The following is a 49,234-nucleotide window of genomic DNA, read 5'->3' as shown; positions in this document are numbered from 1 at the left end:
AGCTATGTTTCATCAACGTTTGTTGTTCAGTTTTCAAGGTTCATTTCGTAAGTCACCTTAGCGACATTTATTATCTTACAAGAGTATTCTTCATACGTCAACACTTTTTCAAAAAAAGTTTTATTTTTTTACGCTTATTTTCTGTTCAATACAAAAGCGCAACTACAAATACCTTTTCATCATACTGATTTGCGCAACATAATTCAACTACGAATTGAAAATAATTGACTTGTTTATTGTGCAAAAGTAAGTGATTGTGTAAATTTCCAAGTGCTTTCTTTAATCGAGTCGCACGTTTGGAGGCAAATGGGATGCTAGATCAATGTAACCGCTACATTCAAGTTGCCATCTTTTTTCGTGAAAGACGTCGCGTAGTTGTATAAAAAAACTGCGCTAATTGTCCAAATCGACTTTTAGCACAGCTTCGTTTCTACTGTATTATTTGAAGTAGCTTTGCTTGCTGCAAACGTCGTTTTAACGTCAAGCCAACTGTCGCAGCAATACATGCTTTAACGATACCTGCTATCATAAACGGTAATACGCCCGATATGAACGCTGCTGACCACGTTAAGTTCGCAAATAATTTTAGCCATAGCGCGCCAAACAGCAGCGTTACGAACATGCCAATAATATTTGCTATAACAGCATGAACGTACGTGTAGCCAAATTTTTCGAAGTAAAGACCTATAATCATTGCGGTCGGGATGAAGCCGATAATGTAACCACCTGTAGGGCCGACTAGCACGCCTAAGCCACCTGAAAATGCAGTAAATACTGGTAAGCCGATTGCACCGAGCATAATATATAAACAAACTGCTTGTGTGCCATATTTTTTCCCGAGCAATGTTACGACTAAGCCAATCGCTAACGTTTGCCCTGTAATTGGCACGAGCGGTAACGGGATCATCACTTGTGCAAGCACTGCAATAACAGCTGCACAAAATGCTATATAAACGAGTGAACGTGTCGTGTCCATAAAAAAGCCCCCTTTGTTAACCAAATATTAATACAGGTTAACAAATAGAGCAAGTGTTATTTTTTCATCGTTGCGAGTAATTGAGAAACTTGTACATCATACGGTGGATATGCAAATTGGCAATACGCACCAACTGCCATCGTCGCCTCTCTAAACAGCACTTGTATGTCCGTTAATACGTCAAGTAAACGTTGCTCGGTCGCAATGTTATATGTCGCAAGTAGCTGCTCATAGCGCGCTCGTGATAAATATTGTGGCAGTTGGCGATAATGCTTGCCGATATGAATCGTAAACTGATGCTCACTTGCAGCTTGCCACGTTATCATTTGAAGCAGCGATTTACGCACGAGCTGTTGGAAATGCTCCGCAGCTGGTAAAAACTCCTGCTTCGCTAAGCTTTTAACAACGTACGTAGCTCCCCACCAAAACGAGCTACAACACTCATTAAACACTTCAATGCTTGGCGGTTCAACCGCGTCTAGTTGTACGTTGGCGGCAAGCTGGTCTTTGTCGAGCAACACTTGCATTTCCTGCTCATCTAATTGAAGTAATTGCTCCATATCTTCCTTCGATAACAGTTCAATCGCAATTCGATTTCCGTCATCGAATAATAGTAAGTATGAAAAATGCTGCTCGCTCGGTGGGAATAGCATTAAATTTTGAGGCATGTGTGCGGTAAGCTGTGTCACAAATTGTTGCTGCCATACGTCGTCATGCTGAAGCTTCTCGACATGCTGAGCGGCGAATGCGACGTCAAGTGCATACGCAGTGCCGTCTTGCTGTTCAGCGACGATTTGCTCCGCTTTTAACACGACCATTCGAATATTAGTATTTTGCTGCACGCTCGCGAGTAAGCTTTCTAGTAGGTTTTCTTTCAGAAGCATCTTTGTCCCCACCTTTCTACTTAATTCTACCTCTTATTATACATTCTTTCCTTATTTTTAGAATGCTAAGCTGTTTTGAACGAACTATTTATGAAAATCGCTTATACTATTGCGTATGAGGTGATGTTATGGAGGAAATTGCGGCATTACAGCTCGAGCATGATATTGAACAATGCTTATGGACGTGCATTGAGCTATATGAGGAAGAACGATACGTACAGATGGCGACTACTTTTTCCGTTTTACTTGCACAATTACAGCGCGAGCAATATATTGATTATGCATTCGCTGTCTTAGTAGAGCCGGATGCTTGTTTACCACAGGCGCGTCTATTACTCCAAAGCTTACAGCACGCCCAAGCGCGAAAAACACATAAACGAAAGCTATTGACGCATCGACAAATTTTGCGGGTATGGCTCCGTCAACATAAAGCATTTTCGTATGAATTTTTACCGAATACTTTTTAAACGAAAAAATCCAGCAGAGACTACCCCTGCTGGATTTTTCGCATTATTTTTTCGCTGCGTCATACGCTTCGATCCAGTCGCTAAAGCTGCCGACGTACACTTTCACGTCCTCATAGCCCGCTTCCTTTAATAATGTAAATACTGGTGAAGCTGTAACGCCACTGCCGCAATATACGACAACCGGTTCGTCCTTGCTTACCGTTTGTGTGAGCGCATCCGTTACGACTAGCTTGCCGTCTTCTTTTGCTTGCTCCCAAAAATAGTTGCGCGCTGTCGGAATGTGCCCAGCAACTTTATCAAGCGGCTCGACCTCACCACGGTAGCGGGCTTCTTCACGCGCATCGAGTAATACTGCTTGCACGTCACCATCGACAATCGCTTTAACGTCGTCGCGCGATGCATATAACTGCGGCTGCCAGTTCAGTGTAATATTTGTCGGTGTTACGTCAACCGCTTCTGCGTTAATAGGAAGCCCCGCTGCTACAAGTGCCGAGAAGCCGCCGTTAACAATTGCGATATTCGTAAAGCCTGCATATGCGAGCATGTAATATACACGCGATGCAAACGGTGCGCCACCTTGGTCGTAAATGACGATTTCGCTATCTAGCTGTAAGCCAAGACGCTCAAACAATTGCTGAAGTTGTGCGTGCGACGGCATCGGATGACGACCGCGATTGCTCGTCATGTCCGATACGTCTTGCTCTAAATCAACGTAGCGCGCGTTATGAATATGCGCTGCGTCATATTGCTCCTTGCCCCACTGCTTGTTTTGTAAGTTGTAGCGTGCATCTAAAAAGATGGCGTCACGCGAAACGTCCGTTGCTTCGACAAATACTCCCATGTCATTCGCCCCTTATGCGTATTGTAGCTTGTTATGAATTTCTTTCCAGCTTTGTAACTGGCTTTCTTCTTGCAGTAACATGCGCTCTGTCGCAATTTGCTCATGCGCTTGGTCTACTAAATAGTTCGCTTGACGATCTGCTTCTTGCGTAATGTAAGCAAATGCCCATTTTTGTAAGTTTTCTTTTTCTGCATCTAAAAACTTTTGTGCATCTGGCTTCGTTAATTTCTCTAACGCATCACGTAAGTTTTCTTTTTCGTTTTTCTCAAAGAACGCTTTCGTGTTTTTGAAGTGCGATTTTACCGATACGTACGGTGCTTCTGATTGGAACGGACCTGCAAACTCTAACAGCGATGGCTCTGCCGCTTCGTATGCAAGGAACGAGAACGAATTGTTTTTCTCCTTTAAGCTTTGTACGTTTTCTTTGTACAGCATAAGTAAGCTACGCTGAATGTACTGCGCTAGACGGAAGTTCGTTACGCGTAATTCTTGCGCTAAGTCGAAGCTTAAGCTTTGCAGTACTTCTTTTAACGCTACTTCTAACGCTTGCTGTGCCGGCTGATGTGCAAATGTTGCCGGGTTGTAGCTTTCGCGGAAGAAGTCAGGGTAACGGTAATACACGCGCTGTAATAAGTAATACAGTAACTCATCAAGCTCTTGCTTCATGTCTGATTCCAGCATTGATGTACGTGGTACGCGGTAATACTTTTCAATATCTGTTTCTAGCTGCGTTAATTCTTTTAAACGCTCTTCTTTACGCGATAAGTTGTGCTCTGTTTGTGCAATTAAATCGCTTAGACGCTGCTCTGTTTTGTCTACTTCTTCTGCAAGTGCTTGAACAGCAAGTGCGCGCAGCTCATCATTTAAGAATGAATGGAACGCTGATTCAAACGGCTTCATACCTGATGCGAAGTCGCCTTGCTCTACTTTTTCCTTCAGTGCTAATAAGCTTGATACGCCGTATAAACGTGGGAAGCGAATGCCAAAGCGTTGTAGTTCTGTACGCACATAGCCTTTTACGTCCTCTGCTTCTTCCTCTGTTGACGCTAAGTCGATCGCGTTGACGATAAAGAACATTTTATCTAGCTCAAACGCATCTTTTACACGACCTAATTGAATTAAAAACTCGCGGTCTGCTTTAGCAAATGCGTGGTTGTAATACGTAATGAATAAAATCGCATCAGCGTTACGAATGTAATCGAATGCAACGCCTGTATGACGCGCGTTAATTGAATCCGCCCCTGGTGTATCTACAAGTGTTACACCCATGCGCGTAATCGGTGAATCATAGTAGAAGTCAATGTTATCAACGAAGCATGAGCGGCTTTCTTGAGCAACGAATTTTTCAAAGTCTTCACGGTTAACTCGCAGCGTTTGCCCTAACTGATCTTTAAACTGCGGGTAGCCGATTTCATATGCGCGAATGAACGATTTATGAATGTTTAAACGCTCGTCTTTTAACGGCACCGCTAATCCTTCTTGTGCGCGAGAGAACGCTTCCTCAAGTGAGTTGACTTTTAAGCCGATTACTTCGTATGACGCTTGAATATCCTCTAACATCATGTCCGCTGTTTTTAACACAACGTCCGCTGTTTCGTGCGGATGCTCTGGTGATACCGGACGAATTTTATTAATGGCCGCTGTCGTCGGGTTCGGTGATACTGGTAATACTTTAGAGCCCATTAACGCGTTTGAGAATGATGATTTCCCTGCTGAGAACGCACCGAATAACGCGATTGTGAAGTCACGCTTCTCTAAGCGCTCTACTTTTTTCGTTAAGTAGTCCGCAACTTCTGTGAAGCCGTGTACATCTTTTACAAGGTTTGCTGTATGCATCGCACGGTCGATTACTTCGTCCACTGGTAATGTCGCGATCGGTGCACGCTCAACTTGTTGCTCCTCTTGTACTGTTACTTCTTTCGGTTTTAGCATCGATTCGTCAAATAGGCGAATTTCTGCAAGTGATTTTTCGTAATCGCGCTCCCAACGCTCTAAAATTAATTTAGATGTTGCACGGTTTTCGTTGCTTACTTGGTGCATCATAAGCGCTGATGCTTCTAAACGTTGCTCCACGTTCACAACCGCTTTAATAACGTCAATTTTTTCCTGCATCGCTTCGATCTTCTTTTTCACCGGACCTGATACTTCAGTCGCTAAGTTTTGAAGCGCCGCTGCTGTTTCCTTTTTCCAAATATCACTTTGCTCGATATAGAAGCGATTTGTCGCCTCTGCAACGCGGTTTGCGAAATTGAGTAATGCATCGCCCTCTGTACCAGCGTTCTTTTGAATTTGTGCATCAATAATGTCTGTACCTGGCACGTATTCAATCGCATCAATTTGTGCTGCGCGCTCCTCCGTTAATGCCCCTACATCGCGAAGTGCTTGCTTCATTACACCTTTTAAATGCCCTGTTACTTGCTGGCTCGTTACGTGGTGATACGCTTTTTCCACTGCTTGACGACGACGTTCACGCTCCTCGTCTGCCTTCGCTTTTCCGCCAAATAAATTGCCGAAGAAGCCGCCTACTTTGAAGTCATCTTGCTTACTAATTAAATATTCGCGCAGTAAATCGCGGAAATCTGCTGGGATGATGACCGATTTTGTATTCGTTAAAAGCTCTTTACGTGCATCTTCAAAGCGCTCAATCCAGTCGTCAACGTTTAATAAATCCTTTTGCTGCGTTAAACGGTGATATTGCGTCAATAAATCATCACGGTGCTTCCAATCATCTTCTGATACAAGCTCCGTACTATCCATCATCAGCTGCTCTTTTTCAGACGTTAAGTAATCGGTATGCTCATCTTGTAATTTTTTCAGCGTATTTTCCGCCGTTTTTACAAGCTCATCTTGCCAACCTTCCATACTGTCCATCACAATTTTTTTCACCGTTTCGAAATCGTTATGCGGGTGGTCTTTTTGCTTTAGCGACGTGAAGAAAATCGCTTTTGGCTCAACGCCCCACGCTGCGAACGATTGATGCACCGATTGCTTAAACTCGTCAAACGATAGCTCGTTATCTTTATGCTTATCGATTTGGTTAACGATTAAATAAACGTTCGGGTTGTATTTCATGAGCTGCTTCGTAAATTGGAAGTTTAACTCTGATTGCACGTGGTTGTAGTCCATCGTGTAAAATACGATATCGGCAATGTGCAGCGCTGATTCAGTAGACATCGCATGCGCGTCGTCTGTTGAGTCAACTCCTGGTGTATCCATTACCGTAACGCCTTGTGGTAAGTTTGAACCAGCATGACCGATTTCAATCATTTGTACTAAGTCGCCGTTTTTACTTAGCTCTTTTACCGTTTTGTACTCATAGCCTGCTTCAAACTTAACCGGCTTGTCATTATGCATGTAAACGATCGCATAATCTTCATCTGCCTTATGCACTTTTACAATGTTGGCACTCGTTGGAATTGGACTTGCTGCAAGTAAATCTTCACCTGATAAAGCGTTGATCATACTCGACTTACCTGCTGAGAAATGCCCCGCAAAACCGATAACATATTCTCGTTGAAGAAGCTTGCGCGCAAACAAAGCCGTTTTTGCATGGCGCTCGTCATCTTCATTATTTTTATACAAAAGTGATTGCACAGCTGCCTGTTTTAGCAGCTCTTGTAAATTTTGCTCGAATACGCTCATTTTGTTGTATAAATTCCCTTCTAGTTTCTTAGTATGCCTTATATTCTAACACGTTTTACCGCTTGGTGAATGTAGAAATATTCGATTTTTTCGATTTCTGCCGACAATTTCCTGTTCTTCACTACTGTAGTATTTTGTGCGCATATATTTTATTGCGACTTATTACGTGATATGATGAATAGTATACATGAGTTCGAACGAGCAATTGACGCATCAACTTTCTTTGCACCGCGTTAAGCAGCATACATATGACACGCTTTGCACTTGAAAATTGTCAAATATATATGGAATAGGTGGAATTTATTATGAGCACGTCAAAACATATTCAAACAATCTTAAACGGCACAATCCAAGCATTAAAAACAATTATTCCTCTTGAAGTAACAATGGGCGCACCTGCAATGACAACAGAGCCGTACGAACAACAAGAAATGGGCGTATTAATCGGCATCGTTGGTGATTTGAAAGGACGTATCATTTTAGACTCAACACCTGCCTCGTTCTCAAACATCGGTAATATGATGTTCGGCATGCCGTTAGAAGGCGAAATGCTTGAGTCATTTACAGGAGAATTCGGTAACATGATGGCTGGAAATCTTTGCACACAAGTCGGTCAAAACGGCTTAGAGCTAGACATTACACCACCTACCGTTATGGTCGGTCATACAAAGTTATACGGCTTCCAAAAAGCATTCCAGCTGAAAGTAACGATTGCAACAGTTGGTGAAATTACCATTTTATTAACAATCGATGAAGAAAACTAAGTTTTGCGCATAAAAATACCATTCGAAAAATGTTCGAATGGTATTTTTATTTAATCACGGTCAAACAAATATTTGCGTGAATCCGCTTCAATACGACGATCACAATCATCACACGAAAACTTTTCAGCGCGGTTCTTTTTATATCGCATATATTTTGCCGTCCCTTCTACTAATAAAAATGGTTGCTGACAAAAGCGACATGTCACTTCATACGTAATCATCCATTCACCTCTTAAGACAGTAATACTAAACTAACGGCCATAACCGCCATTCCCGCAACGAGCCCGTAAATAGACGAATGCTCCTCATCATACTTTTTCGCAGCAGGTAGCAGCTCGTCAATCGAAATGAAGATCATAATGCCCGCAACCCCCGCAAATACAATACCAAACATCGTGTCCGTTAAAAATGGCATTAACAATACAAATGCGACGAGCGCTCCGAGTGGCTCTGACAACCCGGATGCAAACGACCATTTAAATGCTTTCATGCGCTTACCTGTCGCATAAAAAATCGGAATCGCGACCGCAATACCTTCTGGAATATTATGAATCGCTACTGCAATCGCTACTGCTACACCAACGCTCGGGTCTTGAATGACAGACATGAACGTCGCAATGCCTTCTGGAAAGTTATGTATTGCAATCGCTAACGCTGTAAATAAGCCCATTTTCATTAAGCGCTCTGCTTCGATATCGTTTTGCTGTAGCTGTGCTTGCTGTACGTCCTCAACCGATTTCACTTCATGTGGATTGTTCGCCTTTGGAATGAAACGGTCAATTAACGCAATTAACAGCATCCCGCCGAAAAATCCTGCAAGCGTTAACCAGTAGCCTGTTTTTTCTCCGTGCTCACCGACGAGCGCATCTTTTGCTTTCACAAAAATTTCAACGAGCGATACGTAAATCATGACGCCAGCTGAAAAACCAAGTGCGAGTGATAAAAACTTTTTATTTGTTTGCTTCGTAAAAAATGCAATTAAACTCCCAATCCCCGTCGCTAAACCTGCAAACAACGTTAATGCGAACGCAAGCAATACATCTGAACTCCATGCAAGCTCCATGTATTCACCTCTTTACTATAATGATTTTCGTTCATCATACCGAATAAGTTTCCTGAGCGCAACTTTTTTACACTCACGAAATAAAACGTCGCACACGAAAAGATTACATGACGACGTAAAAAAACCATTAGCGGACAATATCATCCACTAATGGCTACTCGTTCCTTAACAAACGTTTCTAGTAATACCGGAATCGTCTCTGCTGTCCGTCGCAGCTCGGTCGCTTCGCCGTACATCGCATACGGCGCGTTACCGAGTGCGCGGTAGCTGTTCACCGCGACCGTATAATACGCATCGTCGCGCATCAACTCATTGCCGACGTAAACGTTCGAAACACGCGCATATGCAGGTGCATCCCACCGACACGTATACGTTACACCGCCAAAAAAATCAAACTGGTATGGCTGCAGTGTGTTCGGATATACGTTGAGCGCGTAATCGAGCTGCCCGTTTGGATGCTGAGCTAACACCGCCATGCTTTCTTCAATCGCCAGCTTTATTGCCGCACCACTCATGCTCATCGTCACAAGTACGTTATCGCGACCGTACGCACGTAAAATGTCTTTACGCTTTACGTGCTGTGGCAGTCCACCTGCTTCGTTGAAAAATAGCTCCGTAACAGAAATTTGCGCGCCACTGACTGCTCGTTGGAATGCATGAAACCAATCAATATACGGATGCCCGTGAATGATCACGTTTAACAGTCCGTTATATGTATAGCTTTTCTCTAGCGTACCGATCTGCTCCTCTAGCCACGTTTGCACCGCTTCTGGCAACGGTTGCTCCTCCGCCACGTCATGAATAACAGCTGTTACACGTTGCTCTGCCACCGTAATTTCCGCATAACTGTAGCCGTTAGAGCCTGGCTGCACGTACGCTACCCCATTTTGATGACCGTTTAGCCGCATATGCTGATGTCCGGTAATAAGCAAATCAATTCCTTCTATTTGTAATAACTTTTCAGCTTCGTTCTCACCGCTACCGTCGTCAAACTGCCACGCGCCGTTTGGATCTTGTTGAAAGCCACCGTGATAGCTGACGATGACAAAGTCCGGCTGCTCCTTTGCCCGAATAAGCGGTAGCTGTGTGCGTACCGCTTCTGCTGCCTGTTCAAACGTGACATGTTTCGTATAGCCACGCTCGTCCCATTTTCGTGTAAAATGCGTCGTCACCCCGAGCACGAGCACACGCATACCGTGAATCATTTTCACGATATATGGCTGTGCAAAATGACCGACATTACAGCTAATCCACGGGAAGCTCGATTGCTCACGCAGCTCCGCAAACCGCTGTGGTGATTCGTTAAATTCATGATTGCCGATAATGAGCGCATCGTAGCCCATCGCATTGGCCAAATCGATGAGCTGACTGCGTGCATTGTGCGCATTGTCATACATATGCGTAAAGCCACCTTGCAGTAAATCACCGTTATCGATTAATAAGTCGGGCTTTTTTTGTGCAACGTGCTGCGCGATCGTTTGTAGCCGCCCGTATTCTCCGTGCACATCGCTCGTGACGATGATTGAAAATGATTTACAAGTCATACAGCTTCGTATATTTGTCGCGTAAGTAAGTCGTTAAGTACGTCGGGTTTAGCCCTTCACCCGTACCTTCATGTAACAATTCAAACGGCTTTTTCAGCGCGCCATGACGATGCACACGCTCCGTTAACCATTCGCGAATTGGCGTTAAGTTGCCACTTAAACATAGCTCGTCGAAGTTTGGAATGTCTTTGTCCATCGCATGCTTCCATTGCGCTGCGTACATGTAGCCGAGCGCGTATGACGGGAAGTATCCGAAGCTGCCATCTGACCAGTGCATATCTTGTAGCACACCTTCTGCATCGTTTGCTGGGCGAATGCCTAAATACTGCTCATATAAATCGTTCCAGCGCCCCGGTAAATCCGCTACTTCCAGCGTGCCGTTAAACAAATCGCGCTCAAGCTCATAGCGTACGATAATATGCAGCACGTACGTTAGCTCGTCCGCTTCAATGCGAATGAGCGACGGCTTCGCAAAGTTAATCGCCTTTAAAAAATCGTCCACCGCAACGTCTCCAAACTGCGCAGGTGAATATTGTTGTAGTAGCGAGAAATTATGCGTCCAAAACTGCTCGTTACGCCCGATGAAGTTTTCATAAAATAGCGACTGTGACTCGTGAATGCCCATTGACGTACCTGTGCAAAGCGGTAAACCAGTTAAGCTTTCGTCAATATTTTGCTCATATAGCGCATGCCCACATTCATGAATGACGCCAAAAATCGCTGAACGGAAATCCGCTTCATCGTATTTCGTCGTCACGCGAATGTCGTTACGGTTTAGCTCAATCATAAACGGATGCACTGTCTCGTCTAAACGACCTGCGTCAAAGTCATAGCCAAGACGCTGTAAAATTTCGATTGCCACTTGTCGCTGCCCGTCTTTTTGGAAATGCTGAAATAACATATCCGTATTTGGTTGCTGCCCTTTTGCGACAATTTGCTGCACGAGCGGTGAAATGACGCTGCGCACTTGTGCAAACACGTCGTCTAAAATGTCGGTCGTCATGTCCGGCTCGTATTGGTCTAGCAGCGTGTTGTACGCCGATCCGTTTTTCTCCCCCCAGTAGCCGATAAACTTCTTTTTCCACGCGACCATTTTTTCTAAATGCGGCGCAAAAATCGAAAAGTCTGCCTGCTCCTTCGCTTCTTCCCAAGCTGCTTCAGAGCGCGACTTATCAATCGTAAATTGCTCATACTCCGCAACCGGAATTTTTTTGTTTAAGTCGTAATCTTTACGCAGTTCCTCGACTAAGCGCTTCGTCACGTACGGCAATTCATCAAGCTTTGCCTCTAGCTGTGTGAGCATATCGCCTAGCTCGTCTGCTGTTGCCATTTGGAACGACTGGCTTGCGAGCGTACCGATGACGTTCGCGCGCTGCTCCAGCCCTTTTTTCGGTGCACCAGTGCGCATATCCCAGTACAGGACGCTTAGTGCCTCGTCATAATGCTTCATCTTTTTTACGTAATCGATTAGTTGTTGTTCCATGTTGATCACCTCTCGTTTATAGTACGATGAATTGCTCGAAATAGCCAACACAGGTGCATCGAATGCATTAGTGATTTATAATGTACGCTCCATTCGGCTCGCTTTCCTGGGGCGTGGCTTGAGCCTCCTCGCCATTCGTACCTCATGGCTGTGGGGTCTCAAGGCTCACGCTTTTCCCCAAGGAGTCTCGCCGATTACGCTTCCATCATGCTACCTCCGCACAGTATATACGTACATACAAAAAGAGCCTACAAAGCAATCATCGCTTCGTAAGCTCTTCATTAATTATTGCGGATCGACTGGTAAAATCGGTAAGAAGTGCTCTTTTACTGCTTGTTCTTCCTCATTACATAAAATCGTAATTTCACCGCGGTCGTTCGATGTACGAATTAAGCGTCCCATCCCTTGCTGCAGGCGCAGTTGCATGAACGGTAGCTCCACTTCATCAAACACGTCCTCTGCAAATGAACGTTTCGCATCAAATAGCGGATCGTGTGGCGGGAACGGTAAGTCAAAAATAACGACGCGCGTTAACGCCTCCTCCGGTAAATCAAGCCCTTCCCATAAATGGTATGAGCAGAGCACTTGTACGTTACCTTGCTGGAAGTCGCGCACGATAGCCGATAGCTCGCGGTCACCTTCAAATACGTAATCATATAACTCATCTTCCGTTAGCTCCTCTTTAAACGTAAGCATCGACTGCTTCGATTTAAATAGCATTAACGTTTGCTCACCTTGTGCTACAACGTCACGGGCTGCTTGTACTTTCTCCGCCTGCGTCACGTCCTTCACATGAATTTTCATTACTTCGTCGTAATCAAACGGTGATGGCACCGAGAAGTTTTGATGCTTTTTCACACCTAAGCTATATGCGATGTATGAGAAATCTTTGTTTACTGATAACGTTGCCGATGAGAAAACAATCGGCATTTTTTTCGAGAACAGCTTTTCTTCTAGCACTTCGGTAATTAAGCGCGGCATAATGACAAGCGTGCTGCGACCGTCCGTTTGCTCCAACCAGTCAACTGCATCCGCCTTTGAAATAAAGATATTTAGCGCTGCCTCGTAGTTTTCAAGAAACTCCTCTGCCATGTTTAATTCGTACTCTGGAATCATGTAAAGCTCTGATTCAAAAACGAAATCCTCCATTAGCTTTTCTACATCGGCGATTAATTGCTTACCGATTTGTAGAAGGCGTGCTGATTTGTTAATACGTTTACGCTCATTATTTGTTTCTTCAACATCCTCAAGCAATTGATCAAAAAATAGCTCGTGGTCATCTTGTAGTCTTTCCATTGAATATAGCGTGCGCTCACGAACACCATCGACCATTAAACGCTCCAGCATTTGTACGATTGTGTCGCCTTGAATTTTATACGTCATTGCCTTTTGTGCAGCATACTCTAGTAAATGCCCTTCATCGAGTACGATCATCGACACTTCTGGTAGTAGCGCCATTTGACCTTCGCGCTCGCGTGACTCTTTCGTTGCTAAATGCTCCATTAAAAAGTCTTGTGAGCAAATAATTAAGTCTGTCGATTGGCGGTAATACGCACGGTGAAGCGTTTGGCCACAACGGTTACGCACGTCACATACAGCACATTGCATCACTTCGTTGTAGTTTACTTTCGCCCAGTTTTCGTCGCTTACAGACGGGAAATCGCTACGCTCTCCGTATGGTGCAGCATCCTTTAGCGCCGACTGTGTAAACACGTCCTCAGGAATATTCATCGCAATTTCGTCAATCCAATGTACTTCCTCATCGTCCCAATCAATGTTTTTCACAGCGTCTGAATTGAGTAAATCGATTAAGCTGCGTTCCTTTGATTGTGAGAAAATCGAATCAATTAAGCTCGGTGTCTCTGCAGCAGGTAACGTTTCGTCTTTTTGTTCCTGTAGCTGTGCTGCCTCATGCTCACGCTCTGCATATTCGAAACGTTTTAAACATAAATATTGGTCGCGTGATTTCGCTAAGCGCACGTCGATATTTAAACCTAAATGCTCGCGTAGCTTATGCACGTCGCCACCTTCTTTTACGAGCTGGTCAATTAACGTTTCGTCTGCACATGCAATTAAAGCAGGGCGTCCTGTATAACGCGCATACGAAATGGCTGGCAATAAATACGCAATCGTTTTCCCTGTACCAACGCCCGCTTCTGCGAACAACACATTTTTCTCCTTCAATGCTTGCTCGATTTGGTATGCCATAAAAATTTGCTCATCGCGGCACTCAAAGCCTTTTTCCGGTAACTCGTCATATAGTACGTCGCCCATCCAGTCGCCTAAGCTTTCAAAAAATGAGCGCTCCTTCGTTAATTCAAATGGTAATGATTGTCTCATAAAAAATCCCCCTCTAACACGATTTCACAGCATGCGTGAACATAAGAACGGAAGGAGTACTAATCTCCTTCCGCCCTCATTTATATACGTTCTTTAAATTGTTCTAATTTGAAGTTGCATCGTTCATTATACTATGAAAGCATGTCATTGAACACTATTTTGCTTTACACTCATTTATATTTTAAACTGTGCGGCAAGTTGTTGCTGTGTCACGGTCGCTTCCTTTAAACGATGTGATTGCTCACCGATTGTTTCAAATACCGTACCGATTGCATCGATTCCCACTGATACTTCTTTCACACTTTGCGATTCATCTTCTACAGCGTCCGCAATAGTCGATAGCGATGCGGCGACTTCTTCAGCTGATGCCGATAGCTCTTCGGTTACGCTTGATACTTCGCTAATTTCGCTTTGCATACGGTTAACGGCAAGCAAAATATCGTCAAACAATACGCCTACACCATCGATTGTCATGACACCTTGCTGTACTGCGCTATAGTTATGTGACACGACGTCACGCATCGCCGTCGTTGATTGCTGAACGTCTGTAACAAGTATTTTCACTTGTTCCGCCGCTACTTTTGATTGCTCTGACAGCTTGCGAACTTCCTCAGCTACAATTGCGAAGCCTTTTCCTGATTCCCCTGCACGCGCCGCTTCAATTGAGGCATTTAGCGCAAGTAAATTCGTCTGCTCTGTAATCGCCGTAATCGCATTGACAATCGCCGTAATTTCATTTGACTTATACGTTAATACGTCCAGTTGCTGCTGCGTACGATCTGCGCCGGTTACGATCGATTGCATTTGCTCCTTCGCTTCCTCAACCGTATTGTGACCTTGTTTTGACACATCCACTGAATGCATCGCTGTTTTTTGGAGCGTCACCGTTGATTCAACGATGCGCTGAATGCCAACTGCTGTTTCGTCCATCGCACTTGAGCTTTCTTGCGTCGACGCGGCGTTGCTTACAGACATCGATTCAATTATTTGCACTTCGTCGTTAATATGTTTACGACGCTCAATTGTCTCTTGGATCATCCCGAGCATATCACTTGCTGTCGTTTGTACCGTTCGTGAATTGTCATTTAATGAAGCAACAATCGCTTGCAACGTACGCTTCATTTCGTTAAACGAGACAATGAGCTCCCCGACATCGCCTTTTATAGTTGTCGATAAATCTTGTTCTGTTAAATCGCGATTGGCTACACATTTCACCGCAACAGTTAAATCACGTATCGGTTTTAACACTTGTCGATTAATGAAGTACGTTACCGTTAAGCTAACTAACAGCATAATAGCTGCTAATGTGGCACCGATTGAAATCGCTTTATACGTCGTTGTCGAGCTTTCATTGTTTGCTTGTTCAAAGCGCTGCAATACATATTCCTCTAATGCACTACTTGCTGCACTCATTTCCTCCATCGCTACTGTCCCGCGATTATTCATCGATGCGATCGCGCTTTCTGTTGCGCCGCTCATTAAATAGCCTTCTACTTCCTTCATTGCTGATTCATACGATACTAATGCATTTTTTGTCGTCGCAATGAGTTCGAGCGCTTTCGTACTTGTGAATGTATCTTCAAATGTCGCTAACGTTACGTCTAGCTGTTCTTTCACTTCCGTCATTTTCGTTAATGACTGCTCATCGCCAAGCAGTGCTTGCTGCATCGCGTAGCCACCAACTTGTACATTTTCAACTAATGAGCTTGCCTCGTTCATTAACGTCATCCCTTCATCAATAACGTAACTATAATGATCGTCCACTTTCAATAAGCCATTAATGTACACAATATTCATAATAAATGCTAATACTACAATTGCTCCAATCGATAATAATACTTGCACGCGTGATGATGACATCATTCATTCCTCCTATTTCAATTTTTCCCGTTATTGAACTATTTCGTCTCACCTATAAAATATAAAAACAGTAAAATCCACATAAATAAAAAGTGAGCCATATTAACTAAATTATATATCAAAAATGTAAAAAAATGAAACATTTTTAAATGAAAAGAAAATAGACCTAAAAAAAGAGCACCCACATAAGTGAATGCTCTCAAACTATGTCTTTAGTTGCGTTTTGATTTTTGACCCCAGAATTGGTAATACTCTGTTTGAATAAAGCCGTTAAATAGCTTACGTTTTTTCGTAGCACGCTTGCCGTAAAGAATTTCAAAGTTTTCCATTGACGACAACATGTACACAGACCATGTTGGGTAATTTTTCATTTTGTCGCCAAGCTTGCGAATTACTTCTTCCACGACTTCGATGTCGCCAATACGCTCACCATATGGAGGGTTGCCAATCATAACGCCATCTGTATCAAGCGTCGTAAAGTCTGGCGCTGTCATTTGTTTGAACGTAATAAGATCGCCAAAGCCAGCCTCGGCCGCATTTTCCTGAGCGATTGCAATCATTTTATGGTCGATATCTGAGCCAATAATATTGAGCTCTTGGTCGTAGTTCGCCTGCTTATCTGCTTCATCGCGTGCCTGCTCCCAAATTGCCTTTTTCATCCACGGCCATTCCTCAGAAATAAATTCACGATTGTAGCCTGGTGCAATATTTTGCCCGATCATTGCCGCTTCTAGTGCAATTGTCCCCGACCCACAGAATGGATCGTAAAATGGACGATTCGGATTCCATTTTGAAATGTATACAAGTGCTGCTGCTAACGTTTCTTTTAGCGGGGCTTCCCCTTGAATTTGACGGTAGCCACGTTTATGAAGTCCCGCGCCTGACGTGTCAATTGTTACAGTCGCAATGTCTTTTAAAATTGAAATTTCAATTTTGTACGTTGCGCCTGATTCATCTAAAAAGCCTAAACGTTTATACGCAACTTTTAAGCGCTCTACAATTGCTTTTTTCGTAATTGCCTGACAATCTGGCACACTAAATAATGTCGATTTTACCGATTTACCTGATACGGGGAAGTTCGCATCGACTGGCAAATATTTTTCCCACGGCAAGCCTTTAACCCCTTGGAATAATTGTTCAAACGTTTTTGCCGGGAATGAGCCAACGACGATTTTCACGCGGTCTGCTACACGCAACCAAAGATTGGCACGTGCAATCGCAAGCTCGTCTCCTTCGAAATATACTTTGCCGTTTTCGACGCGTGTTTCATATCCTAATGCTCGTACTTCTTCTCCTACAATGGCTTCTAACCCCATTGCCGCTGTTGCGACTAACTGAAATTTTGTCATGAATAAATCCTTTCGTACGCTTTTACTGCGTTTTTATTTATTATAATGCGGCTTGTGCAAATTTCACCGCTTCTTCAAATGAAAGTGGCTTGCTATAATAGAAGCCTTGAATTTCATCACAGCCGAGTTCACGCAGCAGCTCGACTTGCTCTAGCTGCTCGACACCTTCTGCTACGACGCGCATGTTTAAACGATGCGACATATGAATAATTGCATCGACAACCGCCTGCTTTTCCTCTTGCATGCAAATTTGCTGGATAAAACTGCGATCGATTTTTAATGTATTTAACGGGAAACGCACTAAATAGCTTAGCGACGAATACCCTGTACCGAAATCATCAATTGATAACGTAAATCCGAGTTTGCGTAGCTCATGAAACGTCGCCACTGTTTCTGCTGCGTTATTCATCACGGTACGCTCCGTCACTTCTAGCTCAAAGTGAGACGCATCAACTTGTGCCTCATCGACAAGCTGCTGTAGCGACTCACAAAAATTCGGATGCTGAAAGTGCAAGCTTGAAATGTTAATCGCAATCGGTACGGATTGTAAGCCAAGTGAAGAAAACCGCTTTGCATCCTCGAATACTTTTTGAATAATGACTTCACTAATTGGTACGATTAAGCCCGTATCCTCAGCGTACGGAATAAATTCCGCAGGCGACACGATACCGAGCGCATCATTTTTCCAACGAACGAGTGCCTCAAATCCAATAAGCTTTGACGTTTGCGCATCGATTTTCGGCTGATAATGTACTTCGAAAGCACGCTGTTCGATCGCCTTACGCAGTTCTGCATCAAGCAGCAGCACACGCTCCCCATCAATCATTAAATCATCGAAGTATAAGACCGCGCGATTATCTTTTTGCTTTTTCGCATAATACATCGCCTTTTCAGCACGATGCAATAGCTCCTCTGCTGTGCTCGCTTGACTCGGATATACACTCACCCCGATGCTCGCCGTCACAAACACCTCGTGCGTGCCGACATCAATCGATTGTTCGATTACGTGCTTCATATTTTCTGCGTGCAGCAACGCCTCATGCTGTGACATGACATTTGCAACAGCAATAACGAACTCGTCGCCACCGTAACGCGCAATACTATCTTTATTATGAAGTGTTTGACGCAGTCGACGTGCAATTTCCATAAGCACTTCATCGCCATTTACATGCCCAAGCGTTTCATTTAATTGCTTGAATCGATCTAAATCGATAAAATAAACGGCGTGCTGCACATGATGTAACGATTGCGATGTTTCAAGCAACCCATTCAGCCGCTGCATAAACGTCGCACGGTTCGATACGTCTGTTAAATGATCCATCGACTTTCGCTTCTCTAACTCACTTTCAACATGCTTGCGTTCTGATAAATCGGTAAAAATCGCGCAATTGTATACGTGTTCACCGTCTGCACTACAAACACGGAAAATGTTTAACCACTCGGGGTAAATGTCTTTCGTTTTGCGTCGATTCCAAATCTCCCCTTGCCATTCACCTGTTGCACAAATGGACTGCCACATATTGGAATAAAAATCTTTCGTATGCACACCAGATTGCAAAATTTTCGGTGTTTTTCCAAGCACTTCTTCACATGTATAACCAGTTACAAATTCAAATGCTGCATTGACCGCTAAAATTTCTCCCGCAACATTCGTAATCATAATACCCTCTTTGACATTTTCAAATATTTTTTGCATCAAATAAGGTGGAAAATGTACTATGTGCTGCTGCAATAATTGCCCTTCAACTCGTTCATTGCCCATCGTTTTTTTATCCTTTCATTCATGAAAATGCTGTTCTGTAGTGCTACATTTTATTTTTATTACGCTACATGCTATGCACTATTTAAGCGATTTACCGTTAACGGTCCACTATTATTTATCGTTCATAAAATGCGTGTACTCTTTTTTCAACTGCCGCTTTATATCGCGTTATCATTATAACGAACTCTCATATTTCATTGTTCATATACGTTAACTCAAAGAAAGGCTCTCCAAATGATGTTTGGAGAGCCTAGTTTGAATAAAAAGACATCAGTAAATTTTGTAAGCCATGTTTTGTTCTCGCGTACTCAAGCGACCGTGAAGTCTCGTACGATGAGCAGTAATCATCTATCTACGTAATAATACGTCTCTTCATCCGTTCAATTCCTTCAGAAGAATGCCCCTACCATAATTTGGGTTTCTCACTCGCGGGGTTTACCTCGTTCCACCTCATAAGTTTCCTTATAAGCTCCGTCACTGTGGCACTTTCAAGAAGTTTCAACCATATCCAAGGACTTAGGTTTTCCTTCTGCCGTCAACTTCTCAGCTGCCTTACCTTATTGATTCAGTAAGCACGAACACTACGGGCATCGCAGCACCGTGTGAGCATGGACTTTCCTCTACGGCATTTTCCAGCCGCAGCGATTACTCAAATTTATTGATGTAACAATCATTATACTACACAAATGTACAAAATACAACTACAATTGAATAGTTCTTCGTCACGTCATTTATTCTTGATCTAAACGCGATCCAAATACGTGCTTTTCTAAGTTCGATAATCGTTGTAAAATATCAAAATTTGTCGTTCCTACTGGTATATTTGGCTGTGCGCGACGCATCGTTTCTGTTTCCGCATTTTTCGCACGCTGCAACTCCTGTTTAACAGTTGCTAACTCTTGCTGTAAGCGGCGATTTTCTTGCTGCAATGCAAGCAAATCGGCACGAAGCTTCGGCATTTCGACATTCGACGTTTCAATTGGACGGCGCTCGCGCAGCATAAGTTCAAACTGGCGATAATCCTCAATAACCATATCTAAAAAGTTATCTACCTCATCTGGATTGTAGCCGCGTAATCCTGTTTTAAAATCCTTCTCGTAAATTTTTTGTGCATTTAATTGCAGTTGCATACGATCCTTCCTTCCCACTTGACATACGTACATTTAGTATAGCACACGAATGCCCTTTCCTATGTGCTGAAACATTGACATTATTGATTCTTTTTTAAAAGGCGTGTACGGCGTTTTTGCAGACGCTCATAAAACGCTTGACGTGCGCGTAGTGGCAACATACGATCTTGCGCGAGCTTTTGTAACGCAGCGTTCGTCATATGCAGTGCCTCATCGGTATTCTTTTTTGCATGCTCATATAACTTTGCCGCTTCCTCATGAGACTTAAGCGCAATGCGAATGTCATCACTTGCACCGCTTCGTACAAATGACGCAATCGCTCCCTCAACGTCACCACGCTTTTTTTGCTGCAGCCCTAAGTAATAATACGTCTGAATCGTCTCAAATGTTTCATACGTTGTCGTCACACGAGAAAGAATGTCATAGCTACGCTCATGCTCGTTTAAATCAGCATACCATTTGCCGACATTCGTGTATGCTGTAGCACTTGCTGAAGCCGCCTCCATCAGCATGCTCGTTGAATGCACATACAGTGTGACAAGCGATAATAAATCCCACTCATTATGCTGTAGCACCTTCATTAATGCAGAGGGCTCACCGCTTTTAATCGCATCCATATAAATGATTGGCGCTAAATGTCCCGGAATGTCGTGATGACGCACAAAGCCAAGCTTCTCTTCCTCAACTTGTTTTAGCTTCATACGTACTAAGTCGTTTTTCCATAAGCGACGTGAGCTATGCAACAAGTCGATATGTCGCGGTATTTTCAATGGTGGAAGGACGTGCTGATTAAGTGTCCAGCGCGTTTGTAGCTGCGGCCAATCGAAACTTTTACCGTTGTACGATACAATCGTTGTATCACGCTGCCAAAGTTTACTTTCAAACAATAGTGCTGCCTCATGTGCCGGGTCTGCTAGCACGTACTGCGTCAATAAAACATCGTACGGGCGGAGCGTTAAAAAACCTAGTAAAAAAATATACGTTCCCGCCCCCTTTAAGCCAGTCGTCTCCGTATCAAAAAAGACGAGCGTTTCGTCAGTCGTTGCAGCATATGGATGTGAAAAAGCAGCTGCCTCCCATTGCACGAGCGCATCATCGATTGCACCGAGCGCATAATGCCCGTGCTCATACGCTTTTTCGTACGTTTTTTCGTACTTAAATACGGTGCCAAAATCGTTGTCGATGCGCGTTAAGCCCACTTGCTCCCACGCTTTACTATAGCTAGGCGCGGACGGCTTTTCGATTACCGGCTTTTCAACTTTCGCTGGTGCTTTTTTCATCATCTGCTTCATTTGCAGCAGCTTTTTTTCATACGACATGTCCATACGTCCTTTCGTTGCAATGATAGCGAGCGACATAGCGATGGCACGTAAGCTCGCGTGCATCGTTTCTCATACTTGCCCGAATAAGCCGAGCAATTTTTTCATCAGCAGCAGCGCATCGAGTTTACTTTGTGCATCGATTGATTGTGCACCTATGCACGACGGACAGCCTGCCTCACAGCGACACTTCGCTACATGATCACGCGCGCGTGTTAATAACTGCGGCAAAGATGTATACATTTTTTCACTTAAACCGATGCCGCCTGGATAATTGTCGTACATAAAGAGCGTTGGCAAATCGTTATGCACCGCCTTCATTTGCGGCACGACCGAAATATCGGCACGATCACAATGTACAAACAGCGGCGTGAGCGACTGTAGCACGTACGCGACCGAAATGAGCGCCGTTGAAATACGCTCCTCCCCCCAACGCTCAAACGGTTCAAACGATAGCCACGTTGCCGTCGTATGCATTTCCATCGGCGGCAAATGAATTTGTCCGCTGCCGATATTGTCATGTGTATTGAAACGAATTTTTTTAAACATCGTCGCCTGCGCTAAAATCGACACATCCCCGTAGCCGATATGCGCCGCGCCGAGCGTCTCCGTTTCATCCTCGCTCATGACTTTTAATTCGACTGCTAAATTTGCATCCGTGAAGTAATCGACATTTACTTCGCGTACGTATGCCTTTTTCTCATTCCAATCGAGCACTTCGACTTGGTATTGCGTCCCTTGATGCATGTAAATCGCTTCCTCATGCAGCAGCGTCATCGCCGAGTACGTATCCATTTCACCGATAACGCGGTAGTTTGTCGTCTCCGTTTGATCAATAATGACGACGTTTTCCTGCGCTGCTGAACGTAAGCTAATATCGTGCGCTGGAAATCGGTCGCTCATCCAATGCCACGTATCACTCGTCGCAAATAGCACCCTTTCCTCCGCTAAATACGCGAGCAGCTCATCGATGTAAAACTCACCGTACATGTCGCCTTTTCGAAACGGTAGCTCAAACGCCGCACATTTTAAATGATCCATTAAAATGAGCATGTTGTCCGGCGCAATACGTGCTGCCTCTGGGTCGCCACCAAAGAAAAAGTCCGGATTTTCAATAATATATTGGTCGAGCGCTGTATTTTGCGCTACGTAAATAATAAGCGCTGACTCCTGTCTACGTCCCGCACGACCTGCTTGCTGCCAAGCCGAGGCGATGTTGCCAGGGTAACCGGTCATAATGCATGCTTGCAGCTGCCCGATGTCAACGCCAAGCTCTAACGCATTTGTACTTACAACTGTTTGGATCGTGCCGTCACGCAACCCTTTTTCGATTAATCTGCGCTCTGACGGTAAATAGCCACCACGATACCCTTTAATCGTCTCATCGTGTAGCTTATGCTTCGTAAACTGCTGTAAATACGTCACGAGCATTTCGACACGCACGCGGCTTTTCGCAAACACAATCGTTTGAATGTTTGCATCGTATAGCTGCTTTGCTAAATCGCGCACTTCAAGTACAGCGGAGCGACGCACATTAAATGCCGGATGCACGATTGGCGGATTGTAAAACACGAACGTCTTTTTCCCAGTCGGTGCACCGGACTGCGTAATGAGCGCGTGCTTTGTATTCGTTAAGCTTTCAGCAAGCTCACGCGGATTTTGAATAGTCGCGGACGTACAAATAAACGTTGGGCTGCTGCCGTAAAACGCACAAATGCGCTGCAGCCTGCGAATGACGTGCGCCACGTGGGAGCCGAATACACCTTTATACGTATGCAGCTCGTCTAACACGATGTATTCCAAGTTTTCAAATAGCGCAACCCATTTCGTATGATGCGGCAAAATACCGCTATGCAGCATATCCGGATTCGTCATGACAATATGCCCTGCTTTTCGCACTTTTTGACGAACACTAGGAGACGTATCCCCGTCGTACGTATAGCTCAACACATCCTCACCGCTCGCTTCAATGAGTGCGTTTACGTCGGTCATTTGGTCTTGTGCAAGTGCCTTTGTCGGAAATAAATACAAGGCGCGTGCTTTTTTGTTCGTTAAAATCATTTGTAGCACCGGCAAGTGATAGCAATATGACTTCCCTGATGCAGTTGGCGTTACCGCTGTAAACGATTGCTTATTCATCGCATAATCGAACGCCTCACGCTGATGTGTATACAGCTGCTCAACGCCTCGATGCGCAAGTGCAAGGCGAAGTGACGGATGCAGCTCGTCTGGTAGCGGCGCATAGCGAGCTGGCGTTGCTTCAATTGTACGAATCGCTTCAATGCGCTCGCGGATGTCTCCATGTTGCTGCCATGCGTGCAACAGCTCGTCTACTGTTTTTTTCTTACTCCACATACGCGACTTCCTCCATGCACGCCTGCAGCACTTTGCACGTATACTTCACCGATAGCACCGACTGTTCAAAGCGCTTTTTGCTCGTCTCCTTATAAAATGATTGTACGACAAACTGCTCAAACGCTTCCTTTGCGGCGTCAATTTGTGCGTTATGCATATATTTTGGTGCGTGCTTTTGAATAAATGTATGCGCCTCTTGCTGCCATTGAGCGACATGCGCATGCCACTGATCTGCATGCGGCTTCACATCACGAAAAAAATGTGGCACAGCGTCGTGCTCACGCATATACCAAAATCGCTCGATGCACGCATCACATTGTTCAACAAGTTGCGTCGTTAATTGCTGTAGCATTTGTCATCCTCCTCGTTACTGTTCACTGTTTGTCTGTTTACGTTTTTCACTTCCTATTATATCATTGAACAACCGCACGCTAAAGCGACACCGCCACCGTGTAAACCGTTTCAAAGCGCCCTTGACATGCGTCCATAATCTTCCTATTCAATAGCTCCTTTGCACCGAACATATTTGTACGAAATCCGTTTCTTTTCGAATAGAAGGAAATTTGATACACTATGCAAGAGCGACAAGAAAGCAGGTGATGCGTTATCGTCATCAAATACCCAAATGGCAAAGTATACGCGGCACAAACGCCGGCTCCTTCTTCTAGCCCTTCAACAAAAAAGACGCCAAAGAAGGATGTATCGTTTAGCAATCGCGGTAAAACGTTGGAGGATGAGTTAAACGAGGCGAATGATTACTATTTAGCACATAAGCTCGCCGTTATTCATAAGAAACCTGTGCCGCTTCAAATCGTCAAAGTAGAGTATCCATCGCGCAGTGCAGCAGTTGTGCGTGAGGCGTATTTCCGCACACCATCGACTACCGATTACAACGGTGTATGGCAATCGCGGTACATTGATTTTGAGGCGAAGGAAACTGAAAATAAAACATCATTTCCGTTAAAAAATATTCATCCTCACCAAGTAGCGCATATGCAGGCTGTCGCCGATCAAGGTGGAACGACATTTTTTATCGTGCGCTTTTCAAAATTAAACCGCTACTTTTTAATGCCGTTACCGGTGCTTCAAGACGCGTGGCAAAGCATGCATAACGGTGGGCGCAAATCCATTCCATTAGCAACGTTTGAACAGCATTGCTATGAAATGACATTAGGCTACTATCCGCGCCTAGATTATTTAAAAGCGGTGGAGCATTTTTACACATCGTAAAGAACAAGCTGTGTGTTGAAAGAGAGGGATTTACATGTCAGAAAAGCAACAGACTCCTCAATCGCGAGGAGAACGTCGCAAAGCAAAGAAAAAACCGGCAACCGAAAAGCCAAAAGCAGCGATTGGTACGTGGATCAAGCGTGCCATTTTAATTATCTTCTTACTTGGCATTATCGGTGGACTAACAGGTGCAGGGTTTTTCGCTTATTACGTTTCACAATCACCAGAGTTAGATGAAGAGCTATTAAAAGATCCGTTATCTGCGGAGTTTTACGATAAAAACGGCGAAATATTTGCGACAATCGGCGTTCAAAACCGAACGTACGTCGAATATGAGGACATTCCGCCACAAATGGTCGATGCAATTTTAGCAACAGAAGACGTGCGCTTTTTCGAGCATAGCGGCATTGACTTTTTACGTTTAATGTCTGCTGTACTCGCAAACGTAACAGACGGCTTCGGTTCACAAGGTGCTTCAACAATTACGCAGCAAGTCGTAAAAAATTCGTTCTTCACAAACGAAAAAACGTTAGAGCGTAAAGCGCAAGAAGCATATTTAGCGTATCAGCTTGAACAGGAGTACACGAAGGAAGAAATTTTCGAAATGTACTTCAATAAAATTTTAATGTCTGGTCGTGTTTACGGCTTCGGCACAGCGGCAAAATATTTTTACGGCAAACAATTAGAGGAACTATCACTTGATGAGATGGCGACGCTCGCTGGAATGCCGCAAAGTCCGAATAACTACAACCCATTTACGTATCCAGAAAATGCGGAAAATCGCCGCAACATCGTACTTAGCTTAATGGTACAACACGGTAAAGTAACAGAGACAGAAGCAAGCGCGGCAAAAGGTCGTTCTGTCGCAGAGGCTATTTTACCTGAGGGTGATCGCAATCAATTTACATCAACAGACTACCCAGCGTTTTTACAAGTTGTGCTAGAAGAAGTCGAAAAAATTCAAACAGCTAATTCTAAGCAAGCTTTTTCATTAGATGAAGGTGTAAAAATTTACACGACGCTTGATCCACAAGCACAAACAATTGTCGAGCAAAAATTAAATGACGACAGCAACTTCCCTACAGAGGACATTCAAACAGGTGTTGCAGTCATTGATACAAAAACGGGTGCATTACGTGCAGTTGGTGGTGGACGTAACTACGGTGAGGAACGCGGCTGGAACTACGCATACAACTTAAACCGCTCACCTGGTTCGACAATTAAACCACTTGCTGTATACGGTCCTATTATCGATAAAGAGCAATGGTCAACTGGGACGACACTTGTCGATGAGCGCTACAAATATGAAAGTGGTCAAAATGTAACAAACTGGGATAACACCTACCATGGTGCAGAAACGTTACGCTATGCATTAGCGACTTCTCGTAACGTACCTGCAGTTAAAATTATGCACGAAATCGGTACGGAAACGTCAGCTGAATTTATGGCACGTTTAGGCATTGACATTCCAGACCACGGCGTATACGAATCAGACGCACTCGGTGGTGGTAACATTAGTTTATCACCAATCGAAATGGCTGGAGCGTATGCAGCATTCGGTAACAACGGCGTATTTACAGAGCCACACGTCATTACAAAAGTGGAATTCCGCGACGGTGAAACGGTAAGCTATACGCCAGAATCCCACGTTGCTATGCAAGATTACACTGCGTACATGATTACCGATATTTTACGTGATGTTGTCGCAACGGACGGTTCAGCTCGTCGTGCGAACGTTTCTGGCATTGATGTAGCGGGTAAAACAGGTACGACAAACTATTCGGACCCAACACCATATCCGTATAACGCCGTACCAGATACATGGTTCGTCGGTTACTCACCAGCTTATTCAATCGCTATTTGGGGTGGCTACGAGCAAAATACAACACCAATTACGACATGGGATGAGCGTTACATGCCACAAACATTATTTAAAACGATCATGACTGATTTATCGGAAACGCTTGAAGACGAAGATCGTAAGGCGAAATTTAAAAAGCCAAGCTCTGTTTACGAAAAGCGTATCGCACCAGGCTCAATTCCATTACGTGCATCGTCATCAGGACGCCTTGAATTATTTGTACACGGCGGTAAAGGGGCACAGCAAATTGCAAAGCCAAAAGAGGATAAAAAAGAAAATACGAAGCCAAAAGAAGATACACCAGCTCCGTCTGAAGATGAACAATTAACAGAGGAACAATTAGAGGAACAACAAGATGACACGTTAGTTGAAGAGGATGAAGAAGGCGATTCATCAGCTACTGATTCAACAACCGACGAAGATAGCAGCTCATCAGACGATTCAAACAACGATGATGATGCAGCGACGAATAACAATAACTCAAATAACAATAGCAGTAACAATAATAGTAACAATGGTGATAACGACAGCTCATCAACACCTGAGCCAACACCGACTCCTGAGCCAACACCTGCTCCTGAGCCAACGCCTGCTCCTGAGCCAACACCTGCTCCTGAGCCGACACCTGCTCCTGAGCCGACACCTGCTCCTGAGCCGACACCTGCTCCTGAGCCGACACCTGCTCCTGAGCCAGCACCTGCTCCGGAACCAGCACCTGCTCCTGAGCCGACACCTGCTCCATCTACACCACCTGCTACAGAAGGCGGTAGTGAATCATAATATGACGAACCGTGTTAGTTAACGCTACAGTGCATTGACTAACACGGTTCTTTTTTATTACACACCTATTAAAAACTGCCATCATTTATACATATTTTTCAACCAATCATGACATTTCATAGCACATATAGTGGACATTCCATCGACGTGTCGCTATTCTATAAGCAACAAAACAAGTAGTAGGTGAAAAAAGTGACATCAAAAGTTCAAATTGGAGATCATATTCGTTTTATGAAAGACAAAGTAACGCTTGAAGGAACAGTAGAAATCATTTATGAAAACTCAGTTATGGTGAGCATCCATCCGGCCTTTCACGAAAAAGCACAGCGCTTTTTCTCAAATGAACGCACAATTATTAGCCATAAAAAATACGAAATTTTATAAACAAAAAACTAGCGCCCGTTACGGTTCGCTAGTTTTTTTCATGCTCGCAATCGCTGGATGAAACGCTTCGATTACGCGCAGCTGTAACATGAGCCCTGCATAAATACTATGCAGCTGCTCATCATCGAGCGCTAAATGCATGCGCTCCTCTGCTACGTAGCGATTGCGCTGTAGCACGATGTAAAGCGCCTTCCCCTTTATAAGTAGCTGCATCGACACATCATGCTTTCGCAGCACCGGAAACAATGTTAATAGCTCCTTTTGTACATGTTCATTCAAAAAAGAACGAAGCTCCTCTTCATCGTTCGTATGCACTTTAAAGCGCGCTTGAAACGCCACGTCCGTCTCAGCTGTTACTTCTAGCTGCTTTAACTGCTCATCTTGCTTTAACAATGCTTTATATGCAACGAGCGACACTTGCTTTTCAATCGTCGTCTTCCAGTCTGTAGCAATAAATACACCAGAAATGATGCGGTGCGTGCCATGGCAAGCAACAGGTAGCTCAACATACAGCACCGTCCCTTCAAATGCAACGAGCATGTAAGGATCGGCAAACACGGTATCCTCGACAGTATCTTTATAAAGCGTTACGACAGCTCCTTTATACGGCAACTGTCGATACGTGCCTGAAATATAATCATCGCTGCTGCGCATATGCCCTTTATACATAGCAAGCGGTGATGCATCGATTATATCATCATGTAGCGCTCCGTCCGCCACATACTCACATGTCATCTCGATACCTATTTCCTTATACGCCTTTTCAAATGAGTGCAGCGTCGGTTTGACGACGAGTGTTCGATATTGCTGCTCATATTCAGTCCTCATCCGCTTTCGAACGCGCGCATGCTGCACAATCGACCAAACGACCCCACTAACGAGTACGAGCGACATGAGCCAGTTGGTCGTCAGTAGCGCGATGCTAAGTGCTATAAAGCTCATATTAATACCCGTCCAATACCACGTCGGCTTTAAAATTTCTCGTAGCTGATCATCGAGCTCATATTGGTCAAACGTTAACGCATCGTTTACTTCCTCAAACTTCGGATACATAAGCTTTCTCCAATAATTGATTCAATTCATGCACCGTATTACAAATATGCGATGCACCTGCTTCAAGTAGTTCTCGTTTTGAGCCATATCCATATGTGACACCTATCGCTTCAATTTGATGGTGACGTGCCCCAATCATGTCGTGCTTACGATCACCTATCATAACGCAGCTCGATGCAGGAACGACAAGACGCACAAGCACTTCCTCGATAACTTCAGCTTTTGCAGTGCGGCGACCATCTAACTCACTGCCGACAATGACGTCAAAATAATCGGCAAGCTGAAAATGCGCTAAAATGTCATTCGCATACACTTCTGGCTTCGACGTCGCAATCGCTAGCACGTAATTTTGTTCCTTTAGCCGTTGTAGCATACGTTCAATGCCGTCATACACTTCATTTTCAAACATTCCTTTTACAGCAAAATATTCCCTAAAATATGTAATGGCCGCTGTCGTCTTGTCCTCACTATAGCCGCGCTCTTGAAACGATTGTTGTAGCGGTGGGCCGATAAACGAACGCAGCTCCTCCATCGTCTCTACTTGCTCTCCTAGCTTTTGCTGCGCATGCTGAATTGCTCTTGTAATCCCTTGTTGCGGATCGGTTAACGTCCCATCTAAATCAAATAAAATAACGTTTTTCATTTATTCGCCCCCTTTTCATTTCCTCCATTATACGCAAAAAAGCCACACGCGTGCAGTTGCGTGTGACAAATTGTTATTTTTTCAGCTGTGTGCGCAGTCGTGCCATGCGCTTTTTCGTCTCTTTAAACAGCTCATCTAACTGACGATAGCACGCATATTGCCCCGGCTTCGCTTGAATGAATAAAAAGCGCTCCGTCCCGTTAATCGGCATGCACATAAACTCATCGCCTGCTTTAATATGCATTTGATCTGTTTGTGACGCTGCTATAATAAACTGCTCGTAATGACGAATGGCTGCGACCATCGCCTCTTTTACCGCCTTGTCGCGCGCTGTATGCATCGTGCGAATGGCTTCTTCCATAACGAGCCATTCGTCTAACCACGCATCGACACGTTCTTTTGCTAGCTGCTCTACATTTGCTTCAATCATTCGACATTCACCAAACCTTTTTTCAACCGTTTTTGACCTTCTCGGCAATCTACCAGTAACGGGCAAGCGTGACAGCCTGGATTTTGTGCTTTGCAATGATAGCGCCCGAAAAAGATCATTTGATGATGCGCCTTGCTCCAGCGCTCGATCGGTGTTTTATTCATAATCGTTTGCTCGACCTCTAGCACGCTATCTTTCCAGCGACATAACCCAAGACGTTTCGTAATGCGCTCAACATGCGTATCGACTGCCATCGCGGGTACGTCAAATGCGACCGATAATACGACGTTTGCCGTTTTGCGACCGACACCTGGTAACGTCACTAAATCTTCGCGGTTTGCCGGAATGACCCCATCATACTCCGTTAGTAACCGTACGCAAAGTGCTTGAATATTTTTCGCCTTGTTGCGATATAAGCCAATCGAGCGAATATCTTGCTGTAGCTCCTCTAGCGGCACCGCTAAATAATCATGCGGTGTTTTATACTTTTGGAATAAATCTTTCGTTACACGGTTGACGAGCGCGTCTGTACATTGCGCCGACAACAGCGTCGCAATCGTCAGCTCAAACGGATTATCATGCACAAGCTCGCAATGCGCCTCTGGATACATCGCGTCCATGACGTCTAAAAACGACAGCCATTTTTGTTTTGACAACATCGTTAATCTCTCTCCTCTAGCCAGTTGTAAAACGGTACAGCTTCCACTGGTGGTGCATCAGGAGCCGGCTGCACCGTAATGCGTGACTGCCCCCCAGCGCGAAACTGTGCGCTATGCGATTTCGCCTGCTGAATCGTTTTGACGTTTTTCTTTTTCCAATCAAATAAAATGCGGTCGATGTAGCGCAAGTTTAACTTCCCTGCAATGACCGCCTCCTTCAATGCCTCTTTAATAAGCGCTGGCGTATGCGCATCTTGGTCAATCCACATGCCGATCGTCTCAATTTCAATTGGCGATAGCAGTCGTCCAAACTCCTGCTCAAACAGTTGGAAAATATCGCTCTCCTCCGATTTTTCCACCTGCTCTTGCTGCTCGACTTCCTTACGCTCATAATGTAAGCAAATTTTTTCCCACAACGGATAAAGCGTATATTTTTCATAAATCATCCCTTGCTCATCGACACCTTGTCGCAGCTCTAAAAAGCCGTGCTGCAATAAACGCTGCAGCTTCATCGTAATTTCGTGTGCCGTTAAGTGCATATATGTGGCGATTTGTGCAGGCGTTGGGAAGTCATTGCCTTGCTCGTGATAGTTCATCATGTGCAGCAACATCATCGCCTCTTCATCAGTAATGTTCAGTTCCTTGTAGCATTGAAAGAACAGCTGTGGTACGTTTACTTGTCGCTGTTCCGTCCAAAAACGGAGTCGGTTCGTCATCATATTTTTAGACTCCTTTCTTTTTATCGATTCATCTATTTTAGCATAAAGCGACGCTACTTTGTATGAACAATGCATTGAATTTGCGGCATAAAAAAAGCCGCCACTCGAAATCGAGCGACGACTTTTTTTTAGGATTACATATCCCAGTTGAAGATTAATAATGAACCGAACACTGTCATTAATGCGATTACGATACCGTAAACAACGTTAATGTAGATTGCCCATTTATCTTCTGATTCACCAGCGTGCATGAATACAACTAACTGTAGTGTTGCTTGTAAGAATGCTGTGATGATTAATACAGCCATCCCCATGCCAAATGACATGTCTAAGAAATACACTAACATCGCCGCAACTGTTAATACTAGTGAGAAGATGAAGCCCATTACCTGACCTTTAGGAAAGAATTGTGCCATATTACAACATTCCTTTCAGATAGATGAAACTGAAGATGAAAATCCAAACTACGTCTAGGAAGTGCCAGTATAAAGAGAAGATAAACGCTTTATTAGCTGTCACGTTGTTTAGACCACGTTTAGCGATTTGTAAAATAATCGCTGTACCCCAGAATAAACCGAACGTTACGTGAAGTCCGTGTGTACCTAGAGTTGTTAATAGTGTAGATGTGAAACCAGAAACTGTAATTCCAGCGCCGATGTGTGCATAGTGATAGAACTCGTAAATCTCTACACCTAAGAACACAGCACCTAATAATAAAGTAACGATCATGAAGTTGATTGTTGCTTTTTTAGCGCCTAATCGCATAGCGTGAATTGCTAAACCGATTGTGAAACTACTTGTTAAAAGTACGAATGTTTCAATTAAAACTGGGCCAATCTCGAAGATTTCTGCACCAGTTGGACCATTACCTGTGCGACCTTCCATTACAAAGTAACATGTAAATAATGTCGCGAAAAGCATGATTTCGGCACCTAAGAAAATCCAGAAACCTAAGATCTTTAAACGACCTTCTTCTGTTTGATACTCTAAAGGTTTTGAAGTGTCAACATGAGCCATTATTTAATCGCACCTCGCTTTTCACGTTCAATTTCTTCGATTTCTTCAACTTCGAAGTAGAATCCGTGATCATCCTCGAATGAACGGTGAGCCATACAAGCTAACACACCTACGAATGCAATGATTGCAGGGATGTACATAGAGAATACTAAGCAGAATCCTAGTACGAAGAAGAATACGTTCATAATAAACGGTACGCCTGATTTGTTAGGCATATGAATTCGCTCGATTTTTTGACCTGCGAATAAGTCTTTATCTTTGCCACCATATTTATGATCCCAGAATGCTTCACGAGATTTAATTTGTGGTAATACAGCAAAGTTGTACTCAGGAATTGGCGTATTTGTCGCCCACTCAAGAGAACGAGCATCCCATGGATCGTCACCGATATCACGTGGTGAGTTACGGAAGCTGTAATAAATGTTATACACAAGCATTAAGAATGATACAGACATAATCATCGCACCAATGAAGGCAACCATGTTTAATGTACCGTAACCACTTGCTTCAGAGTATGTGTATCCGCGACGTGGTTGACCATCTAAACCAGTGATGTACATTGGAATGAATGATAACACGAAACCGATTGACATAATCCAAGCTGTTGCTTTACCGATTTTCTCGTTAAGCATGAAACCGAATAATTTCGGCCAGTAGAATGTTAAACCTGCTAACATCGCGTAAACAACCCCTGGGATGATTACGTTATGGAAGTGAGCTACTAAGAACATTGAGTTGTGGTATTGGTAGTCAGCTGCTGACATCGCAAGCATAACCCCTGTTACACCACCAAGAGTAAATAATGGAATGAATAACATCGAATAAAGCATCGGTGTTGTCATTTCAATTTTACCTTTGTAAAGCGTGAATAACCAGTTGAAGATTTTAACCCCTGTTGGTACAGCGATCGCCATCGTCGTAATAGAGAATACTGAGTTTGTTAACGCACCTTGACCCATTGTGAAGAAATGGTGAGTCCAAACTCCGAATGAGAATACTGAGATAATGATCATTGACCAAACCATTGACGTGTAACCGTATAAGTTACGACGAGCGAATACTGGAATGATCTCAGAGAATAAACCGAATGCTGGTAAAATTAAGATATATACTTCAGGGTGACCCCAAACCCAGAATAGGTTGGCCCAAAGCATGTCCATACCACCATTGTCCGTTGTGAAGAACTGAGTTCCTGCTAAACGGTCTAACGTACCCATCGCTAACGCTACTGTTAATACAGGGAACGCAAATACGATAATTACGTTAGCAATAAGTGCTGACCAAGTGAACATTGGCATACGCATTAACGTCATACCTGGAGCACGCATGCGGAAGATTGTCGTCATGAAGTTAATACCTGTCATTAACGTACCAAGACCCGCAATTTGTAAAGAAATCATGTAGTAGTTCGTACCTACAGAAGTAGAGAACTCGTTACCCGCTAGCGGGAAGTAAGATGTCCAACCCGCATCCGGTGAACCACCGATTACGAATGAGATGTTGAATAATCCCATACCCATGAAGAATAACCAGAAACTTAATGAGTTTAAGCGTGGGAACGCTACGTCACGAGCACCAATTTGTAATGGTACAAGGAAGTTAAAGAAGAAAATAATGAATGGCATTGCCATGAATAAAATCATGACGATCCCGTGTGTTGTAAATACTTCGTTATAATGTTGAGAATCTAAGAAAGTATTTTCAGGCATTGCAAGTTGGTAACGAAGCATTACTGCGTCAATACCACCGCGGAATAGCATTAATAATGCTACGATAAGGTACATGATACCGATTTTCTTATGGTCAACAGTTGTGATCCATTCACGCCATAAATAGCCCCATTTTTTTAAGTACGTGATACCAGCAACGATAACAATCGCACCTATAATCATGGAAGCCATTGCCACATAAATTAAGAAACTTGGATGTGGTATGGCGAATCGCTCAAAGAATTCCATCTTTTCGTAACTCCTTCCAGATGATTTATTACTTTTTCGCTACGAATAAGTTAAAAGATTAGTGAGAAGAATGTTCCTCTGCGTCTGGGTCTTTCACACTGTGAGAGCTGTGTTTACCTGGAGACGGCGAGAATTCTAAGTGAGTACCAGTGTACGTTGAAGTACCTAAGTGACCTGGCTCTAATAACTCTTCAAATTTTTCTTCAGTAAGTGGTTCAGCAGTAGCATGTACTTCTTCTACCCACTCGTCAAATTCAGCTTGTGGCATCGCTTTAACATTGAATGTATTTTCTGCGAAACCTACACCACTAAAGTTACCGTTACGACCCATGAATTCACCTGGTTTGTCGGCAGCTAAGTGTAAAGTTGTTTCCATGTCAGCCATGGCATATTTTTGTCCACCTAATTGTGGAATCCAGAAACTTGTGATTGGTCCGTAAGAGTATAAACGGAATTCAATAGCACGACCTGCTGGGATAAATAAGTAGTTTACAGTTTCGATATCTTCTTCTGGGTAGCTGAAGTGCCATTTCCAGTTAGAAGATGAAGCGTATACTACTAATGGTTCTGTATCCTCATATCCTTGTGGAACCGCTTCTACGATGTAGTTCGATTTTACAGAAACTACTGATAAGAAAATAACGATGATTACAGGAATACCGATACAGATTGCCTCGATAAGCACACTACCTTCAATGTGTGGTGGCTCATAATCTGGGCGTTGTTTAGACGCGCGGTACTTCACTAGCATTACCGCTAAAATTACTAATACCACGAGAACAATTGCAGACATGACATAAATTAAAAGCATTGTGTCATCTGCTTGGCGCTGAGCTTGAGGACCTTTAGGATCTAAGAACAGTAATGGTTCACATGCACCTAAAACAAGTGCACTAATACCCATTAATGCAGCGAGAAAAGTCCCTTTCATTTTCGCTTTCATAGGTGAACTCCCTTCAATCTAATTGAGCTGGCTAGAACTGTCATATCTACCCATCAAACGATGCTCACACGACCATATTTAACAGATATATATGGCATTCCGAAGTCAATAGACATTATACATGCCTAACAGCAATCGCTGCTCTTCTCACATTGTATTTGAACAAGTCACCAAACTACCATATTATAAAAAGTACGTGAACGATGTACGCAGTTGTTGATTGCTATGTAAAGCGCACATGCTCAAAAAGCTTTGACGAACTCGTCCGATACACGGAGAAACGCACAGCTGAAAAGTTAAATAAATTCCATACATGACGCTCAATTAGTTCGCCAAGTATTCGTAGAGTCCTACTGCACAAATAGCCCCTCGCACTGTTGTTGCCATTTATGAGCAATTGCCTCTATTACTTTTCTAACTGCATTACACCTATAATGTTTACTACCCCTCTAACCTACTCAAATTTTATGTGAAGTTGCACAGGAAGTCAAAGTAAACTCGAAATATTCTTCCATTTAACTAACAATTTGAATATAACGTGCTACTTTCATAGCGTATTTCTACGCGCCTCAAACACGCGCTAAACCTTGATTTATCAAGTATTCATAGGCTTTTCTGAAACCCTTTTTAATTATGGCATTTCTATGACGAGAATGAAATATTTTATTAATTGAAACGACTTAAATCTATAGGTGAGAATGGATAATTATAGCTCTCCACACAAAAGAGGGCTCTTCACGATAACTTAGGGTTGCTTTTCACGTCGAGGCAGCCTTTCCACTAGGTTCTGTCTAAAAACTAGTTTATCAAGCGGGTTGATTCGCCATTCCATTGGCAGTTCGCGTATTGCGGCTCGCTTTGCCTCTGCGGTTACTCGAGGCAGATCAATTCTTGGGGCTCGGCGGCGAACACGATGTTTGTCAGGCGGTGACTCGTGTAGTATCCCATTCCGCTCAACTATACGAAGGCCGTGTCCACGAAAAGCGGCTACCTTAATGAAACAGCGATCACGATGCTGCAAGTGGTGAACTATGTAATCAAGTAACAGTTAACAACGTATTTTACTTTCGAACTTTAATAAAACGTCATAATAAATCATTTCATCAAATTGTTCTTTTTTACAAATGTATGACACTTTACCATTTAAATAGTAGAAACACGTATCGAACGAGTAAAACAAATGTGACATCTCGTTTAAATAATGGTATTTTATAGGTAATCATGTTCAATGTTAGTTGAGCATAGTAAATAGTAAAGGAGTTTTGATGATGACAGAATTTTTAACGGACCCTACACTCGTTATCGCATCTCTTATTGCAACGATTGTCGGTATTATCGTCGGCGTAGCGATGCATAAAATGACCGACTACAATGCGTGGATTATTTGGGGCGGTATTTCAACATTTATTTTCTCTTGGACTTCTTCTGTATTTTTAGGATACTTCTTTGAATTAGCAACAAATGGGATTGATGATTCAATGCTCATCATGCTCATTTTATGGGTCCCTTTATTTTTCGGCATTGCCGTTGTCGCATTCGTTTGGGGTATTGTGAAATATAAAGGCATTACGATTAATTTGTAATCAACAGTACAAAAGAGTAAACAAAATAAACGGCATTGGAAAATTTTCCAATGCCGTTTTTCTACTTTTTGTTTAACTATCACGTGCTAGTTTTACAATTAAGGGTATAGACGGTTCAGTAAGCGCGGGAATGGAATTGTTTCACGAATGTGCTCTGTTCCTGAAATCCATGCGACTGTACGCTCAAGACCTAAACCGAAGCCTGAGTGTGGCACTGAGCCTTGCTGACGTAATTCTAAATACCACTTGTACGCGTCCATTGATAAGTTATGTTCCTCTAGGCGAGACTTTAATAAATCGTAGTCATGAATACGCTCTGAGCCACCGATAATTTCGCCGTAGCCTTCTGGTGCAATTAAGTCCGCACATAATACAACGTCATCTCGCTCTGGGTGCGGCTGCATGTAAAACGGTTTAATACCAGTTGGGTAGCACGTAATGAATACCGGCTTGTCGAAATGGTTCGCAATCGCCGTTTCATGCGGTGCGCCGAAATCATCGCCCCACTCAATATCATCGAAACCTTGCTCATGTAAAAAGGCAATCGCATCGTCATACGAAATGCGTGGGAATGGTGCTTGAATTTGTTCTAACTTTGATGTGTCGCGACCTAAACGCTCTAAATCCATTTTGCAGTTTTTCAGCACAGATTGTACGATATGTGTTACGTACTGCTCTTGTACTTCTAAATTTTCCTCAAACTGTACAAATGCCATTTCCGGTTCAATCATCCAAAACTCGATTAAATGACGACGCGTTTTCGATTTTTCAGCGCGGAATGTTGGACCGAATGAGAATACTTTCCCTAATGCCATCGCTGCAGCTTCCATGTAAAGCTGACCAGATTGAGAAAGATACGCATCTTCATCGAAATATTTCGTCGCAAATAATTCTGAAGTGCCTTCTGGTGCAGAACCAGTTAAAATTGGTGGATCCATTTTCGTAAAGCCATTGTCGTTAAAAAACTCGTACGTTGCGCGAATAATTTCGTTACGCACTTTCATAACGGCGTGCTGCTTACGAGAGCGCAGCCATAAATGACGGTTGTCCATTAAAAACTCCGTGCCGTGCTCTTTCGGTGTAATTGGGTAGTCCTTCGCTGCATGAATAACTTCAATGCCTGTTACGTTTAGCTCTGCACCGAACGTTGAGCGCTCGTCTGCTTTTACTTCACCGATTACATACATTGATGTTTCTTGCGTCATCCCTTTTGCTACGGCGAATAGCTCCTCGCCAACTTCCTCTTTTACGACGATGCCTTGTGCAAAGCCTGAACCGTCACGCAGCTGTAAAAATGCCATTTTGCCACTTGCACGCTTATTTGCGAGCCATGCGCCAATTTTAACTGTTTCGCCAATGTGCTTTGGCATGTCACTAATTGTAATTTTTTTCATAACTTCCTCCTGCTACATTAGAAGAAGGGAATTATGCTTGCCATTTACTTTCAACAAATGCATGCATACGTTTTACCGCTTCTTCTAGTAGTTCTAATGATGTCGCATACGATAAACGAATTGTGCGTGGTGAACCGAAGCCTGAACCTGGCACAACCGCCACGTTTGCTTCTGTTAATAATGCGGCTACGAAATCGTCAACTGATGCGTAGCCTGTTTTTTGTGCAGCTTCTGCTACGTCTGGTAGTAAGTAAAACGCTCCTTGTGGCTTTAACACGTTGAAGCCTGGAATTGCGCTTAACTTAGGATAAATGACTTCAAGACGGCTTTCGAACGCTTGACGCATTGTTTCTACCGCATCTTGAGGACCATTATATGCTTCAATTGTCGCATATTGCGCTGTCGTTGTCGCGTTTGACGTCGAGTGAGAGGCAAGGTCTGTCATCGCTTTAATGATTACTGCATCACCTGCTGCGTAACCGATGCGCCAGCCTGTCATTGAGTGTGATTTCGCCACACCGTTTACGACGATCGTGCGCGCCTTCACGCTGTCAGAAAGCTGTGCAATTGAGTAATGTGCGTTGTCGCCATACACAAGCTTTTCATAAATTTCGTCTGACACGATTAAAATGTTTTTCTCTTCTGCTACTGCTGCTAGCTCGGCTAATTCTTCCTTAGAATAAATCATGCCCGACGGATTACTTGGAGAGTTAATAATAACAGCTTTTGTTTTATCAGTTACAGCATCGCGTAGTTGCTGCGCTGTAATTTTGTATTGCTGCTCTGCTGTCCCTTCGATGTATACAGGCACACCACCGGCAAGCTTAACTTGCTCTGGATACGATACCCAATACGGGATTGGAATAATCACTTCATCGCCTTCATTTAAAATAACCTGGAATAATGTGTACAATACATGCTTTGCACCAACACCAATCATTACTTCGTTTGCGCTATACGTTAAATTGTTGTCGCGCTCAAGCTTCGCAATAACCGCTTGCTTTAATGCCGGTAAACCTCCTGCTGGCGTATACTTCGTTAAGCCAGCATCCATTGAATCTTTCGCTGCTTGCAAAATATTTTCTGGTGTGTTGAAATCTGGTTCACCTGCACCTAAGCCGATTACGTCAACGCCTTGCTCTTTTAATTCCTTCGCTTTGGCAGTAATGGCTAATGTTGCAGATGGTGTTAATGTTTGTGCACGGTTCGCTAATAAATGATTCATGGGGATTCTCTCCTTACAAATTTAAAATGCGTTTCCACCATTCGCCGTTGCTATGTAAAATATAAACGTAGTTGAGTTGACCTTCGTCGTTTAAATACGTCAATTCCCATACAGCGCCTGGCTTTTCGAAACCTAACTTTGCATGAAGCAGCTCTTTGACGCCCGCTTCATTGCTTAAAACATCTAAAGCTTGCTCTTTCGTAATACCGTCTTTTACTAACACTTCCTGTATGAATTCCTCTTCTAGGCTCTTCGGAACAAAGACAGCTTTTTCGTCACCATTTTCGTCTACCCCGAAAATCGTGACGTACGATGATTGACCGTTATACGTATACGAGCTCGTCGCATCGACAATATGCCCTTGTTCGATGGCAAGTTTCTCTGCTTGCTTCTCTATATCCGCAAACGGCGCATCAGCATTCCAAACTACTATAATTGTTATGACAAGTGCTAAAGAAACAAAGAATACGGAAATAAAGGTAATCCAATTTTTCATGCCCACACCTGCTTCATGTGTTGTGTATTTGATTCCATAATGTCTCCTGCTTTCTTCCTCATCGTTCATTATTATACCAATGTTCTAATGCTAAAACCATATGATGTAATGCTAGTTTTTTTACATCAATTGGCGGTAACGAAGCAATAAATTCTCGCCCGTACGATTTCGTGTCAATTCGGCGATCGAGCACGATAAAAACACCGCGATCTTGCGACGAACGTATGAGGCGGCCGAACCCTTGCTTAAAGCGTAAAATTGCCTCGGGTAACGCAAGCTCGGTAAACGCATTTTGTCGCTGTCTCGTCAGCTTCTCTGCACGCGCTTTAAAAATTGGCTCCTCAGGTGAAGAAAATGGCAACCTTACGACGATGACAGCCGACAGCGCATCGCCCGGTACGTCCACACCTTCCCAAAAGCTGTTCGTGCCGAATAAAATCGAGCGCGGAAACTTTTGAAACGCCTTTAATAAACGCATGCGACTGCCGCTCGTCACACCTTGTGCAAACAGCATATAATCGTTTAAAATATCGCGCTCTTGAATAAATTGCACCGTATCCTTTAGCATTTGCTGTGACGTAAATAATACGAAGCTGCGTCCTTCTGTTTGCACGACCGTCTGCATAACTGCCTCAGCTACTGCGGCGACGTACTGCATATGCGGCACTTCTTGCACATCAGGCATGTCCGACACGATCATCATTTTCGCCCCGCTGTAATAGCTTGCTGGTGCGGTAAATGAATGAATCGGCACATTCGCTGCAACGCCAAGCTGATTGGCGATGTAGCGCTCGTTATGCGGCACCGTCATCGTACCAGACGTCCAAATGATGCTCATGTTCCCGCGACGATTACGAAATAACGCTCGCATCGATTGCTCAACATCAATTGGCTTTTGCAGCACATGTAAGCTGCCTGGTAAGCTGCGTACGTCTAACTCAAGCCACGTCGTATAGTTGACGTCTTGTCGAATGAAAAGATTCTCCCACTCCGCCACTTTAATGACCATTTCACGCACGATAAATTGCCAATCGTGCAGCACATATAGTTCTTCTAGCGATAGCGATTTCGTACCGCTTACAAACAGCTCGCTTATTTCCTTTGCGCTTTCTAGCCATCGCACAATCGCATCACGCGTTTCGACAATGATATGCATCGGCAGCTCGACGTCGCGTAAAAAAACCGTTTGCTTCACGTCGTCTTCTACGAGTGATAGCGCATGTACAATTGCTTGCACCGCTTCTTCAAATAAACGCATCATGCGCACGTAACGCTTTTCTGCTTGCAGCAATACTTGCATTGGCACACGCTGCGCACGTAACGCATGTTTATACAATTTTCGAAATAGTTGATGTTCCTCCGACGTGCCGATTTGTCCTAAAATGTATTTCCAGTTCGTGTAATGGAATAAGCGCTCATCTTGCTGCACAGCTGTTTGCACCATTTGATGTCCTTCATCGATAATCCAAGCTTGCACTTGCTCATAAATTGGCGTTTTTCGCGTTGCATCGGCAAGCAACATCGCATGGTTCGTAATGATCACTTCTGCATCGCGGCTACGCGTCAACGCTCGCTCATAATAGTCGACGCTCGCAACCGGTGCAGCAGGTGACTTTCGCAAACGATCGAGTACGAGCTGTCCACCACCTGTCACCGTAATTTCGCTTAAGTCGCCCGTTTCGGTTTTCGTGAGCCAAACGAGCACTTGCAAAAGCGTACTCGTTTCATCGTACGACTGTAGCTCTGTTCGCAACATTTGCGTCACGCGGTCTAAATCGACATAATGCTGCATTCCTTTTAATAGCGCAACATGCACATTCGTTCGCAGCACGCGCTCAATTTTTGGCAACTCCTCCTGCAGCAGCTGCTCCTGCAAATATGCTGTATACGTGCTAATGCCGACTTTTTGCTTCGTGCGCTTCGCATATAAAATCGCTGGCAATAAATACGCAAGCGACTTGCCAATACCTGTAGATGCTTCAATAACGCACTCTTGTCGCTCATGCAACGCCTCCCACACGATGTCCATCATGTCAAATTGCGCACGTCTCTCCTCAAATTGTGGAAAAGCGCGCGTCAATAGCTCGAGCTTTTTTGCAGCAGATTGCGGATACGCCGTCTGTAGCTGGCGCAGTCGCTTATATTTTTTTCCTTTTGAATGGCGATGCGCCCAAAATACATAATGTCTTGACGCGTCTCGTGCTGCATACGTTTTTCGCGCAATGCATCAAACAATAAATGCGAAATGTGCGACTTCAAGCGAAACGAACGCTTATGCAGCTGCTCAAGCGTCAGTTGCGGCAACCTTAAAATTTCCTCATAACACTTCACCAGCAGCGCAGCGGTCGCACGAGCATCGTCGTCCGCTCGGTGTGCTTGCTCAAGTGGAATCGCTAAATCCTGCGCCAAATCACCAAGCTTAAAGCTAAGCGACATCGGGAAAACAATTTTGGCAAGCTCGACCGTATCGATAAATCGACCTTGCCATTTCGGTAAGCCTACACGCGTAAACTCCTGCTGTAAAAAATTTAAATCAAAATCAACATTGTGCGCGACAAATACCGCATCTTGCAGTAGCTCATATACGTAATCGGCATGCATTTCAAACGGCATCGCGTCTGCTACATCTTCATCGGTAATATGCGTCAAGTCGCAAATATGTACCGGAATCGGCTGCCCTGGATGCACAAAAGTTGTAAATGTTCGTTCAATTTTCCAATTTTCCATCATAACAATGGCAATTTGAATAATACGGTCGCCATTTTTGGATGAATGACCGGTCGTTTCTAAATCGACAATTGCATATTTTTGACTTTCCATCACGCCTCAACTCACTATCTTCATAATAGAAAAAAGTGTACCATACTCGCGTGCGTCGGTCATGCGTTTATAAGTGAAAAATGATTGCGCTACTAGTTTCACCCTTCCAATGTTTGGGTAACAGTAGTATGTAAATCGTTTAAAGGAGTGATACGTTTGAGCACAGTTCAAGAAAAAGCATTAACTATTTTACAAAACGAACGCATCGGCACATTGGCGACTGTTTATGATGGCAAGCCGTACGCACGTTACATGACATTTCATAACGAAGGGTTCACGCTGTATACCGTAACCGCCAAAAACACAGAAAAAGTACATGATCTTTCGCAAAACCCACACACACATATTTTGTACGGTTACGAAAACAACGGGCTGCTCGAGGAATTTTTAGAAATCGAAGCGAACGTTACAGAATACGACGACTCGACGATTAAAGAGCAATTCGTGCAGCAATTCCGCGACGATTATTTTGCCGACCCATCTGAAATGCTCGTGTTGAAAATTACACCGACACGCATGCGTATTATGAACAAGTCCGGCAATCATCAAGAGGAAGTACCGCTACCTTAACAGTGATTTTCTTTACCAATTCCGAATAGAAACGAGGTGAAGACGCTGCGGTAAACATTCTCTCCGCAGCGACGACAAAATGGAACAAGTGAAACAACAAATTTTAGACATTTTAAATAGCAATAAAATTGGCTCCTTAACGACCGTGCATAACAATCGTCCGTACTCACGCTACATGACGTTCACAAATGAGGATTTCGTGCTCTACACACGCACGCTAGAGGACTCACAAAAAGTGGCGGATTTGCAAACAAACCCGTACGTTCACATTTTATACGGCTACACAAATAACGATGTCGACGCACCATACTTAGAAATTGAAGGTAAAGTGACAGACTTCCGTGACGATGAAATAAAACTGAAGGTGACGAACTTCTTGCGCGGCTTGTTCGGACAAGAAAGCGATATGATTGCGATGCAAATTGAGCCGATTCGCATTACACTTATGAACAAAAACGGACAAGCACCACAGAGCATTGAATTCAGTGAATAAAAAAAGCGACGCCATCTGAAATGATGGGCGTCGCTTTTTATTGAATGTATGCATATGCATCAAGCATAGAGTCTTTGTCATATAACATAAATTGTTGCTGAAGTGTCGCATCTTTCATATATTGTAAAAACGTACAAATGTACTGTCCTTCCTCCGTAAATAGGAGCGTATCGCCTTTAAAGCGCGACTCTAAACGCGGCCAAAAAATCGACTGCTCCGACGCTTGCGCATGCTCGACTTCTTCAACTGCTTGGGCTAACTGTAACGTTAAATACGCATTTACAACGTCGATGCTCGTCTGCAGCTGAAGAGTGTACATATGAAGCAGCCACGTGCGCTGTGCTGGTGTCATTGCCGACTGTGTAAGCTGCTGTGCAACGAGTGGCATCGTATGCATAAGCACCGTTTGCTTCCCTTCTAACGATAAGCTTTCTTGCTCAGTCATGCGAAACTGCCCGCCTTGAATTTCATAACGATATGCTTGTGGTGCAACTTCTTGCAGCATCGCTAAAAATGGTACGTGCGCATCTTCAAATAGTTTCACTAAACGTGTCGACCAAATTGGGCTTACATCTTTTAACGTTAGCTTCACCGGCTCAAACGACGATGTTTTTAATACATCAACGTATTGCAAGCCGTAACGCTGCATATCGATCGTAATCGTCTCCGTTACGTAATCGATGAAAAATTGATAAATGGGGTGCTGGCGATCGCGGCAATGACGAATCGACTGCACATATTGCCAAACTGCATGTTTCGTTAGCTCATGTGGCAATTGCTCATACGGATATAACGTGTTCATATAAACTCCCCCTTTGTGTTTCCTTTTATCATACTACTTCTATCGGCTTTTTTGTGAAAATAAATAGGCTGTGCAGTAAATCGCACAGCCTATCCACTCACCACTAAACGTTACATAACTGTCGCTTCTGGCTCGTATGAAATCATATCTTTAATGCGGTTGTTTTCGTCCATAATGGCTACTGTCGGCTTATGCGTCGGTGCTTCGTCGTTCGTCACGTACGCATACGACATAATAATGACGATATCACCTTTTTGCACTAAGCGCGCTGCTGCACCATTTACACAAATAACGCCGCTGCCACGCTCACCTGAAATAATGTACGTTTCAAAGCGTGCGCCGTTGTTGTTATTCACAATGTGCACTTTCTCGTTCGGCAGCATCCCGACTGCATCTAAAATATCTTGGTCAATCGTAATGGAGCCGACATAGTTTAAATCTGCTTGCGTCACTGTAGCGCGGTGTATTTTGCTGTTCATCATCATCCGTAACATGTTATTTTCCTCCTACTGAAACTAAAATATTATCAATTAAACGTGTTGTGCCAATATAAACGGCTGCTGCGATGAGCACATCTGTCGTCTGCTCGTTCACTTGTGCTAAATCTGGGTACGATAACACTTCGATATAATCGATGCGCCCGTTCGTCGTGCTTTCGATATGATTACGCGCTGCTTGTACAGCTGCAGCCGCATCGTTCGTCTTCACAACGATGTCACGCGCCATTTGCAACGCCGCATAAATATTCGGTGCTTCCGCGCGCTCTGCTTCGCTTAAATAAATGTTACGAGATGATTTCGCTAAACCGTCCTCCTCGCGCACAACCGGAATGATGCGCAGCGTTACAGGGAAGTTAAAATCGCGCACCATCGTTTGAATAATCGCCACTTGCTGCGCGTCCTTTTGACCGAAATACGCATGCGTCGGCTGCACGAGGTGAAATAGCTTGCTCACAACTTGAATAACGCCGTCAAAATGCCCTGGTCGGCTTGCTCCGCATAAAATCGTCGCTTGACGCCCTGCGAGTAAACGAATGCCGCCGTCGTGTGGATACATGTCGTCAACGCTCGGTGCAAATACCGCATCGACGCCAACTGACGATGCAAGCTCGACGTCTCGCGCTAAATCGCGTGGATACGCATCGAAATCTTCATTTGGTCCAAACTGCGTCGGATTAACAAACACGCTCATAATCGCCACGTCGTTTTCTTTTTTTGCAGCTGCTGCTAACGTTAAATGCCCTTCGTGAAGCGCACCCATCGTCGGTACGAAGCCAATCGTTTGCTTTTCATTTTGTTTCGCCGCTACCCACGTACGCAGCTCCGCAATTGTTTTAAGTACTTGCATTATTTGACGCCTCCGTATAAATGCTGTAGTTGTTCCTCGTCCATCGTAAAGCTATGTGCAAGTGTCGGGAACGTTTCGTTACGCACCGCTTCTGTATAGCCGCGCAATCCTTCACGCATAACGCTACCTGCATCGGCAAATACGTTGACAAATTTCGGTACGCGGTGCTCGCCAAACTTTAATAAGTCGTGATATACGAGCACTTGCCCGTCCGCTTCAACGCCTGCACCGATGCCGATTGTCGGAATGACGAGCTGACGTGAAATAACGTCTGTTAATTCGTGTGGAATACACTCAAATACGACAGCACATGCGCCCGCTTCTTGCACTGCCTTTGCATCGCGAATTAACGCTTCTGCTTGTGCTGCTGTTTTGCCTTGCACTTTATAGCCGCCGAGCACACCTGCTGCTTGTGGCTGTAATCCTAAATGCGCAACGACTGGAATGCCCGCTGCCGTTAGTTTACGAATCACATCAAGCACTTCGCCTGCACCTTCTACTTTTAGTGCATTCGCGTCCGTTTCTTGCATCATACGTACTGCTGTTTTTAACGTATCGTTTACATCACCGTGGTAGCTACCAAACGGCATATCGACAACGATAAATGTGTCTTTTGCGCCGCGACGAACTGCTTTTGCGTGATGTACCATATCATCTACTGTTACGCGCATCGTTGAATCGTAGCCAAGTACGACCATGCCGAGTGAATCCCCGACTAAAATCATATCGACGTCCGCCTGCTCAGCAAGTGTCGCCTGTGCGTAATCATACGCCGTTACCATCACGATTTTTTCGCCGCGTGCTTTCATGTTTAAAAATTGTGTTGTTGTTTTCATTTGTTCGTCCTCCCTCTTTTGTGAAAGATTAGAAGAAAACAAAAAAACTTTCTGTGCAAGACAGAAAGATCCATGCGTACTTATACAAAAATAGGCGCACTAAAGCGGCACCTTTTCGTACAAAGAAATGCTGTTTTCTTCCGTCCCTGTCTTTTTTAGATCAAGGCAGATTATAATAGTTTCATATACATTATTTGGAGGTACAGTTCACCATTGGATACTGTCCTTCACGCATACTATAGCAAAAAAAAATTTGCGCGTCTATTTAATTGGAGGAATTATTATGAGAAAACGATTGCTTTTGCTGTTTTTCGTCGCCATACTCGGTGGCTGTACGACACCAACAGAGCAGCCAGCACCAATAAACGATAACCGCTTTGCCGAACATGTAGCAGACGCGAAGCTACTATTTGAAACGAATGTGGAGCTCGGTATTACGGAGGAGCAATACGCGCTACCACTTGAAAACATCTCATACGAAGCAACGAACGGCATCATTACGAAAATAACGAAAACGATTGAGCCAATCCCGATTGATGCGGTGACGCTACGTGAGCCGCTCGCACTCGACGACTTACATACGCTGCGCTGGACGAGTGAAGGCGACATCGTTACTGCGTTGCATATTACTCGCAACGTAGAAACATTGAAACAGCACGTTTATGCGATGCCGCTCAAAGAACGCGTCGGTCACCTCATCGTCGCAGGCTTTGAAGGTACGACCGTTACACCTGCGCTACAGCAAGCCGTTGAGGAGCATTTCATTAGCAACGTCATTTTATTTTCGAAAAATATTACGAGCGACGCACAGCTGCGCGACTTTAGCACACAGTTTCACGCACTCACACATAACGAGCCACTTTCGTTATCGATCGATGAGGAAGGTGGCAATGTGAGCCGCTTGCCAAATGAGCTTGCGAGCATTCCGACTGCCGCGACACTTGCGCAGCGCTACAGCGTCGATGAAGTGCAGCAAATTGCACAGCATATCGGCAAAGCGCTCGCCGCATACGGTATTCACGTCGATTTTGCACCTGTTATGGACGTCAATAGCAATCCGAACAATCCGGTCATCGGCACGCGCAGCTTTAGTAGCAACCCACAAACAGCGGCTGATTATGCGCTCGCCTTTCATCGTGGACTGCGCGCTGCAAACATGACGACGTCCGCCAAGCATTTCCCAGGGCATGGCGATACGGACGTCGATTCACATTTAGCACTGCCCGTTTTACAGCAATCGCGTCAAGAGCTAGAGCAAACGGAGCTCATTCCGTTTCGCCGCGCCATTGAAGCGAACGTGCCGATGATCATGGTTGGACATTTGCTCGTGCCGGCACTTGACCCGGAGTACCCTGCTTCATTGTCGAAAAAAGTAATGACCGACCTGCTGCGCAATGAGCTTGGCTATAGCGGTATTATTATTACAGACGACGTCACGATGCAAGCGCTCGATTTGCCGATTGAAAACATTGCGGTACAAACGATTGCAGCAGGCGCAGATATCGTACTCGTCGGGCATGATTTACAAAAAGCGCTCGCCGCCCAACAAGCTATTATCGCCGCTGTAGAAAGCGGGGAGCTATCAGAGCAGCGCGTTAACAATAGCGTGTTGCGTGTGCTACGAGAAAAGCGCAAGCGCGGCGAAGCGAACGTCCAGCACTTTTCCGTTAAAGAGTGGAACGATACACTACAGCAATTACTACAATAAAAAAGCCACGCATCATGATCGTTGATGCGCGGCTTTTACTATATATTATTTCTTCACTGTAAAGCTTTTTGTCGCACGTTCCTTTAATGTAACAGCTGATGTCGATTGAACGCCGTCTACATATAACGTATAGTGCCCTACTGCATAGCCTCCACTCGGCGCATACACAAACAGTTCGTTACCATTTACGTCTGTCGTAACTAATTCACGCTTCCCTTGTGCATTTAACACATAAATCGTTTCATCTGTAACAGAGTTGTCGTCAACTGCATCCGTAAATGTCACTGTCCACTTTTTGTCCGATGCATACGTATCACGCTGCTGACCCGATTGACATAACGAGCATCAGCGCGAAAAAACATACTACTTTTTGTACAATTCCATTCATTTCCCCATCTCCTTTTGTTTCATTGTAAATTATGTACCATTATAGCTCATTACGAAAAAAGGAATGTGCCGAATAATATGGTCCCCAAGTCAAGGACAAACTGAAAAAAGGGTTTA

At 44.1% G+C, this 49,234-nt stretch carries 44 protein-coding genes and 1 other RNA gene; 9 read left to right on the top strand and 36 right to left on the bottom strand.

Features of this window, described 5'->3' with window-relative positions:
- Positions 1 to 430: 430 nt before the first annotated feature.
- Both A6K76_RS02340 and A6K76_RS02335 read right to left on the bottom strand, forming a co-directional pair.
- Entirely contained in the window at positions 431 to 976 is a 546-nt protein-coding gene (locus A6K76_RS02340) for a biotin transporter BioY (RefSeq protein WP_066461697.1), read from the bottom strand.
- 56 nt (positions 977 to 1,032) lie between these two features.
- Complete coding sequence (locus A6K76_RS02335) at positions 1,033 to 1,860, bottom strand: aminoglycoside 6-adenylyltransferase (protein ID WP_066461695.1); 828 nt, start codon at positions 1,858 to 1,860, stop codon at positions 1,033 to 1,035.
- 128 nt (positions 1,861 to 1,988) lie between these two features.
- Between A6K76_RS02335 and A6K76_RS02330 the strand changes: the two genes are divergently transcribed.
- Complete coding sequence (locus A6K76_RS02330; RefSeq protein ID WP_066461694.1) at positions 1,989 to 2,327, top strand: hypothetical protein; 339 nt, start codon at positions 1,989 to 1,991, stop codon at positions 2,325 to 2,327.
- 43 nt (positions 2,328 to 2,370) lie between these two features.
- On the opposite strand, the gene A6K76_RS02325 is transcribed toward A6K76_RS02330, so the two are convergent.
- A complete protein-coding gene (locus A6K76_RS02325) occupies positions 2,371 to 3,168 on the bottom strand; it encodes a sulfurtransferase (protein WP_066461693.1) in 798 nt (265 codons plus the stop codon).
- Between the two features lie 12 nt (positions 3,169 to 3,180).
- Positions 3,181 to 6,810, bottom strand: coding sequence for a dynamin family protein (locus A6K76_RS02320; RefSeq protein ID WP_066461692.1), 3,630 nt, complete (start codon positions 6,808 to 6,810; stop codon positions 3,181 to 3,183).
- A 305-nt stretch (positions 6,811 to 7,115) separates the two neighbouring features.
- Between A6K76_RS02320 and A6K76_RS02315 the strand changes: the two genes are divergently transcribed.
- Positions 7,116 to 7,574, top strand: a complete 459-nt coding sequence (locus A6K76_RS02315; protein WP_066461689.1) for a chemotaxis protein CheX — start codon at positions 7,116 to 7,118, stop codon at positions 7,572 to 7,574.
- Positions 7,575 to 7,624: 50 nt separating this feature from the next.
- Here the strand turns inward: A6K76_RS02315 and A6K76_RS16710 are convergent, their stop codons facing one another.
- From A6K76_RS16710 to A6K76_RS02255, 13 genes are all read right to left on the bottom strand, one after another.
- Positions 7,625 to 7,795, bottom strand: coding sequence for a hypothetical protein (locus A6K76_RS16710; RefSeq protein ID WP_169817974.1), 171 nt, complete (start codon positions 7,793 to 7,795; stop codon positions 7,625 to 7,627).
- Positions 7,796 to 7,806: 11 nt separating this feature from the next.
- Positions 7,807 to 8,637, bottom strand: a complete 831-nt coding sequence (gene zupT, locus A6K76_RS02310) for a zinc transporter ZupT (RefSeq protein WP_066461687.1) — start codon at positions 8,635 to 8,637, stop codon at positions 7,807 to 7,809.
- 140 nt (positions 8,638 to 8,777) lie between these two features.
- Positions 8,778 to 10,181 (bottom strand): bifunctional metallophosphatase/5'-nucleotidase, encoded by a 1,404-nt coding sequence (locus A6K76_RS02305; protein ID WP_066461684.1) that lies wholly within the window; start codon positions 10,179 to 10,181, stop codon positions 8,778 to 8,780.
- Positions 10,171 to 11,664, bottom strand: coding sequence for a carboxypeptidase M32 (locus tag A6K76_RS02300; protein ID WP_066461682.1), 1,494 nt, complete (start codon positions 11,662 to 11,664; stop codon positions 10,171 to 10,173). The genes A6K76_RS02305 and A6K76_RS02300 overlap by 11 nt, the downstream gene beginning before the upstream one ends.
- 285 nt (positions 11,665 to 11,949) lie before the next feature.
- Positions 11,950 to 14,004, bottom strand: a complete 2,055-nt coding sequence (locus A6K76_RS02295; RefSeq protein WP_245671942.1) for an ATP-dependent DNA helicase — start codon at positions 14,002 to 14,004, stop codon at positions 11,950 to 11,952.
- A 174-nt stretch (positions 14,005 to 14,178) separates the two neighbouring features.
- The gene (locus tag A6K76_RS02290; RefSeq protein ID WP_083995201.1) at positions 14,179 to 15,867 is read right to left on the bottom strand and encodes a methyl-accepting chemotaxis protein; all 1,689 of its coding nucleotides are present in this window, start codon (positions 15,865 to 15,867) and stop codon (positions 14,179 to 14,181) included.
- Between the two features lie 209 nt (positions 15,868 to 16,076).
- Positions 16,077 to 17,213, bottom strand: a complete 1,137-nt coding sequence (locus A6K76_RS02285) for a THUMP domain-containing class I SAM-dependent RNA methyltransferase (protein ID WP_066461678.1) — start codon at positions 17,211 to 17,213, stop codon at positions 16,077 to 16,079.
- Positions 17,214 to 17,253: 40 nt separating this feature from the next.
- Complete coding sequence (locus tag A6K76_RS02280) at positions 17,254 to 18,975, bottom strand: putative bifunctional diguanylate cyclase/phosphodiesterase (protein ID WP_066461676.1); 1,722 nt, start codon at positions 18,973 to 18,975, stop codon at positions 17,254 to 17,256.
- Between the two features lie 278 nt (positions 18,976 to 19,253).
- Positions 19,254 to 19,632, bottom strand: an RNA gene (gene rnpB / locus A6K76_RS02275) — RNase P RNA component class B.
- 74 nt (positions 19,633 to 19,706) lie between these two features.
- Positions 19,707 to 20,105 carry a DivIVA domain-containing protein gene (locus tag A6K76_RS02270; RefSeq protein WP_066461675.1) on the bottom strand — a complete coding sequence of 133 codons (399 nt, stop codon included), beginning with the start codon at positions 20,103 to 20,105 and terminating at the stop codon, positions 19,707 to 19,709.
- 80 nt (positions 20,106 to 20,185) lie between these two features.
- Positions 20,186 to 21,490, bottom strand: a complete 1,305-nt coding sequence (locus A6K76_RS02265) for a ribonuclease H-like domain-containing protein (RefSeq protein ID WP_245671941.1) — start codon at positions 21,488 to 21,490, stop codon at positions 20,186 to 20,188.
- Positions 21,491 to 21,496: 6 nt separating this feature from the next.
- The gene (locus tag A6K76_RS02260; protein WP_066461674.1) at positions 21,497 to 23,779 is read right to left on the bottom strand and encodes a DEAD/DEAH box helicase; all 2,283 of its coding nucleotides are present in this window, start codon (positions 23,777 to 23,779) and stop codon (positions 21,497 to 21,499) included.
- Complete coding sequence (locus tag A6K76_RS02255; RefSeq protein ID WP_066461672.1) at positions 23,769 to 24,131, bottom strand: DUF1798 family protein; 363 nt, start codon at positions 24,129 to 24,131, stop codon at positions 23,769 to 23,771. Before A6K76_RS02255 ends, A6K76_RS02260 begins: the two co-directional genes overlap by 11 nt.
- A gap of 254 nt (positions 24,132 to 24,385) precedes the next feature.
- Between A6K76_RS02255 and recU the strand changes: the two genes are divergently transcribed.
- From recU to A6K76_RS02240, 3 genes are all read left to right on the top strand, one after another.
- Positions 24,386 to 25,009: a Holliday junction resolvase RecU gene (gene recU, locus A6K76_RS02250; RefSeq protein WP_066461670.1), complete on the top strand. Its 624-nt coding sequence runs from the start codon at positions 24,386 to 24,388 to the stop codon at positions 25,007 to 25,009.
- A gap of 34 nt (positions 25,010 to 25,043) precedes the next feature.
- Positions 25,044 to 27,650 (top strand): transglycosylase domain-containing protein, encoded by a 2,607-nt coding sequence (locus tag A6K76_RS02245; protein ID WP_066461668.1) that lies wholly within the window; start codon positions 25,044 to 25,046, stop codon positions 27,648 to 27,650.
- A 192-nt stretch (positions 27,651 to 27,842) separates the two neighbouring features.
- Positions 27,843 to 28,034 (top strand): DUF2187 family protein, encoded by a 192-nt coding sequence (locus A6K76_RS02240; protein WP_066461667.1) that lies wholly within the window; start codon positions 27,843 to 27,845, stop codon positions 28,032 to 28,034.
- An 18-nt stretch (positions 28,035 to 28,052) separates the two neighbouring features.
- On the opposite strand, the gene A6K76_RS02235 is transcribed toward A6K76_RS02240, so the two are convergent.
- From A6K76_RS02235 to qoxA, 9 genes are all read right to left on the bottom strand, one after another.
- Complete coding sequence (locus tag A6K76_RS02235; RefSeq protein WP_066461666.1) at positions 28,053 to 29,087, bottom strand: DUF3137 domain-containing protein; 1,035 nt, start codon at positions 29,085 to 29,087, stop codon at positions 28,053 to 28,055.
- Positions 29,071 to 29,730 carry an HAD family hydrolase gene (locus A6K76_RS02230; RefSeq protein WP_066461664.1) on the bottom strand — a complete coding sequence of 220 codons (660 nt, stop codon included), beginning with the start codon at positions 29,728 to 29,730 and terminating at the stop codon, positions 29,071 to 29,073. The genes A6K76_RS02235 and A6K76_RS02230 overlap by 17 nt, the downstream gene beginning before the upstream one ends.
- A 73-nt stretch (positions 29,731 to 29,803) precedes the next feature.
- The gene (locus A6K76_RS02225) at positions 29,804 to 30,160 is read right to left on the bottom strand and encodes a YpoC family protein (RefSeq protein ID WP_066461662.1); all 357 of its coding nucleotides are present in this window, start codon (positions 30,158 to 30,160) and stop codon (positions 29,804 to 29,806) included.
- Complete coding sequence (gene nth / locus A6K76_RS02220; protein ID WP_066461660.1) at positions 30,157 to 30,819, bottom strand: endonuclease III; 663 nt, start codon at positions 30,817 to 30,819, stop codon at positions 30,157 to 30,159. The genes A6K76_RS02225 and nth overlap by 4 nt, the downstream gene beginning before the upstream one ends.
- A 2-nt stretch (positions 30,820 to 30,821) precedes the next feature.
- Positions 30,822 to 31,538: a DnaD domain-containing protein gene (locus A6K76_RS02215; protein WP_066461659.1), complete on the bottom strand. Its 717-nt coding sequence runs from the start codon at positions 31,536 to 31,538 to the stop codon at positions 30,822 to 30,824.
- A 134-nt stretch (positions 31,539 to 31,672) separates the two neighbouring features.
- The gene (gene qoxD, locus A6K76_RS02210) at positions 31,673 to 31,954 is read right to left on the bottom strand and encodes a cytochrome aa3 quinol oxidase subunit IV (protein ID WP_066461656.1); all 282 of its coding nucleotides are present in this window, start codon (positions 31,952 to 31,954) and stop codon (positions 31,673 to 31,675) included.
- 1 nt (position 31,955) lies between these two features.
- A complete protein-coding gene (qoxC, locus tag A6K76_RS02205; protein ID WP_066461654.1) occupies positions 31,956 to 32,555 on the bottom strand; it encodes a cytochrome aa3 quinol oxidase subunit III in 600 nt (199 codons plus the stop codon).
- Positions 32,555 to 34,513, bottom strand: a complete 1,959-nt coding sequence (gene qoxB / locus A6K76_RS02200; RefSeq protein WP_066461652.1) for a cytochrome aa3 quinol oxidase subunit I — start codon at positions 34,511 to 34,513, stop codon at positions 32,555 to 32,557. The genes qoxC and qoxB overlap by 1 nt, the downstream gene beginning before the upstream one ends.
- Positions 34,514 to 34,571: 58 nt before the next feature.
- The gene (gene qoxA, locus A6K76_RS02195; RefSeq protein ID WP_066461651.1) at positions 34,572 to 35,456 is read right to left on the bottom strand and encodes a cytochrome aa3 quinol oxidase subunit II; all 885 of its coding nucleotides are present in this window, start codon (positions 35,454 to 35,456) and stop codon (positions 34,572 to 34,574) included.
- 1,268 nt (positions 35,457 to 36,724) lie between these two features.
- On the opposite strand from qoxA, the gene A6K76_RS02190 reads away from it, so the two are divergent.
- Positions 36,725 to 37,039 carry a hypothetical protein gene (locus A6K76_RS02190; RefSeq protein WP_066461649.1) on the top strand — a complete coding sequence of 105 codons (315 nt, stop codon included), beginning with the start codon at positions 36,725 to 36,727 and terminating at the stop codon, positions 37,037 to 37,039.
- Positions 37,040 to 37,137: 98 nt separating this feature from the next.
- Here the strand turns inward: A6K76_RS02190 and asnS are convergent, their stop codons facing one another.
- From asnS to A6K76_RS16960, 5 genes are read right to left on the bottom strand one after another with little or no spacing between them, the layout of a single operon-like run.
- On the bottom strand, positions 37,138 to 38,433 hold the full coding sequence (gene asnS / locus A6K76_RS02185) for an asparagine--tRNA ligase (protein WP_066461648.1): 1,296 nt from the start codon (positions 38,431 to 38,433) through the stop codon (positions 37,138 to 37,140).
- Positions 38,434 to 38,464: 31 nt separating this feature from the next.
- The gene (locus tag A6K76_RS02180; protein ID WP_066461646.1) at positions 38,465 to 39,658 is read right to left on the bottom strand and encodes a pyridoxal phosphate-dependent aminotransferase; all 1,194 of its coding nucleotides are present in this window, start codon (positions 39,656 to 39,658) and stop codon (positions 38,465 to 38,467) included.
- Positions 39,659 to 39,671: 13 nt separating this feature from the next.
- Positions 39,672 to 40,154: a cell wall elongation regulator TseB-like domain-containing protein gene (locus A6K76_RS02175; protein WP_066461643.1), complete on the bottom strand. Its 483-nt coding sequence runs from the start codon at positions 40,152 to 40,154 to the stop codon at positions 39,672 to 39,674.
- Positions 40,155 to 40,212: 58 nt separating this feature from the next.
- Positions 40,213 to 42,186: a helicase C-terminal domain-containing protein gene (locus A6K76_RS02170; RefSeq protein ID WP_245671940.1), complete on the bottom strand. Its 1,974-nt coding sequence runs from the start codon at positions 42,184 to 42,186 to the stop codon at positions 40,213 to 40,215.
- 44 nt (positions 42,187 to 42,230) lie between these two features.
- Positions 42,231 to 42,974 carry an exonuclease domain-containing protein gene (locus tag A6K76_RS16960; protein WP_245671939.1) on the bottom strand — a complete coding sequence of 248 codons (744 nt, stop codon included), beginning with the start codon at positions 42,972 to 42,974 and terminating at the stop codon, positions 42,231 to 42,233.
- 156 nt (positions 42,975 to 43,130) lie between these two features.
- Here A6K76_RS16960 and A6K76_RS02165 point away from each other — a divergent pair, with 156 nt between their 5' ends.
- Entirely contained in the window at positions 43,131 to 43,544 is a 414-nt protein-coding gene (locus tag A6K76_RS02165) for a pyridoxamine 5'-phosphate oxidase family protein (RefSeq protein ID WP_066461642.1), read from the top strand.
- Between the two features lie 79 nt (positions 43,545 to 43,623).
- Positions 43,624 to 44,037 (top strand): pyridoxamine 5'-phosphate oxidase family protein, encoded by a 414-nt coding sequence (locus A6K76_RS02160; protein ID WP_066461641.1) that lies wholly within the window; start codon positions 43,624 to 43,626, stop codon positions 44,035 to 44,037.
- A 37-nt stretch (positions 44,038 to 44,074) separates the two neighbouring features.
- On the opposite strand, the gene A6K76_RS02155 is transcribed toward A6K76_RS02160, so the two are convergent.
- From A6K76_RS02155 to panB, 4 genes are all read right to left on the bottom strand, one after another.
- Entirely contained in the window at positions 44,075 to 44,839 is a 765-nt protein-coding gene (locus A6K76_RS02155) for a hypothetical protein (RefSeq protein WP_066461640.1), read from the bottom strand.
- Positions 44,840 to 44,949: 110 nt separating this feature from the next.
- Positions 44,950 to 45,333 carry an aspartate 1-decarboxylase gene (gene panD, locus A6K76_RS02150; protein ID WP_066461638.1) on the bottom strand — a complete coding sequence of 128 codons (384 nt, stop codon included), beginning with the start codon at positions 45,331 to 45,333 and terminating at the stop codon, positions 44,950 to 44,952.
- A 1-nt stretch (position 45,334) separates the two neighbouring features.
- Positions 45,335 to 46,186, bottom strand: a complete 852-nt coding sequence (gene panC / locus A6K76_RS02145) for a pantoate--beta-alanine ligase (RefSeq protein WP_066461636.1) — start codon at positions 46,184 to 46,186, stop codon at positions 45,335 to 45,337.
- Positions 46,186 to 47,022: a 3-methyl-2-oxobutanoate hydroxymethyltransferase gene (panB, locus tag A6K76_RS02140; protein ID WP_066461635.1), complete on the bottom strand. Its 837-nt coding sequence runs from the start codon at positions 47,020 to 47,022 to the stop codon at positions 46,186 to 46,188. Before panB ends, panC begins: the two co-directional genes overlap by 1 nt.
- A gap of 283 nt (positions 47,023 to 47,305) precedes the next feature.
- On the opposite strand from panB, the gene nagZ reads away from it, so the two are divergent.
- Positions 47,306 to 48,730, top strand: a complete 1,425-nt coding sequence (gene nagZ / locus A6K76_RS02135; RefSeq protein WP_066461630.1) for a beta-N-acetylhexosaminidase — start codon at positions 47,306 to 47,308, stop codon at positions 48,728 to 48,730.
- 45 nt (positions 48,731 to 48,775) lie between these two features.
- Here nagZ and A6K76_RS02130 read toward each other — a convergent pair whose 3' ends face one another.
- Positions 48,776 to 49,015: a hypothetical protein gene (locus A6K76_RS02130; protein ID WP_066461629.1), complete on the bottom strand. Its 240-nt coding sequence runs from the start codon at positions 49,013 to 49,015 to the stop codon at positions 48,776 to 48,778.
- Positions 49,016 to 49,234: the final 219 nt, after the last annotated feature.

Origin of the sequence: Caryophanon latum, from assembly GCF_001700325.1 — a bacterium.
In the GTDB taxonomy this organism is placed as follows: Bacteria; Bacillota; Bacilli; order Bacillales_A; family Planococcaceae; genus Caryophanon; species Caryophanon latum.
This window is presented reverse-complemented; position numbering and strand designations above follow the sequence as displayed.

Bases quoted from the DNA above. Each gene is read 5' to 3' on its own strand.
- A6K76_RS02340 (WP_066461697.1), bottom strand. From the start codon at position 976: ATGGACACGACACGTTCACTCGTTTATATAGCATTTTGTGCAGCTGTT.
- A6K76_RS02335 (WP_066461695.1), bottom strand. From the start codon at position 1,860: ATGCTTCTGAAAGAAAACCTACTAGAAAGCTTACTCGCGAGCGTGCAG.
- A6K76_RS02330 (WP_066461694.1), top strand. From the start codon at position 1,989: ATGGAGGAAATTGCGGCATTACAGCTCGAGCATGATATTGAACAATGC.
- A6K76_RS02325 (WP_066461693.1), bottom strand. From the start codon at position 3,168: ATGGGAGTATTTGTCGAAGCAACGGACGTTTCGCGTGACGCCATCTTT.
- A6K76_RS02320 (WP_066461692.1), bottom strand. From the start codon at position 6,810: ATGAGCGTATTCGAGCAAAATTTACAAGAGCTGCTAAAACAGGCAGCT.
- A6K76_RS02315 (WP_066461689.1), top strand. From the start codon at position 7,116: ATGAGCACGTCAAAACATATTCAAACAATCTTAAACGGCACAATCCAA.
- A6K76_RS16710 (WP_169817974.1), bottom strand. From the start codon at position 7,795: ATGATTACGTATGAAGTGACATGTCGCTTTTGTCAGCAACCATTTTTA.
- zupT (WP_066461687.1), bottom strand. From the start codon at position 8,637: ATGGAGCTTGCATGGAGTTCAGATGTATTGCTTGCGTTCGCATTAACG.
- A6K76_RS02305 (WP_066461684.1), bottom strand. From the start codon at position 10,181: ATGACTTGTAAATCATTTTCAATCATCGTCACGAGCGATGTGCACGGA.
- A6K76_RS02300 (WP_066461682.1), bottom strand. From the start codon at position 11,664: ATGGAACAACAACTAATCGATTACGTAAAAAAGATGAAGCATTATGAC.
- A6K76_RS02295 (WP_245671942.1), bottom strand. From the start codon at position 14,004: ATGAGACAATCATTACCATTTGAATTAACGAAGGAGCGCTCATTTTTT.
- A6K76_RS02290 (WP_083995201.1), bottom strand. From the start codon at position 15,867: ATGATGTCATCATCACGCGTGCAAGTATTATTATCGATTGGAGCAATT.
- A6K76_RS02285 (WP_066461678.1), bottom strand. From the start codon at position 17,213: ATGACAAAATTTCAGTTAGTCGCAACAGCGGCAATGGGGTTAGAAGCC.
- A6K76_RS02280 (WP_066461676.1), bottom strand. From the start codon at position 18,975: ATGGGCAATGAACGAGTTGAAGGGCAATTATTGCAGCAGCACATAGTA.
- A6K76_RS02270 (WP_066461675.1), bottom strand. From the start codon at position 20,105: ATGCAACTGCAATTAAATGCACAAAAAATTTACGAGAAGGATTTTAAA.
- A6K76_RS02265 (WP_245671941.1), bottom strand. From the start codon at position 21,490: ATGCACGCGAGCTTACGTGCCATCGCTATGTCGCTCGCTATCATTGCA.
- A6K76_RS02260 (WP_066461674.1), bottom strand. From the start codon at position 23,779: ATGTGGAGTAAGAAAAAAACAGTAGACGAGCTGTTGCACGCATGGCAG.
- A6K76_RS02255 (WP_066461672.1), bottom strand. From the start codon at position 24,131: ATGCTACAGCAATTAACGACGCAACTTGTTGAACAATGTGATGCGTGC.
- A6K76_RS02245 (WP_066461668.1), top strand. From the start codon at position 25,044: ATGTCAGAAAAGCAACAGACTCCTCAATCGCGAGGAGAACGTCGCAAA.
- A6K76_RS02235 (WP_066461666.1), bottom strand. From the start codon at position 29,087: ATGTATCCGAAGTTTGAGGAAGTAAACGATGCGTTAACGTTTGACCAA.
- A6K76_RS02230 (WP_066461664.1), bottom strand. From the start codon at position 29,730: ATGAAAAACGTTATTTTATTTGATTTAGATGGGACGTTAACCGATCCG.
- A6K76_RS02225 (WP_066461662.1), bottom strand. From the start codon at position 30,160: ATGATTGAAGCAAATGTAGAGCAGCTAGCAAAAGAACGTGTCGATGCG.
- nth (WP_066461660.1), bottom strand. From the start codon at position 30,819: ATGTTGTCAAAACAAAAATGGCTGTCGTTTTTAGACGTCATGGACGCG.
- A6K76_RS02215 (WP_066461659.1), bottom strand. From the start codon at position 31,538: ATGATGACGAACCGACTCCGTTTTTGGACGGAACAGCGACAAGTAAAC.
- qoxD (WP_066461656.1), bottom strand. From the start codon at position 31,954: ATGGCACAATTCTTTCCTAAAGGTCAGGTAATGGGCTTCATCTTCTCA.
- qoxC (WP_066461654.1), bottom strand. From the start codon at position 32,555: ATGGCTCATGTTGACACTTCAAAACCTTTAGAGTATCAAACAGAAGAA.
- qoxB (WP_066461652.1), bottom strand. From the start codon at position 34,513: ATGGAATTCTTTGAGCGATTCGCCATACCACATCCAAGTTTCTTAATT.
- qoxA (WP_066461651.1), bottom strand. From the start codon at position 35,456: ATGAAAGCGAAAATGAAAGGGACTTTTCTCGCTGCATTAATGGGTATT.
- A6K76_RS02190 (WP_066461649.1), top strand. From the start codon at position 36,725: ATGACAGAATTTTTAACGGACCCTACACTCGTTATCGCATCTCTTATT.
- asnS (WP_066461648.1), bottom strand. From the start codon at position 38,433: ATGAAAAAAATTACAATTAGTGACATGCCAAAGCACATTGGCGAAACA.
- A6K76_RS02180 (WP_066461646.1), bottom strand. From the start codon at position 39,658: ATGAATCATTTATTAGCGAACCGTGCACAAACATTAACACCATCTGCA.
- A6K76_RS02175 (WP_066461643.1), bottom strand. From the start codon at position 40,154: ATGAAAAATTGGATTACCTTTATTTCCGTATTCTTTGTTTCTTTAGCA.
- A6K76_RS02170 (WP_245671940.1), bottom strand. From the start codon at position 42,186: ATGATGGACATCGTGTGGGAGGCGTTGCATGAGCGACAAGAGTGCGTT.
- A6K76_RS16960 (WP_245671939.1), bottom strand. From the start codon at position 42,974: ATGGAAAGTCAAAAATATGCAATTGTCGATTTAGAAACGACCGGTCAT.
- A6K76_RS02160 (WP_066461641.1), top strand. From the start codon at position 43,624: ATGGAACAAGTGAAACAACAAATTTTAGACATTTTAAATAGCAATAAA.
- A6K76_RS02155 (WP_066461640.1), bottom strand. From the start codon at position 44,839: ATGAACACGTTATATCCGTATGAGCAATTGCCACATGAGCTAACGAAA.
- panD (WP_066461638.1), bottom strand. From the start codon at position 45,333: ATGTTACGGATGATGATGAACAGCAAAATACACCGCGCTACAGTGACG.
- panC (WP_066461636.1), bottom strand. From the start codon at position 46,186: ATGCAAGTACTTAAAACAATTGCGGAGCTGCGTACGTGGGTAGCGGCG.
- panB (WP_066461635.1), bottom strand. From the start codon at position 47,022: ATGAAAACAACAACACAATTTTTAAACATGAAAGCACGCGGCGAAAAA.
- nagZ (WP_066461630.1), top strand. From the start codon at position 47,306: ATGAGAAAACGATTGCTTTTGCTGTTTTTCGTCGCCATACTCGGTGGC.